At 53.9% G+C, this 57,671-nt stretch carries 60 protein-coding genes and 1 pseudogene (1 of these 61 running past the window's edge); 47 read left to right on the top strand and 14 right to left on the bottom strand.

Annotated elements, in window-relative coordinates:
- From IPH75_15165 to rpiB, 7 genes are all read left to right on the top strand, one after another.
- Window positions 1-493, top strand: partial view of an acetyl-CoA C-acetyltransferase gene (locus tag IPH75_15165; GenBank protein MBK7143411.1) — the 3' portion only. Its footprint begins 698 nt before the window's first position; only the last 493 of its 1,191 coding nucleotides appear in the window; its start codon lies beyond the left edge, outside the window; its stop codon occupies window positions 491-493.
- Between the two features lie 23 nt (window positions 494-516).
- The gene (locus IPH75_15160; GenBank protein MBK7143410.1) at window positions 517-1,377 is read left to right on the top strand and encodes a 3-hydroxybutyryl-CoA dehydrogenase; all 861 of its coding nucleotides are present in this window, start codon (window positions 517-519) and stop codon (window positions 1,375-1,377) included.
- A 9-nt stretch (window positions 1,378-1,386) separates the two neighbouring features.
- On the top strand, window positions 1,387-2,529 hold the full coding sequence (locus IPH75_15155) for an acyl-CoA dehydrogenase family protein (GenBank protein MBK7143409.1): 1,143 nt from the start codon (window positions 1,387-1,389) through the stop codon (window positions 2,527-2,529).
- Between the two features lie 2 nt (window positions 2,530-2,531).
- Window positions 2,532-3,680 carry an acyl-CoA dehydrogenase family protein gene (locus IPH75_15150; protein ID MBK7143408.1) on the top strand — a complete coding sequence of 383 codons (1,149 nt, stop codon included), beginning with the start codon at window positions 2,532-2,534 and terminating at the stop codon, window positions 3,678-3,680.
- Window positions 3,681-4,494: 814 nt separating this feature from the next.
- Window positions 4,495-5,070, top strand: coding sequence for a biotin transporter BioY (locus tag IPH75_15145; protein MBK7143407.1), 576 nt, complete (start codon window positions 4,495-4,497; stop codon window positions 5,068-5,070).
- 189 nt (window positions 5,071-5,259) lie between these two features.
- Window positions 5,260-6,204, top strand: coding sequence for a branched-chain amino acid transaminase (locus IPH75_15140; GenBank protein MBK7143406.1), 945 nt, complete (start codon window positions 5,260-5,262; stop codon window positions 6,202-6,204).
- On the top strand, window positions 6,204-6,647 hold the full coding sequence (gene rpiB / locus IPH75_15135) for a ribose 5-phosphate isomerase B (protein ID MBK7143405.1): 444 nt from the start codon (window positions 6,204-6,206) through the stop codon (window positions 6,645-6,647). Before IPH75_15140 ends, rpiB begins: the two co-directional genes overlap by 1 nt.
- Here rpiB and IPH75_15130 read toward each other — a convergent pair whose 3' ends face one another.
- Entirely contained in the window at window positions 6,648-7,421 is a 774-nt protein-coding gene (locus IPH75_15130; GenBank protein MBK7143404.1) for a hypothetical protein, read from the bottom strand.
- A 534-nt stretch (window positions 7,422-7,955) separates the two neighbouring features.
- Between IPH75_15130 and IPH75_15125 the strand changes: the two genes are divergently transcribed.
- Window positions 7,956-8,363: a hypothetical protein gene (locus IPH75_15125; protein MBK7143403.1), complete on the top strand. Its 408-nt coding sequence runs from the start codon at window positions 7,956-7,958 to the stop codon at window positions 8,361-8,363.
- On the top strand, window positions 8,329-8,616 hold the full coding sequence (locus tag IPH75_15120; GenBank protein ID MBK7143402.1) for a hypothetical protein: 288 nt from the start codon (window positions 8,329-8,331) through the stop codon (window positions 8,614-8,616). The genes IPH75_15125 and IPH75_15120 overlap by 35 nt, the downstream gene beginning before the upstream one ends.
- A gap of 268 nt (window positions 8,617-8,884) precedes the next feature.
- Here the strand turns inward: IPH75_15120 and IPH75_15115 are convergent, their stop codons facing one another.
- The 3 genes from IPH75_15115 to IPH75_15105 all read right to left on the bottom strand — a co-directional run bounded on the left by IPH75_15115 (window position 8,885) and on the right by IPH75_15105 (window position 11,085).
- Window positions 8,885-9,679: a cell wall-active antibiotics response protein gene (locus IPH75_15115; protein MBK7143401.1), complete on the bottom strand. Its 795-nt coding sequence runs from the start codon at window positions 9,677-9,679 to the stop codon at window positions 8,885-8,887.
- A 105-nt stretch (window positions 9,680-9,784) separates the two neighbouring features.
- A complete protein-coding gene (locus IPH75_15110; protein MBK7143400.1) occupies window positions 9,785-9,922 on the bottom strand; it encodes a hypothetical protein in 138 nt (45 codons plus the stop codon).
- Complete coding sequence (locus IPH75_15105) at window positions 9,919-11,085, bottom strand: alginate export family protein (protein ID MBK7143399.1); 1,167 nt, start codon at window positions 11,083-11,085, stop codon at window positions 9,919-9,921. Before IPH75_15105 ends, IPH75_15110 begins: the two co-directional genes overlap by 4 nt.
- 178 nt (window positions 11,086-11,263) lie before the next feature.
- Here IPH75_15105 and argF point away from each other — a divergent pair, with 178 nt between their 5' ends.
- The 6 genes from argF to IPH75_15075 all read left to right on the top strand — a co-directional run bounded on the left by argF (window position 11,264) and on the right by IPH75_15075 (window position 18,207).
- Window positions 11,264-12,169, top strand: a complete 906-nt coding sequence (gene argF, locus IPH75_15100; protein MBK7143398.1) for an ornithine carbamoyltransferase — start codon at window positions 11,264-11,266, stop codon at window positions 12,167-12,169.
- Window positions 12,170-12,228: 59 nt separating this feature from the next.
- A complete protein-coding gene (locus tag IPH75_15095; GenBank protein ID MBK7143397.1) occupies window positions 12,229-13,050 on the top strand; it encodes a hypothetical protein in 822 nt (273 codons plus the stop codon).
- Window positions 13,051-13,148: 98 nt separating this feature from the next.
- Complete coding sequence (locus IPH75_15090; GenBank protein ID MBK7143396.1) at window positions 13,149-13,580, top strand: PaaI family thioesterase; 432 nt, start codon at window positions 13,149-13,151, stop codon at window positions 13,578-13,580.
- A 150-nt stretch (window positions 13,581-13,730) separates the two neighbouring features.
- Entirely contained in the window at window positions 13,731-14,243 is a 513-nt protein-coding gene (locus IPH75_15085; protein MBK7143395.1) for a hypothetical protein, read from the top strand.
- Between the two features lie 145 nt (window positions 14,244-14,388).
- A complete protein-coding gene (locus tag IPH75_15080) occupies window positions 14,389-17,127 on the top strand; it encodes a M28 family peptidase (protein ID MBK7143394.1) in 2,739 nt (912 codons plus the stop codon).
- A 267-nt stretch (window positions 17,128-17,394) separates the two neighbouring features.
- Window positions 17,395-18,207: a hypothetical protein gene (locus IPH75_15075; protein MBK7143393.1), complete on the top strand. Its 813-nt coding sequence runs from the start codon at window positions 17,395-17,397 to the stop codon at window positions 18,205-18,207.
- Between the two features lie 87 nt (window positions 18,208-18,294).
- On the opposite strand, the gene rpsT is transcribed toward IPH75_15075, so the two are convergent.
- Window positions 18,295-18,561 (bottom strand): 30S ribosomal protein S20, encoded by a 267-nt coding sequence (gene rpsT, locus IPH75_15070; GenBank protein ID MBK7143392.1) that lies wholly within the window; start codon window positions 18,559-18,561, stop codon window positions 18,295-18,297.
- Window positions 18,562-18,606: 45 nt separating this feature from the next.
- On the opposite strand from rpsT, the gene murJ reads away from it, so the two are divergent.
- The 18 genes and pseudogenes from murJ (at window position 18,607) to IPH75_14980 (ending at window position 39,188) form a co-directional block, all read left to right on the top strand.
- Window positions 18,607-20,202 carry a murein biosynthesis integral membrane protein MurJ gene (murJ, locus tag IPH75_15065; protein MBK7143391.1) on the top strand — a complete coding sequence of 532 codons (1,596 nt, stop codon included), beginning with the start codon at window positions 18,607-18,609 and terminating at the stop codon, window positions 20,200-20,202.
- An 18-nt stretch (window positions 20,203-20,220) separates the two neighbouring features.
- The gene (locus IPH75_15060) at window positions 20,221-22,527 is read left to right on the top strand and encodes a ComEC family competence protein (protein MBK7143390.1); all 2,307 of its coding nucleotides are present in this window, start codon (window positions 20,221-20,223) and stop codon (window positions 22,525-22,527) included.
- 113 nt (window positions 22,528-22,640) lie between these two features.
- On the top strand, window positions 22,641-23,843 hold the full coding sequence (locus IPH75_15055; protein MBK7143389.1) for a DUF4388 domain-containing protein: 1,203 nt from the start codon (window positions 22,641-22,643) through the stop codon (window positions 23,841-23,843).
- Between the two features lie 2 nt (window positions 23,844-23,845).
- Complete coding sequence (locus IPH75_15050) at window positions 23,846-24,211, top strand: hypothetical protein (protein MBK7143388.1); 366 nt, start codon at window positions 23,846-23,848, stop codon at window positions 24,209-24,211.
- 103 nt (window positions 24,212-24,314) lie between these two features.
- Complete coding sequence (locus tag IPH75_15045; GenBank protein ID MBK7143387.1) at window positions 24,315-25,214, top strand: tetratricopeptide repeat protein; 900 nt, start codon at window positions 24,315-24,317, stop codon at window positions 25,212-25,214.
- Window positions 25,215-25,226: 12 nt separating this feature from the next.
- Window positions 25,227-26,216, top strand: a complete 990-nt coding sequence (locus tag IPH75_15040; protein MBK7143386.1) for a hypothetical protein — start codon at window positions 25,227-25,229, stop codon at window positions 26,214-26,216.
- Window positions 26,197-26,538, top strand: a complete 342-nt coding sequence (locus IPH75_15035; protein MBK7143385.1) for a roadblock/LC7 domain-containing protein — start codon at window positions 26,197-26,199, stop codon at window positions 26,536-26,538. Before IPH75_15040 ends, IPH75_15035 begins: the two co-directional genes overlap by 20 nt.
- 27 nt (window positions 26,539-26,565) lie before the next feature.
- Window positions 26,566-27,597 (top strand): GTPase, encoded by a 1,032-nt coding sequence (locus IPH75_15030; protein MBK7143384.1) that lies wholly within the window; start codon window positions 26,566-26,568, stop codon window positions 27,595-27,597.
- A 16-nt stretch (window positions 27,598-27,613) separates the two neighbouring features.
- The gene (locus IPH75_15025) at window positions 27,614-28,105 is read left to right on the top strand and encodes a roadblock/LC7 domain-containing protein (protein MBK7143383.1); all 492 of its coding nucleotides are present in this window, start codon (window positions 27,614-27,616) and stop codon (window positions 28,103-28,105) included.
- 57 nt (window positions 28,106-28,162) lie between these two features.
- Window positions 28,163-29,854, top strand: coding sequence for a type IV-A pilus assembly ATPase PilB (gene pilB, locus IPH75_15020; protein MBK7143382.1), 1,692 nt, complete (start codon window positions 28,163-28,165; stop codon window positions 29,852-29,854).
- A 151-nt stretch (window positions 29,855-30,005) separates the two neighbouring features.
- The gene (locus IPH75_15015; GenBank protein MBK7143381.1) at window positions 30,006-31,082 is read left to right on the top strand and encodes a type IV pilus twitching motility protein PilT; all 1,077 of its coding nucleotides are present in this window, start codon (window positions 30,006-30,008) and stop codon (window positions 31,080-31,082) included.
- Between the two features lie 27 nt (window positions 31,083-31,109).
- Window positions 31,110-32,309 (top strand): type II secretion system F family protein, encoded by a 1,200-nt coding sequence (locus IPH75_15010; GenBank protein ID MBK7143380.1) that lies wholly within the window; start codon window positions 31,110-31,112, stop codon window positions 32,307-32,309.
- Between the two features lie 86 nt (window positions 32,310-32,395).
- Window positions 32,396-34,102, top strand: coding sequence for a PAS domain S-box protein (locus IPH75_15005; GenBank protein MBK7143379.1), 1,707 nt, complete (start codon window positions 32,396-32,398; stop codon window positions 34,100-34,102).
- Between the two features lie 70 nt (window positions 34,103-34,172).
- Window positions 34,173-35,930, top strand: a complete 1,758-nt coding sequence (locus IPH75_15000; GenBank protein ID MBK7143378.1) for a peptidylprolyl isomerase — start codon at window positions 34,173-34,175, stop codon at window positions 35,928-35,930.
- Window positions 35,911-36,555, top strand: coding sequence for a hypothetical protein (locus IPH75_14995; GenBank protein ID MBK7143377.1), 645 nt, complete (start codon window positions 35,911-35,913; stop codon window positions 36,553-36,555). Before IPH75_15000 ends, IPH75_14995 begins: the two co-directional genes overlap by 20 nt.
- A gap of 95 nt (window positions 36,556-36,650) precedes the next feature.
- The gene (locus IPH75_14990) at window positions 36,651-36,857 is read left to right on the top strand and encodes a cold shock domain-containing protein (protein ID MBK7143376.1); all 207 of its coding nucleotides are present in this window, start codon (window positions 36,651-36,653) and stop codon (window positions 36,855-36,857) included.
- A 368-nt stretch (window positions 36,858-37,225) separates the two neighbouring features.
- Window positions 37,226-38,253, top strand: a pseudogene (locus IPH75_14985) (aminotransferase class I/II-fold pyridoxal phosphate-dependent enzyme).
- Window positions 38,254-38,411: 158 nt separating this feature from the next.
- On the top strand, window positions 38,412-39,188 hold the full coding sequence (locus tag IPH75_14980) for a ribonuclease Z (GenBank protein ID MBK7143375.1): 777 nt from the start codon (window positions 38,412-38,414) through the stop codon (window positions 39,186-39,188).
- Window positions 39,189-39,259: 71 nt separating this feature from the next.
- Here IPH75_14980 and IPH75_14975 read toward each other — a convergent pair whose 3' ends face one another.
- The 7 genes from IPH75_14975 to IPH75_14945 form a co-directional block, all read right to left on the bottom strand.
- Window positions 39,260-39,514 carry a hypothetical protein gene (locus tag IPH75_14975; GenBank protein ID MBK7143374.1) on the bottom strand — a complete coding sequence of 85 codons (255 nt, stop codon included), beginning with the start codon at window positions 39,512-39,514 and terminating at the stop codon, window positions 39,260-39,262.
- A 28-nt stretch (window positions 39,515-39,542) separates the two neighbouring features.
- Window positions 39,543-39,848 carry an antibiotic biosynthesis monooxygenase gene (locus tag IPH75_14970; protein MBK7143373.1) on the bottom strand — a complete coding sequence of 102 codons (306 nt, stop codon included), beginning with the start codon at window positions 39,846-39,848 and terminating at the stop codon, window positions 39,543-39,545.
- Window positions 39,849-39,915: 67 nt separating this feature from the next.
- Complete coding sequence (locus tag IPH75_14965) at window positions 39,916-40,581, bottom strand: hypothetical protein (GenBank protein MBK7143372.1); 666 nt, start codon at window positions 40,579-40,581, stop codon at window positions 39,916-39,918.
- 183 nt (window positions 40,582-40,764) lie between these two features.
- Window positions 40,765-41,235 (bottom strand): bacterioferritin, encoded by a 471-nt coding sequence (bfr, locus tag IPH75_14960; GenBank protein ID MBK7143371.1) that lies wholly within the window; start codon window positions 41,233-41,235, stop codon window positions 40,765-40,767.
- An 88-nt stretch (window positions 41,236-41,323) separates the two neighbouring features.
- Window positions 41,324-42,094, bottom strand: coding sequence for a succinate dehydrogenase/fumarate reductase iron-sulfur subunit (locus IPH75_14955; protein MBK7143370.1), 771 nt, complete (start codon window positions 42,092-42,094; stop codon window positions 41,324-41,326).
- Window positions 42,094-44,007, bottom strand: coding sequence for a fumarate reductase/succinate dehydrogenase flavoprotein subunit (locus IPH75_14950; GenBank protein MBK7143369.1), 1,914 nt, complete (start codon window positions 44,005-44,007; stop codon window positions 42,094-42,096). Before IPH75_14950 ends, IPH75_14955 begins: the two co-directional genes overlap by 1 nt.
- Window position 44,008: 1 nt before the next feature.
- Window positions 44,009-44,734, bottom strand: coding sequence for a succinate dehydrogenase cytochrome b subunit (locus tag IPH75_14945; protein ID MBK7143368.1), 726 nt, complete (start codon window positions 44,732-44,734; stop codon window positions 44,009-44,011).
- A 368-nt stretch (window positions 44,735-45,102) separates the two neighbouring features.
- On the opposite strand from IPH75_14945, the gene IPH75_14940 reads away from it, so the two are divergent.
- From IPH75_14940 to IPH75_14900, 9 genes are all read left to right on the top strand, one after another.
- A complete protein-coding gene (locus tag IPH75_14940; protein ID MBK7143367.1) occupies window positions 45,103-45,696 on the top strand; it encodes a hypothetical protein in 594 nt (197 codons plus the stop codon).
- A gap of 51 nt (window positions 45,697-45,747) precedes the next feature.
- Window positions 45,748-46,560: a hypothetical protein gene (locus IPH75_14935; GenBank protein ID MBK7143366.1), complete on the top strand. Its 813-nt coding sequence runs from the start codon at window positions 45,748-45,750 to the stop codon at window positions 46,558-46,560.
- Window positions 46,561-46,733: 173 nt separating this feature from the next.
- Complete coding sequence (locus IPH75_14930; GenBank protein MBK7143365.1) at window positions 46,734-47,927, top strand: acetate--CoA ligase family protein; 1,194 nt, start codon at window positions 46,734-46,736, stop codon at window positions 47,925-47,927.
- 127 nt (window positions 47,928-48,054) lie between these two features.
- The gene (sucD, locus tag IPH75_14925; protein ID MBK7143364.1) at window positions 48,055-48,921 is read left to right on the top strand and encodes a succinate--CoA ligase subunit alpha; all 867 of its coding nucleotides are present in this window, start codon (window positions 48,055-48,057) and stop codon (window positions 48,919-48,921) included.
- Window positions 48,922-49,045: 124 nt separating this feature from the next.
- The gene (locus IPH75_14920) at window positions 49,046-49,834 is read left to right on the top strand and encodes a hypothetical protein (protein ID MBK7143363.1); all 789 of its coding nucleotides are present in this window, start codon (window positions 49,046-49,048) and stop codon (window positions 49,832-49,834) included.
- A gap of 158 nt (window positions 49,835-49,992) precedes the next feature.
- Window positions 49,993-50,616, top strand: coding sequence for a hypothetical protein (locus IPH75_14915; protein MBK7143362.1), 624 nt, complete (start codon window positions 49,993-49,995; stop codon window positions 50,614-50,616).
- Between the two features lie 108 nt (window positions 50,617-50,724).
- Window positions 50,725-51,243, top strand: coding sequence for a DUF2059 domain-containing protein (locus IPH75_14910; GenBank protein MBK7143361.1), 519 nt, complete (start codon window positions 50,725-50,727; stop codon window positions 51,241-51,243).
- Between the two features lie 88 nt (window positions 51,244-51,331).
- A complete protein-coding gene (locus IPH75_14905) occupies window positions 51,332-52,072 on the top strand; it encodes a PorT family protein (GenBank protein MBK7143360.1) in 741 nt (246 codons plus the stop codon).
- Between the two features lie 100 nt (window positions 52,073-52,172).
- Window positions 52,173-53,342, top strand: a complete 1,170-nt coding sequence (locus tag IPH75_14900; GenBank protein ID MBK7143359.1) for a hypothetical protein — start codon at window positions 52,173-52,175, stop codon at window positions 53,340-53,342.
- Window positions 53,343-53,452: 110 nt separating this feature from the next.
- Here IPH75_14900 and IPH75_14895 read toward each other — a convergent pair whose 3' ends face one another.
- Complete coding sequence (locus IPH75_14895) at window positions 53,453-53,650, bottom strand: hypothetical protein (protein MBK7143358.1); 198 nt, start codon at window positions 53,648-53,650, stop codon at window positions 53,453-53,455.
- A 682-nt stretch (window positions 53,651-54,332) separates the two neighbouring features.
- The gene (locus IPH75_14890; GenBank protein MBK7143357.1) at window positions 54,333-54,923 is read right to left on the bottom strand and encodes an NmrA family NAD(P)-binding protein; all 591 of its coding nucleotides are present in this window, start codon (window positions 54,921-54,923) and stop codon (window positions 54,333-54,335) included.
- 589 nt (window positions 54,924-55,512) lie between these two features.
- Between IPH75_14890 and IPH75_14885 the strand changes: the two genes are divergently transcribed.
- The 5 genes from IPH75_14885 (at window position 55,513) to IPH75_14865 (ending at window position 57,604) form a co-directional block, all read left to right on the top strand.
- Complete coding sequence (locus tag IPH75_14885; protein MBK7143356.1) at window positions 55,513-55,878, top strand: hypothetical protein; 366 nt, start codon at window positions 55,513-55,515, stop codon at window positions 55,876-55,878.
- Complete coding sequence (locus tag IPH75_14880) at window positions 55,869-56,015, top strand: hypothetical protein (GenBank protein MBK7143355.1); 147 nt, start codon at window positions 55,869-55,871, stop codon at window positions 56,013-56,015. The genes IPH75_14885 and IPH75_14880 overlap by 10 nt, the downstream gene beginning before the upstream one ends.
- 201 nt (window positions 56,016-56,216) lie before the next feature.
- Complete coding sequence (locus tag IPH75_14875) at window positions 56,217-56,363, top strand: hypothetical protein (GenBank protein MBK7143354.1); 147 nt, start codon at window positions 56,217-56,219, stop codon at window positions 56,361-56,363.
- 182 nt (window positions 56,364-56,545) lie between these two features.
- Window positions 56,546-57,058, top strand: coding sequence for a methyltransferase domain-containing protein (locus IPH75_14870; GenBank protein ID MBK7143353.1), 513 nt, complete (start codon window positions 56,546-56,548; stop codon window positions 57,056-57,058).
- Between the two features lie 69 nt (window positions 57,059-57,127).
- Window positions 57,128-57,604, top strand: a complete 477-nt coding sequence (locus tag IPH75_14865; GenBank protein MBK7143352.1) for an asparaginase — start codon at window positions 57,128-57,130, stop codon at window positions 57,602-57,604.
- The last annotated feature ends 67 nt before the right edge of the window (window positions 57,605-57,671 follow it).

The following is a 57,671-nucleotide window of genomic DNA, read 5'->3' as shown; positions in this document are numbered from 1 at the left end:
CAAGCTCAAACCGGCTTTCCAGAAAGATGGCACTGTCACCGCCGGCAATGCGCCTGGCCTCAATGATGGTTCCGCCGCTTCGGTCGTGGTCTCCGAAGAATATATCAAGAAGAACAATCTCAAGCCGCTGGCCCGCATCGTCGACTACGCCGTCGCCGGTACGCCACCCGAACTCCTCTTTTTCTCACCGATCTACGCCGTCCAGAAACTGATGGATAAAATGCAGGTCAAGATCGACCACTTCGATCTGATCGAAGCCAACGAGGCATTCTCCGTGCAGGCGTTGGCCGACGGTAAGGGGCTTGGCTGGGATTTCGATCGCGTTAATGTGAATGGCGGCGCGGTAGCGCTGGGCCATCCGATCGGTGCCTCCGGCACCCGTATCCTCGCGACTTTGATCTATGCGCTCAAAGATCGTGGTAAAAAGAACGGTATGGCGACGCTCTGCCTTGGTGGCGGAAACGCGGTCGCCCTGGCAATAGAAATCGTCTGATCCTCTCCGGGAAGGATTGTTATATGAACGTTGACAACATCAAACAGGTGACGGTTATCGGCAGCGGGACAATGGGGAATGGGATTGCCCAGGTTTTCGCCTCGTTCGGTTACGATGTTACGGTCGTTGACCTGCAGCAGGAATTCCTCGATCGCGCGTTTGCCGCGATCACCAAATCGCTCGACCGCATCGTCAAGAAGGGTGCGATCACCGAGGACGACAAAGGCTCGACCCTCAACCGGATCAAAACCTCGACCGATCTGGACTCCGCGAAAAACAGTCAGTTGGTCATTGAGGCCGTGACCGAAAACCTCGCAGTCAAACTGGATATCTTCAAACGGCTCGAGGCAGTCTGTCCGCCTGAGGTGATCTTTGCATCCAACACCTCATCGCTTCCGATCACCCAACTTGCCGCCGCTACCAAGCGCGCCGACAAGTTCATCGGAATGCACTTTATGAATCCGGTCCCGATGATGAAGCTGATCGAACTGATCCGCGGCATCGCCACCAGCGACGAAACCTACGCACTTATCGCCGAACTTTCGAAGAAACTGGGGAAGACGCCGGTCGAAGTGAACGATTTCCCCGGCTTTATCGCCAACCGCATCCTCATGCCGATGATCAACGAAGCGATCTACGCCCATATGGAAGGCGTCGGCACGGTCGAAGCAATCGACGAAGTGATGAAACTTGGAATGAACCACCCGATGGGCCCGCTCCAGTTGGCCGATTTTATCGGGCTGGATGTTTGCTTGTCAATTCTTGAAGTCATGCACAGTGGTCTGGGTGATCCGAAATATCGCCCCTGTCCGCTGCTCCGCAAAATGGTCCAGGCAGGATATCTCGGCCGCAAATCCGGCCGTGGATTCTATACTTATTCTTGAGAGGCATGAATGCAGTTTCAGTTATCCGACGAAGATCTTGAATTCAAACAGATGGCTCGCGATCTGGCGGACAAACGGATCTATCCGTTCGCTGAGTCATTTGATGAACATGAGAAAACTCCGACCGAACTCATCAAAGAGTGCGCCGAACTTGGCTATTTCGGCTTCACCGTTCCCGAAGAGTATGGCGGTCTTGGTCAAAAGACCGTCACCTTCATGGGGGTACTCGAGGAGCTCTGCAGCGCCTCCGCCGGGTTCGGCATTATGCTCTCCGTGCATAATTCGCTCTGCTGTGAGATCATCAAGGAATTCGGTTCGGATGAACTGAAACAGAAATTCCTCCCCGCTATGGCCGCCGGTGAGAAGATCGGCGCCTATTGCATAACCGAGCCAAACGCCGGCACCGATGTCGCCTCCCTTACCACCACCGCGGTCGATAAGGGAGACCATTGGCTGCTCAACGGCACCAAAGCATTCGTCACCAATGCGGTGTATGCCGGCGTTTTTGTCGTATTCGCCAAGACCCGCCCCGAGGAAGCACGCAGGGGAATTTCCTGCTTCCTGGTAGAATCAGGCTCCAAAGGTATCATGCTTGGCAAACCGGAAAAGAAATGCGGGATCAAAGCCTCCGACACTCGCGAAGTGACTTTTGTTGACGTAAAAGTCCCCAAAAATCACCTGTTGGGTGAATTACAGGATGGTTTCCGCATGGCGGTCTCGATTCTGAATTCCGGTCGCATCGGCGTCTCTTTCCAGGCGATCGGCATCGCCCAGGCAGCACTGAATGAAGCGATCAAATATTCCAAAGTCCGCAAGCAATTCAATCAGCCGATTGCTAATTTCCAGGCGATCCAATTCAAACTGGCCGACATGGCGACTCGCCTCGATGCCGCCCGTTTGCTGGCTTATCGTGCCGCACAGTTGAAAGACGAAGGAACCGCCGCGCCGCGCGAGTCCTCCATGGCGAAACTGTTCGCCTCGCAAATGGCAAACTATGTCTGCGATCAGGCCGTACAAATTCATGGCGGCTACGGCTATATCAAGGAGTATGCGGTTGAGCGGTATTTCCGCGATGCCCGCGTGACTGAACTTTACGAAGGAACCTCCGAGGCTCAACGCATGGTCATTTCACGCGACCTCTTAAAGGACTAAGCATGCTCGAGAAAAAACACGACGAATATCGCGAGAAAATTCGCGCCTTCTCCCTTGAGAAAATAGAACCCCTCGCCGTCACGCTCGACCTCGAACAGCGTTTCCCGACCGAGCATCTCGCCCCCATGACCGAAATGGGGCTGATGGGGATGCTCATCCCTGAGCAGTACGGCGGACGTCCGACTGATACCGTTACCTACGCCATCGCCGTCGAAGAACTCTCCCGCGTCTGCGGCTCAACCGGCATCACGATTGCCGCGCACAATTCTCTCGGCACTTGGCCGGTCTATAAATTCGGCACCGAAGCTCAGAAGAAAAAGTACCTCCCACGCGCCGCCAATGGCGAACTGATGGCCTTCGGCCTGACCGAACCCGATGCCGGTTCCGATGCCGGCGGTACGCGCACGATGGCCCGCCGCGAGGGAGACAACTGGATCATCAACGGCTCCAAATGCTGGATTACTTCGGCAACCAAAGCCTTTGCGACGATTGCGTCATCGCGAACCTCGGATGATCCCAAAGACAAAAACATTACCTGCTTCATTCTCGAAAAAGAATGGAAAGGGTACGCTGTCGGCAAAAAAGAGAATAAGCTCGGCCTGCGCGGTTCCGATACCGCATTCCTCCATTTCGATGATCTTAAAGTCCCGGTCGAAAACCAGCTCGGCGAGATAGGGCAGGGGTTCAAGCAGATGTTGATGACCCTTGATGGCGGCCGTATTTCCATCGGCGCCATGGCGATCGGGTTAGGGCAGGGAGCACTCGACTGCGCGCTGAAATATGCGACCGACCGCGTTCAATTCGGCGAACCTATCTCCAGCAATCAGGCTATTCAGCACAAACTCGCCGACATGGCGACCGAACTTGCCGCAGCGCGTTTGCTCTGCTACGAAGCCGCCCTCATGAAAGATGCCGGTGTCCCGTTCGGTCATATGTCCGCTATGGCGAAACTGTACTCCTCCGAGGTCGGCACCCGTTGCGCGACGACCGCGATCGGTATACTTGGCGGTATCGGTTATTACACTGGCCCCTATCCGGCAGAGCGTATCTGGCGCGATGTTAAGCTCTGCGAGATCGGCGAAGGTACTTCCGAGATCCAGCGCCTCGTCATCGCCCGCGAACTACTGAAAGCTCTCAGACCGAAGGGGTGATTTCGTAGTACGAACGAGTTCTTCCAGTTCGTGCTTTGCATTGTATCAAGAGATATAGATATATGGCTGAGACTTCGGGCTTCGACTTCGCTCAGCCCGAATACCGGACTGTTCACTTTGTGAGGGTGTTCTTTTGGCTGAGCGAAGTCGAAGCCTCTTCACTGTTGTTGCATGGCGTTGCCCTACCATAGAGAGATGTAGGGCAGGATCCTTCGAACGACGTGAGAATGTGATCCTGCCACCACGCGATTTGTAGATTCTAGGAGGCACAATGAGAGCGCATACCAAAAGCAAAAAATGGATCTGGGTTCTTGTCGCCGTAGGTGTGAGTGGACTTGCCGCGTTTGACTATCAAAAATCCTTCACATTGTCTGAGCCCTGGAATTCTCAGGGCAAGGTCGCTCATGCAGAGAATGAATCATGGAGGATTCTGGCGTGGTGCTGCAGCGACGCAACAACCCCTACTACCACAGTTATTAAGGCGCGACGAAAGGATGCCCTATTCGCTCAACCCTTCGCTGTGTTTTCACTTTACGAATGCTATGACACCACCACGGTCGAGTTCATTACACCTGATTCGATACGAGTCTCACTTTGGTGTGATTCAACGAAGTGTGCTGTCTTTGAAAGAAATTTGTCTGGCGAATTAGACGTGAATGTCTGGGAATCCCTTCGATACTCGGTGAGCGGAGGATACGACACATCGAGCATACACCAAGGAGCGTGGGTGGGCCACCCAAGGTATTAGCCTTGACATCCCTTCTTCAACCCTTCATCTTTCCCCCGAAACAAAGACCAAAAAAGGATATCCTTCATGCAGAGCCGCGTTGTCGCATACGATCTCGTTAAACCAGCCTCCAAACTGATGGAGCTGCCGATCCTGCTCGCCTTCAACTTACTCCTGGTCGCCTCCGCCTATGTCGCCTTTCCGTTGCCGTTTTCCCCGGTACCGGTCACCGGCCAGACATTCGGCGTTTTGCTCGTCGCTATGGCGCTTGGACGCGTGCGGGGGACTGGCGTGGTGGTCGCTTACCTCCTCGAAGGTGCTGCCGGACTCCCGGTCTTCGCTGGTGGAGCCGCTGGCCCGCAGGTTCTTTTCGGACCGACCGGTGGCTATCTGCTCGGTTTTGTATTAGCTGCATACATGGTCGGTTCACTCGCAGAGCGCGGTTGGGACCGTACCATTTTCCGTTCGATTGTCGCTATGACAATCGGCTATGCCATCATCTTCGCGTGTGGCGTCGCTATGCTCTCGCGTTTTGTCCCCGTTGACACAGTGATCGCACTGGGGCTCACACCGTTCCTCGTCGGTATGCTCGTCAAGATCGGGCTGGCCGCGTGGATCCTCCCACTCGTCTGGAAACGCGCTGGAGAGGGAAATCAGCAATAATTCCAGTTCAGACACGAAACGTCGCTGTCTCGCAACAACATACTATTTTGCGTGTGACCTTTTGAGTTTCTCCTCGAAAGGTCACTCTCTTTTGGCCTCTCGACGTTGATTTGCCTTGAAGGGCTGGAATCCATTTGTTATCATGCGATGGAGTAATGGTTTTCACCTGAGTCTTTGAGGGTCTGTTCTATGGCGGTTAATCAAACTGACTATATTTGGATGAATGGCAAAATGGTTCGCTGGGAGGATGCCAAAATCCACATTCTCTCCCATGTCATTCACTACGGTTCATCAGTCTTCGAAGGGATGCGCGTCTACAAGACCAAGAAAGGTCCCGCCGCATTTCGTCTTCGCGACCATACCCGTCGCCTTTTCAACTCGGCCAAGATCTATCGGATGAATATCCCATTCTCCATGGATCAGGTCGATGATGCCATCATGAATCTGGTCGGCATCAACCGGATGGACGAATGTTATGTCCGGCCGATTGCGTACCGTGGATTCGGCACTGTCGGAGTCGATCCGACCAACTCGCCGACCGAGCTCGCTATCGCTGTCTGGGATTGGGGGAAGTATCTCGGACCGGAAGCGCTCGAAAAAGGCGTCTCTGTCTGTGTCTCTTCCTGGACCCGTCCCGCGCCGAACACTATTCCGATGATGTCCAAATCCGCCGCCAACTACATGAATGGTCAGTTGATCAAAATGGAAGCGCTGGCGCACGGTTATGTCGAAGGCATCGCTTTGGACAATTACGGTCATGTCTCCGAGGGCTCCGGCGAGAATATCTTTGTCGTGCGTAACGGCAAACTTTATACTCCGCCGCTCGGAGCCTCGATCCTCCCCGGCATCACCCGTGAATCGATCATGGCTCTGGCCAAAGATATTGGCCTCGAAGTTATCGAACAGAATATCCCGCGCGAACTGCTCTACATCGCCGACGAGGTTTTCTTCACCGGCTCGGCCGCTGAGGTTACTCCAATCTCTTCGGTTGACCAGATCCAGGTCGGGTCTGGCAAATGTGGGCCACTCACCAAGAAATTGCAGCAGGCCTATTTCGCCATCATCACCGGCGATGCCGATGACAAGTATGGTTGGCTGTCGTTTGTTCCGAAATATAACGAGGTTCCTGTCTGATGAAGATCGCGGTCGGCGCTGATCATAAGGGATACCAGTTCAAGGAGAAGGTCAAAGCGATCCTTGCACGATTGGGCCATCAGGTGACAGATTTTGGCACCAATGATGAATCCTCGGTTGATTATCCCGATTACGGTCTCAAAGTGGCGCACGCGGTTGCCGATGGTCAGGCTGACTATGGTATCACCGTCTGCTGGACCGGCAATGGCATGAATATCGCCGCGAATAAAGTAAAGGGTGTCCGCTCCGGATTGGCTCTCAATCCGGAGATGGCCCACCTGACCCGTCAGCACAACAATGCCAATGTCCTGGCCCTCGCCGCCAAATACACTCCCGAGAATCAACTCGAAGAGACCGTCCGCCAATTTATCGAAACCGAATTCGAGGGCGGCCGCCACATCTCGCGAGTGGAGAAGATCGAGAGGGAAGAGGGGTTTAAGTGACTATTCCTTCTTATCCAACTCTGTCCATTTTTGGATTTTGGCTTCGCTATCTGCCCTGACCTTTGACATTTCTTTGTACAGTGAGGGCAGAAGTGTTTCTATCTGAGCTTGTGAGACGATCATTGATTTTGGCTTCTTTCTTGCCTGCCATGGCGAAATGGCCTTATCATTCGCGAGCAGGACTCTCGTTATTGCAAGACACTCCATCACTTCAACTTCAAATCCACGCAGAAAATGAAAGTGTGTGTCGAATACAACCTTTCCTTCACTAACTCTGTGAAGAAACTCTTCCTCTCCGATATTCTTCCCAATCAAACGCTCTCTGAAGAGTGAATAGCTGCGAGTCCATGTTTCCATGTCATCATTGATTTTCCGAATCGTATCAAAAAGCCGAAACAGCCGATTTGCTAGATCATCATTCGCAATTTCTTCAACCAGTTTCAAATCAACTGGCAGCTGTTTTGGCGAATCAAACAGCACGGAAACAGGCCCAGGCGTCTTCTGGTCGTAGGCTTCACGATATCTTTGGAGAACGTAGCGATTGTCTGCGGCAATTGACACTATTTGGTTCAATAAGGTCTGAGACCGAAGAAGCGAACGGATGTGCTGTTGCCACCAGGCAACCCTTATGTTCAATTTGTCTCTATACAAGCCTAAGAGGTAAGTTAGTACGGCGACGGTGAGGCCAGCCAAGATTGAGAGTATGGTGCTCAAAGCTGGTGACGGAATCGACGTGCCGTGTGAGAATGCAATCGCTGTGCAGCTACTGTCCATATTTCCTTCACTCTTGGTCTCTCGGTGCCATTATTTCAGGCCGGTGGTGTTATAGCTCATTTCATCGAATCCTTGATTCAGGTACAATGCGACAAACAGGACGTATAGCAGTGACGCGAATCCCTTCCATTTCAGATAACGCCTTCTCTGACCGATGGTCATGGTGGAAATGTTGTCGGGATTTTCAAGATTCTTCCTGCTACCCCGCCTGTCAAATTATACGCGACTGACACCAAAGATGCAATCCCTGACATGGGCAAGGTGTGGCAATTCCCCCTCCGTATTACATTTCCTATTGCTCCCTGATCCGCTCCATTAATAGAGAGGAGAAGGTCTGCAGAACGGGCCGAAAAGAGGACCACGGCCAAACTCCCAAAATCGTGAGACTATCCCAAACAGCCAACCACCTGATCTGAAACAATATGATGATTCCAGCCCGGCATCCCCTTCTGTATAACACTTTTATATCTTTTGCGCATTTTCACTGACAGCCCCTGTCAGTCCCCCTTCCGATACTTCTGGCGGAGGAAATCTATGGAAAAAGAACTTCGCCACTGGATGAATATCCGCTTCTCGATTCGGGACCTGGAAAAGAGAATCGAACAACTCAAGGAAACCCGCGACCAACTCGAAAAGCAACTTATCCAATTCGTCACTGCCGATAACAACGAGCGACGGATCATCGGGCCCTATCAGACCTGGATCAGTTACCGCCGCTACTACGATTACAATATCCCGCTCATCCGCAAACTACTTGAGCCGCGACGGCTCTTCGATGAGGTCGCGTCTGTTCGCATCAAACATGAACGGTTCACCACCATTCTCGCCACACCCGGTCAGTTCTCTGATGCTGAGTTCGAAGATCTGATGTCGGCGATGGTGATCACCGAGGCTAAGGAGTTACTGCATGTCCGAAGAACCGATACTCGCTCAATATCTTGAAGTTGGCCAGAAAATGCGACTCTGGGTGGCGCGCGGCCATCCGGAAAAGGCCGCCGAGCTATTTACCCATTTGCCGGAAGAACTTCAGCAATTCCGGTCGTTCAAGAAAGTGAAACAGGCGATCAGCGAGGATCCGCAGGGCTTGCACGGTCGACTGGAGAAGATGTTTGATATCTCCCGGCTGATGGAGTTGACCTCATACAACCAACCCTGGAAACGGAGAAAACGGGAAGAAAAATTCGGCATCAAATGAAGAGATCTTCGCGGACGAACCAGGAGCTATGAGGATGAATAAGGAGCTATAAGGATTTTCGAGAACTGCCCAAGAACGTCATCGCGAGCCTCGCCAAAACCGTCCAGACTTTTCAATGGCGTGCGTAGATGGCGAGGCGTGGCGATCCCCCTCTTTGGATATAACAATGTCGAATGAGAGTCTTGATTCTTGCTTAGTATAACGACGGGCTGAGCGAAGTCGAAGCCTCGGCCGGTGACCCAATTCATGGCGGGTGCCCGATCTGTCGCTACACGTAATATACCCGCACATCCCCGACAAAATTATTCACCGCCACATACAGCTTCGCCTCGGCCGAATCATACTCCGCCGTCTGTGCATCGAGCGTGTTGCCAAATCCGTCCGACCGACGTCCCAGCAGATCGAGATCGCCGACAAAACCGGAACAGTGAATGAAAACGGGGAGACCTTTCGGCACAAAGACCATGATATCTCCTAAAAATCCGGAGATGATCATCCGATTGAGACCGGGCGTGAGCTTGCCGCCATTGAGATTGATCTGCAGATCCCCGGCAAACATCGAGATCTCGATATTCTGCATATTGATATTCTGGCAATCGATGAACATATCACCGAGGAATTTGCTGTACTTCACTTTGCCGGCCTCATACTGAGGATAGGCGGTCGAGGCCTGATGTCCCGCGGTATGGGCATGTCCGCCGGTATGGGCATGTCCGGTGGATTGTCCGTGCGCGGTTGAACCGCCCGTCTGCGTGGTCCCGGTGAATGTACCCGAAGCTGTGCTGTCGCCGGAGGACGGCCACCCTCCGCCGAACCCAGGCTGCGGCGGAGGGGGAGGTGGGGGAGGCGGCATCGGATGCCCCATCGGCCCATTCGGGATCGGACCAGGCGGGGGAGGAATGGAGTTCTCGGACCGCTGCTTTTTGCGAATAAACCAGATGCCCAGAATGATCAGAGCAGCCGGAAGGATGAACTGAAAGAGATGGATCTGGAAACGACTCAGGAGCAACAGCGCCCCGATGACCACCAGAATTATCCCGAATATGCTGGTTTTCTTGTCCATAGTCTGACTCGTTCCTTTATCTCCTTACCTATCAACTACGTAATATTGCGTTGGGAGTTACGCATTGGCAAGGGAAATAGCACGAATCGACTGTCCCCCCGCCACTTAGAAGTCGACCGTCATCTGGGAATAGAGGTAACACCCTGGGTCCGGATCATAGGCCATGGCGTACTTATCGGTTGGAAACAAAAGCGCGCCGATCAACTGCCAATCCACCGCGTGATAGAGTCTGGTAGAGATCATTGCGTTAATCTGTGTGCCGATCTCTTGCGAGCGCCGATAACTTGGCTGGCCCAAGTGCCAACTTCCCTGGTTGAAATATCAGCTGTCTTGAAAACGTGGCCTGCAAGCGATAGAGAGAATAATGAGTCGGCGCGATAGTGAATGCTTGCAAAGACCTCGCGCATTCCGCCACGAATCATGTACGGCTCATAGAAGTGTCCTTTGTTGCCCAAGAACAATTGTCCGCCATGAAAACTATGCAGACTTTGATATGGAGCCTGGAAAATAGCATCCGTACCATCATTCATGTTAGCGTCTCCGCTTGAAAAATCTAGCCCGACACCAATGGAGATTCTCGAGAACCAGGGATTGCTCCATCTCGTAGATGCTGTTATCATCCATGCCTCAATGTTACGAGTAAGACCCGTGATTCCAACCCCACTGGGAAGGTACTCCCATGTACCCGTTTGTCCAGCCAGATTCCACTGAAGCTCAAAACTCCTAAATCTCTGCTCACCAAACATCCCGACTGTGAATCGATCGGTTGTTATTTTGACCGGGTATCGCACCTCATCAATATTCTCGTAGTAGAAGATCGGCTCCAACCCAACCCCATCAACGTTGCCGGATACACCCCAGATGATGGACTGCAGGAAATTATAGTCATCCTCTCTGTGACTGGGGCCGGTCAACCCGAAAGCGCTGGCAAAGTTGCGTGCATCGCCATAAGTTACCGAAGCGCCATTAAATGCTCTCCCAACATTATCCCAATCGTCAGGTCCGAATAATCGTTCATTGCCGTGAGAGAATTCAAATCTTCCAATTTTCAGTTCAGCGCCTTTAAGAGGAAATCGGCTAAGCACAATGTATCCTTGGTGGAGATCAGTATTTCGACCGTTAGACAATGTACCAGATCCATCCTGCAATAAGGAGTCTCTCATAAAATGCCGGCTGTCCTGAAATTGCAGGAACGCTGTGACATTCGCGTTTACCTTGGTCTCCAAATTTACTCGTACTCGCAATAGATTCTCGAACCAGAATCCTGATTCCGGCTCGTAGCCTGATTTTATCGAGGCATTCCTCACCCGCACCTGCCCCGAAATATCAACCACCGTCTCGGCTACCAATGATGATGCGAGAAGTGCGAATAGAACGAGTACTATTGAAATCTGTCGCGGGCGCATGGATACCCTCCCTTGATTGAATACAGACGGATAGGTGACTCCACTATTATAATCCGCTTCCCCGTTCCCCCGCAAGGGGAAAGCCAATTTTCACCCCCCACTTTCACTAGGCTTGACTCGCAATCCCTAATCCGTATATTCCGCCAGCTTTTGACAATACTACCCCCAAGGAGGAACCATGGCTCGTTCATTGACCCAGATAATCGATCTCTCCGCCGCCGAAGTTAACGAAGTTTTCGACCTCTGCGCCAAGATGAAGCGCAAGGAGATCGCCCCGAAATCTCTCGAAGGAAAGTCCGTCGCCTGCATCTTCACCAAGCAGTCACTGCGGACCCGCATCTCATTCGAGGTCGGCATCTCCGAACTCGGCGGCTCTCCGATCTACATCACCGATGGTGAGATTCAACTCGGTAAGCGTGAATCTATCGCCGATGCCGCCCAGGTACTCTCCCGCTACGTTGGGCTCATTATGATCCGAACCTACAAGCAGTCGGATGTCGAAGAGTTGGCGAAATATGCGACAGTTCCTGTCGTGAATGGCCTGACCGACCTGGTCCATCCCTGCCAGATCCTCGGCGACTATATGACCGTGCTGGAACACCTTCCGCCGCGCCGGAAATACAAAATCGCCTATCTGGGTGACGGGAATAATATCACCAACTCATGGCTTAACCTTGCATCCCTGATACCTATGGACCTTCGCGTTGCCACCGCGCCGGACTGCAAACCGGACCCGGAATTCATGGCCCGCGCTAAACGTAATTCAGAGAGCACGATAACTTGGACGGAGGACCCTAAAGAAGCAGTCGCTGGGGCCGATGTTATCTATACCGATGTTTGGGCCTCGATGGGCCAGAAACATCTCGCTGAAGAAAAAGAGAGGAAATTAAAACCGTTTCAAGTTAATAGCTCCTTGTTGAAGGGTGCTGACCCGAAGGCTATCGTCCTTCACTGCCTCCCGGCAGAACGTGGTAAGGAAATCACGGATGAAGTGATGGATGGTCCTCAGTCGGCCGTCTTTGATCAGGCGGAAAACAGGCTGCATATCCAAAAGGCGATCATGCACTTCCTCCTGACACACTAAACGGCAGAATCGTCAGACTCAAGGCGGGGAGCGGTAACCCTCACGAAAGGAGCCGTGACATGCGTTCCGGCAAGTTATTCTTCGTCTTGAGTCTGATCCTTGTTGCCAGCTTGGCGATCTTCCTTTTTGGCTGTGGCGACGACAAGCCGACCGCGTCTGCGCCGACCGACCAGGATCTCAATTATGCGGCGGTCTCCGATGAGGCCGAAGAAGTGCTCGACAGCGCGATCTCATCTTTCGCCAATGCACTCTCCGTTTATGATCTCAATCAACCGATCGACACGGCTATCATTGTCGTCTATTCGCCGATCAATCCCGACTCTGTCTCCGAAGAAGACAACTGGTTTGTCGTGTATGCGTCAGACCTGGCGACCAGCTTTAACTGGAACCGTGTGGACTCGCTCCAGTTCGCTCTGAATGGCATTCCGCTCGCCTCCGGCGCCGGCGCCAATCAGCTCTCGCTGCGTCACCATTTCGAACTGGCCTATGAAGATACCACCGGTATCTATCGCAATCGCGAAGGGAATGCCGAACTGGAATTCACCGGCATCAACACCCTCATCTCGACCGTCAACGGTACCCGCGATGTTGCGATCTCCTCTCGCGCCGAAGTGAATGGCGTCGAGTGGCGTCGTGACTACACCATCAATATGGCCTTCGAGGGCGTGACTGTCCCGAAAGCCGATGGCAACTGGGTGCGTGGCTGCCCGAGCGGCGGTGTCGTGACCGGTACGGTCGTCCTGACCGCCAGCAAAAACGATGTCTCCCTTGGCGAATCCACCTGGGATTTCGAGGCGACGTTTGACAATGGTACGGTCGATGTTACCGTGACGTCCGGATCCTACACCCGGACCTATACGACCTCGCTGTGTGACATGTAAGATCTGATCGAATCTATTTGAATCGTGCGAGCCCGGTCCTGCCGGGCTCTTTTTTTGCCCCGTTGACTTTCTGCTCGATTTGGCCGTTTTTGACAGGCATGAAAGAAGTTGCCCGATACAAACACTGCTTCGTCTGCGGAGAAGAGAACCCCGGTGGACTGAAAGCAAAATTCCTCTGGGATGGGAAAGAGGTTCATTCGACCGTCATCGCTTCGCCAAACCACGAAGGCTACAACGGGATCTACCACGGCGGCATTGTCGCGTCATTGTTGGACGAAGTGATGGTGAAAGCGATCTTGGCGCTCGGCCATTTTGCCGTCACCGCTGAGATGACGGTTCGCTACAAGAAGCCGGTGCGGATTGGTGAAACGATCCACTATACCGGACGAATAATCGAGCAGAAGGGACGCCTGTTTACGACTGAGGGAGAGGCGGTCAACGACCAGGGGGAACTGCTGGCGACAGCCACAGCCAGGTACCTTGAAGCTCGGGCTGGCCTGAAAGCCCAGCTCCAGAATGTCGGCGATTGACCGGTATTTCACTGCACCGCAATTCATACCCGACTCGTCGAACTCTGAAGTCCAGCTTTGCTTGCATAGTGTATCTTATTCTTCAGTAACGATTTATGCAACCGCTTAGTCGTCTGACTCGGATGGCACCCGGCTTGCTCTGCTTCGGGTATGAGCGACAAACATACCCCATTGGCCTGCTATATTGGCGCTATCGTTAACTCGGAGATCGAGCCGTATCTGGAAGAACGGAAGTTCTCCCATGGCTTGGTCATCTTCTCCATTCCCGACTATGGAATTCTCTTTCGCTGCCGCGCTGAGGGGGATGATATCGACCTGGAGTTTGCCTCGCTCTTTTCATTGCTCAAGTTCCTAAAGACTCGCCTGTCGAACCAGAAGTTGACCAGCATCTTGCTGCATTCATCCAACCCCGAATTCGTCTTCTCATTCCGCCCGAACAGCAAACATCTAACTCCCGGCTCAACGAGGGAGAAGATGCTCAAAGAGTATCTGGTATCGCTCCAACTTCAGGTCACCCTGATCGATCCACAGAAGAACCGGGCCTTTCAATCTCCCGCAGATTATCCGTCGATGCCGGCGGATCGGCCGTCCATTTTGAAACCAACCCCCGCAGATATCGAACGCTCCGAGTTTAAGCCGTTCCAGCGCGGCATCAAGCTCTAATCGCTTTTGGTTAAGCGATTTCCTTGACTTTCCCGTCTTTGCTAGTAGTTTGAGTGGTATGACACGGGAAATGGAGTCTTTGCTCAATTTCCCTTCTTGAGGACCCACCAAGGTACGATTCCTGGCGTTTTATCGGGAGTTCGGTATGAAATACTCGCTCGCGGTTCTGCTGATAGTGGTCAGCTCGTTATTCATTGCGGCTGATCTCTCCGCCGATGATCTCGGCTTGATCCAACTCAACTCACAAGAACAGGTGGCACGCGCCGAGTTGATCCTCGGACATGCCCTGGTCAAGGTCGACGGGAAATTTCTCGTCCTGGCGTCGACCGACCAGCAATACGATCTGCAGGCTTCAGGTATCGGATTCGAGTCGATCCGCAGGACTGCCGATATCAGTTCGCTGTATATGATCCTCCCGCGCACGCGACAGGCGGCTGAGTCCGGGGCGCCGAATATCGGCCCGGTCGTCGCATCCGCGACCGAAATGACTGTAGTGGAGACTTCGGCTTCCGCCGCGGCATCGGTTGCCGAAGAACGCGACTATTTCGTCATTCCGCTGGCCGACCGACCGGTCTATTTCCATTACGATCCGCCCATGCATGTTCGGGCGATCTTGCCAACCGAAGTCTATCCGTCGGATACATTGATCGACCTGGTCAGTCAGGATTCGATTTACGCGTACAATCGCCGTCTTGAGCTGTTCTATACGCGGTACATCTGGTCCGATTCGATCGACCGTGCGCGAGACTGGATGGTCAACAAATTCCAGCAGTTCGGCTACAGTGCTATCACCACTCCAACCTTCACTTATAGCGGTGGCACTCATTACAACGTGAAAGTGGTCAAGACCGGAACGACCGAGCCAAATAAGGTGGTTGTGATTGGCGGCCATTATGACACCTACAACGCACAGAGTCCCGGCTCAATTTATGCTCCGGGATCTGATGACGATGGTTCCGGGACTACTTTGACAATGGAGGTTGCGCGCGTCCTGGCCAATGTCCCCTTGCGCAAAACCGTTATCTTTATGCCTTTCTCCGCTGAGGAAGTGGGGCTGATCGGCTCAAATGCCGCCGCTGTTTCGTTCAGGAATGCCGGAACGAATGTTGAAGCGATGCTCAACTATGATATGGTCGGCTATGTAGAGGACTATCCCTGGAGACTGAATTTGTCAAGCGGCTCCAATACCGCTTATCGCGATCTAACCGCGGCCAACGCGACCCGATTGACCTCCCTCGTGCCGAACATCGTCTCTATGGGGTCCAGCTCCGATCACTACCCGTTTTTCCAGCAGGGATTCCCGGTCTGCGATAATATCGAAACAGATTTTAATTACGACGGTTGGCATACCAATCTCGACCTCACCTCGCGGATGAACTTCAATTACCTGACCGAAGTGGTGAAGTTGGCGGTGGCGACAGTCGCGATAGTAGCGAATGCCGCCTCGACTACCAGCATCTCGAGTATTGAAGATGTCGGCAATGGTTCACAGCTTGAACTTTTCTGGAGCGACTGCAATCCGCAATACAGCTACACCATCTTCTACGGTCCATCGGGTTCGCCAACTGACTCCGTCCAGGTACCACCGGGGAACTGCTCGTGGGTTGTCTCCGGATTAACCGAAGGTGTCACGTACACATTTGCTGTGTATGGAAAGCCTGCGGATGGATACCGCGCTATCGCGGCCCCGACTCGAAGCGAGCAATCGTTGATCGCTCCCCGCGCGCCGCTTTCTCCGGAGGCAGAGCCAGGGCTCAACAGCATTATCCTGAGCTGGCGCTCCGGCATCGAGCAGGATGTCGTTTCGTATCGAGTATACCGTAAACTTCACACCGAGACCAATTTCACGATCTGGCAATCCGGAGTCACGGATACCACCTTCACGGACAATCAGGTCACCGCTCTGGTTGAATACGACTACGCAATTACGGCTGTCGATCAGTTGGGGAATGAATCACCGCTCTCAGCCACAGTCTCAAGTTATCCGGCGAGTTTCGATGGCGGTATTCTCATCGTCGATGAGTGGATTCAGGATTATGCTTATTTCCCCGATCAAGCCGAACAGCTTGCCTGGATGGACACCGTCATGGGGAGCACTCCCTTCATGGTCGAGACCGTTGAAACTAGCGGCGCAGCGCTGACCAAGGGAAACGCCGGCCGGTTTTCATCGATCTTCTGGATGGATGAAGATATCTTCACCAAGATTCTGACCAACAGCAACAGCACGCTTGACTGGTACTTGAGTAACCCGACCAACGTGATGATCGATGGTTACCAGACGATCCAGAATTGGTCCACGTACACCGTTCCGCCCGACCATCTGCTTCGTCGGGAATTTGGCGTGTCCAACTTCAATTACAGTAGTTCAGTTGGATTCATCGGTGCATTCGGCGACAATGGCTGGCCATCCGTCCAGTTGGATCCGGGGAGAGGGCTGAGTCGTATCTGGGACACTCCTATCGTGACTCCGGTCGCCGGCGCGACCGTTATCTATCGCTTTGATGCTTCCTCCAACAATGCCGGCTTTGAGGGAGAACCGTGCGGTTTGGCGGTTGATGGTCCTACAGGGAAGAGGATCATTCTCACTTTCCCTATCTACTACCTGACAGCCTCATCAGCCACCGCGCTTCTCGAGAAGGCCAAGCAGTTCTTTGGGGAGTCATCAAACACCAGTTTGCCTGGCGACATCAATATGACCGGTGGAGTCGATCTGTCCGATCTCTCTCTTATGATCGCCTATCTGACAATTTCTCATCTGACCTTGCCCAATCCGAATGGCGCCGATGTCAACGGCTCGTGCAACATTGATCTGACAGACCTTTCGACCTTGATTCAATATCTGCTGTTGTCCACGCCTCAACTTCAGCCCGGATGTATGAACTAGACAAACAGGACCAGTAGAGAGCTTCAGGGCAGCCGCAATCAGATCGGCTGCCCTTTTCTTTGCGCGAGATTATCTGCCCAAAGGGTCATCCGGCCATAACCTCCCTTGCATAGTTTATGAAAGCGGCAAGCCCGGTCTCTCTCTTTTCTCAGCGACCATATCTGGCAGGGGAGGACATCGTAATTGGACTATCATAGACAGCAACAGCTTAAGGCTATTGTACTGGTAACATTATCGGGAGGCATACCGGTTGCTTATTGAACCGGTATGACCAGTTCTGTCCTGACCATGCTTCGCCTCTTAGATGTCGAACGGATCCACTGCTTCGATTGGTCGCTTACGCCTCAAAGCGTGATCGATCATGATGAAGCCAGGCTGATCCGTCATCCGTTCCCGGTGCTTGATCTTGAGGATGGTTCCTTCCTGCTGTTACAGGATGCCGACAGTTTCCGGTCGTACCAGATGCTCGACTTGACCCATCTGCCGGTACAAGTCTGCACCCGGAAATCGCTGCGCGTGACCAGTCCGCGCCTTGCGCTGATCAACTTCACCTACGGTGATCTACAAGCGTTTGCCGAAGAAAATCGTGGGTTGATCTGCCTCGATGAACCGGACTCTTCGACCAGTCATAACGACTATCTGCACCTGCACTTCGAATTTCCCCGTCATCGCTCGCTGATCGTTCATATGCGCAGCGACCACGCGTCCGGTTGTCCTGCCAGTATCAGTGCGCTTTTCCAGCAGATCCTTCGGAAAGGGACATATATGCCCGATGGCGGTTCGGGGAGCTTTGCCGATGCCGTCCTGCGGAGCCAGACATTCAGCGGACACTTAACCCTGCCATCATTCGGTCTGATCGATCTGGAGCGGGCCGCGTTTACCGAGCAGTATTTCCCGCCCTATGTTATCATGGTGCAGACCGACCGCCGGGTTTTCAATATCGACTTCCCGCTGTCGGTTCTTCGGGCCGAGATCCCGGTGGAAGAGAAAGAGCAGTTCCTGAAAGATATGGTGCTGATCCGGGAGCAATCGTGCCGGACGACTTTTTTTGAGGGGCAGGTTTATATACTGAATCGTTGATTGTGGTTTCCAGATAGAGTCAGTTGGTGGTACAAAAAAACTCGCCTGCATCCGCAGGCGAGTTTTCTATTTTGGTGATCGAAGCGCTTAGGCTTTCGGGGCGGCCAGCTTTTTGACGGCTTTGGCCAGCCGGGACTTGTTGCGATCGGCATTCCGCTTATGAATCAGACCGGCCGATGCAGCCTTGTCCAGGAGCTGCTGGGCGTCCAGAAGCTTCTTGGCGGCGGCGTCCGGAGTCTCTTCTTCTCGCACCTCTTTGACGGTGGTGCGGAGGCGGGAGCGCAGGGTCCGGTTGCGAAGCCGGGCTTTCTCGTTGGTACGCATGCGCTTAAAATTAGACTTGTGATTCGGCAACGTCTGTCCTTTCTTCTCAGTTTACGTAACTAATTGGCTAATATAGTGAGCAGGATAGATTTGTCAACCGGCAACGAAACGAAAAGTTCACTCTTCCGATCAGCCTGGCTGGCCTCCATTGGGACCGGTATCTCCCGTATTTCCGGCTTGGTCCGGGAACAGGTGATGGCCTATTACTTCGGAGCCGGTATGGCGACCGATGCGTTTGTCGTTGCCTTCCGCATTCCGAACCTCCTCAGAGACCTGTTTGCCGAGGGGGCGCTCTCATCCTCATTTGTCCCGGTATTTAAAGAGAAGCTGGTGCAGGAATCCAAGGAAGATGCCTTCCGGCTGGCCAATACGGTTCTGACGGCGATGGGGATGGTGCTGGCATTGGTCACCCTGATCGGTTTTGCGGCCACTCCGGTGATCATCTCGCTCACCGCTCATGGCTTCACCGAGGTTCATGACAAGTTCTGGCTGACCGTCCACCTGACCCAGATCATGTGGTTTTTCCTGCCGTTGGTCTCGCTGTCCGCGCTGATCATGGGGATGCTCAACTCGTTCGAACGCTACGGCATTCCCGCGCTTTCCCCGGCGATGTTTAATGTCGGATCAATCCTCTCGGTGCTGCTGCTCTACAACTATTTCGATATGCCGATCTACACGCTGGCGATCGGCGTGCTCGTTGGCGGAATCGGCCAGATTGTCGTACAAATACCTTCTCTCAATCAGATCGGTTACCGGTTCCGGCCGCACTTAAGCCTGTGGGACGAAGGGCTCAAAAAGATGATGCGGCTGTTTGGTCCGATGATGATCGGGCTATCCGCCAGCCGGATCAATATTCTGATCTCGACCTTGCTGGTCTCATTCCTGGCTGAAGGATCAGTATCGTATCTCAATTATGCGTTCCGCATCATGCATTTCCCTCTTGGCGTGTTCGCCGTCGCCCTTGGGACTGTCGCTTTGCCGCGTGCCGCAGAACTGGCTAGCAAGAAAGACATGGAGGGACTCGGGAAAACGGTCACCGAAGCGCTGACGCTGAATTTCATGTTGATCGTTCCGTCGGCGGTCGCGCTTGCGCTTCTCGCCCCGCAGTTGATCCAGATGATCTATCAGTATGGGAGATTTTCGGCGACCGATGCTGATGCGACTGCGCTTGCTTTGCTTCACTATTCGTATGGGATCATCGGAGCCGGGGCGGTTCGAGTTTTGGCACCGGCATATTACGCTTTAGGGGATGCCAAGTGGCCGATGTTTATGTCGATCGGTTCAGTCGCGCTTAACATTTTCCTCTATTATCCGCTGATCAAAGTGTGGGATTTTGCCGGACTGGCGGCCGCAACCTCGATTGCTTCGATCGCCAATTTTGGATTACTGCTGTATTTCCTGCCGCACCGCGGCGTGAAGCTACCATACAATCAGCTCTGGACACGGTTTGTGCGAATTCTGGTAGCCGCAGGGATCGCGTTTGGCGGGGCGTCATTCATTCCGCTTGAGAACATCGGTCTGCCGGAGGGAGCGATCGGGCGTATCGTCGCCGCTTTTGTTCCACTCCTGAGCGGCATGGTCGTGTATATCATTCTTTGCAAGATTTTGGGTGTGAAAGAGATTTCGGTCCTGCGTGAGATCTTCTCACGTCGAAAACCGAAATCATCGTAACGATTTCGTCGGGGGACTGTGCGTACATATCCGGGCCTTTTGCTGCTGGGGGCAGTAGTCGGCGGTATTCTGTTCGCTGATCTGTTTCATCCTGCCCTACTGGCATTTCTCCTGATCTCGCTGAGCGCGGGAATCGGCGGAATAGTATTGACCGCCCTGCGCCGCAATACTCTGGCACCACTTTTTTTCGCTCTCTCTCTGGGTGGATTAGCCGGACTTCATTATGCCCATTTGATCTATCAGCTCCCGCCATCGCATTACCATCAGATTGCCGACCCCAATCAGGTCGTGCAGGTGTATGGCGAGGTAGCCGACTGGCCCGAACTGAAACCGGAGAGAACTGAGATAATTGTCGAGGTTGATTCGCTGGGGGGGACAATCGCCCAACGCGTGACCGGACGGCTGTTGCTGCGGATCAGCGATACCACGACTGCTCTCCAGCGCGGAGATGCGATCGAGTTTTTTGGGCGAATCTATCTGGTGGAGGAACGCGCCGCGCAGGGTCAGTTCGATTATAATCGATACTTGAATCTCAAAGGGATATTCGGGACTGTCTACCTCCCGGGCGTACTTGACCTGCGAGTCAACCGCCGCGCCGGGCTTGGATTTTATGCCCTTACCGACCGGTTGCGCGACTTGATCCGCGAACTGCTGTATGCCAACCTATCGCCCTCAAGCGCTGCTCTAGCTTCCGGGTTCCTGATAGGGGAGACCCGGGACATTCCGGTTGAGATATACCAGATGTTTCGAGATAGCGGCACTTTGCACTTGATGGCGGTCTCCGGCTCGAATGTCGCGGTGGTGCTCGGATTTTTCATTCTTGCACTGACTCCATTTTCGTTTGGCCGGAAGGCTCGCGCAATTATCCTGCTGACTGTGGTGGTCCTTTTTGCGACTCTGTCCTACGGTGAACCTTCGGTCATGCGCGCATCCGTGATGGCCGCCCTGGTAATTGTAGCCGGACTGATCGAGCGACGGATCAATCTCAACAATATCATTGCTCTATCTATGTTGCTGATCCTGCTGGTGGATCCGCCGGAGCTGTTTGATGTCGGCTTCCAACTCTCTTTCGTGACAGCCTGGGGGCTGATCTTCGTGGTCCCCAAAGTGACTTCGCTCTTTCGACCATATCACAACCGACGGTGGTATCGATGGATCTTTTTCCCGCTCATTGTGTCGTTGGTGGCGCAACTGGTGAGTGCTCCGTTGATCGGATGTTACTTCGGGAAGATCCCGTTGGTATCGTTGGCCGCCAACCTGGTGATCGTCCCATTGGCGTCTGCCGCTTTGGTTCTGATCCTGATGATGCTGGTGATCCATGCTATACTTCCAATCGCCGGCCTTTTTGTGGGTCGAATCCTTGATTTGCTCTTACAGCTATTGCTCGAGGCGGTCAAAGTGTTCGGTGGGAGTGAACTTCCGTCACTCCAGATCAATGTCTCGCTTGCGCCGGTCTGGTGGGGCGTCATAATCGTCGTTTCAATCAACCTTATCGGTCTGGCCGCGGTTGCGCTCGGATCAAAGCGAGCGCGACGGTGGCTTTTGGCGGTGGTCCTGATCGGACTGAATATCGGATTGGTTACATCAATCGCGTTCGCCTCGGATGAGTCCGAATCAAAGGTCTTTGTCAACACCGTGCCAGGCGGAGTGATGATCCTAAGTCAGCCTTCCAGTGCCGAGTCTGACCTGATCATCACCGGGCTGACCGACAAGCCGTATCAGCTTGACCAGCGGATCATGCTCCCCTGGCTTCGCTCACATCAGGTGGATAGCCTCCGCTACTGTATCCTGTTATCCGGGAATTATCACGCGCTGGATGATTTCGTGCGGCTGACCGATTCGCTCGGCGCGCGGCGGGTGTATGTCGCTTCTCCTATAGAAGGACGGTTCCGCCAGGTCTGGCGAGAACTGGGGAAAGAGGAATCATCGTTCGACAAGGTCCGTTTTTTCGGAGCCGATTCGCTGGGTGACGATCTTGGCTATTCCTTGCACCGCAAGGCGATCTCCATAAGTCTACCACAAGCGCGATTGCTTGTCGGGCAAACGATCGAGGATCTTCCGTCGCTCACTATACAATCTGATGATAGACCAGTAGTGGCGATTATAGGTAAGAACTGGAAAGCCGATCCGACGGACTGGCTAGCGTATCACGCCAATGGATTGGATGAGGTCATCTGTTCACGAATTGCACAGCGGACGGTTCAAAATGAAACAGATGCACACGCCGGAGTCGCGGCCGATATCCCGGATTATATCCATCAGTTGAGTTTGGTGGGAGAAATTCAGATCAATCTGCGCTCACCGCTTCGAATCAGACCCCGTTAGTCGTTATTCCTGTCTCGCCGATAAAGAATTACGGCTTTTGTCCCGATACAGTCACAGAAGTACCCGACATACCGAACAACCCATGCAGGGCATGGATTTTAAGGGTTTGTAACATGAGTCTCTCAGGTAATCTGCGAACAGTGTCGTTCCCGGATATTCTCCAGTTGCTGTCAACTGGCAAGAAGACCGGCATTTTGGAGTGCAAGACCTCATCGCGCCAGAAGGAAGTGGCCTTCCGCGACGGCAATATCATCTATGCGTCTTCGGTCAACAGTTCCGAGGATCTGCTGGGGAATCTGCTGCTCAAACGGGGGAAGCTCTCAAAGACTGACCTTGAGCGGGCGATCACCCTGCACAAGCAGACCGGTCGTCAATTGGGGACCACCCTGATCGATATGGATCTCTTCGACAAAGAAGAGATCGGTATTGTCCTCAAGATGCAGATCGAGGAGATCGTCTATAACCTCTTCTCCTGGCGGGAAGGGGATTTCATTTTCCATGAAAACGCCCAGCCGCGCAATGCGCCATTCTACCTTGAACTTTCCACCATGAATGTGATCATGGAAGGGACCCGCCGGATCGATGAATGGACTGAGATCCAGAAAGTCCTTCCGCCGGATGATGCCTTGCTGCGTATTGCCAAGTCGCCTAAATCCGAAGAGGAAGAGATCTCGCTATCCGTAGACGAGTTCCGGATGTTATCCCTGATCAATGGGGAACGGACCTTGCCGGAACTTCTGGATATGTCGCCGATGGGCGAGTTTGTCACCTGTCGCGCCGTCTATAAGCTGATCCTGAATGGATTGATCGAGGTCGCCGGGACCGCGACCTCACAGCCGCAGTTCCAGGAAGACGAAGAAGAAGTAGCCCTGTCCATCATCTTCTCGATGTACAACACTTGCTTCTACCGTATCCGGACATTGGTTGACGAGGTCCTGGGAGAAAACAATACACGCTACGCATCCTACCTGGCCCAGTATCGGACAGGTTTGATGGTCTTTTTCCCAGGAGTTGAGCCGAATTCCGATATGGCGCCATCGTTTGACAAGTTTCTGGCTTCGGTTCGGTCGATCCCGCAGGCGACTCGCTACTTCACCCTGATGCATGCGCTCGACCGGATGCTCTCCGAGCAGTTGGTCTTCGTGTATGACCTGCTCGGTGTAGGTACCTATCGCGAATCGATCAATCGGGTTAAGAAAGAGATCACGCTGCCGCTGGCGCAACGCCGCGAGCTGGTGCAGCGATTTGGAATCGAAGATACATTCTATGGCACGATCAAGCGGGCCGATAAAGTAGTCAAGTTAGTGCGAGGATAAAGATGAAGACGAAAGTGTGGACTTTGGTTTCAATGCTTCTGGCCGGTTCAGCGTCGGCGCAGGATGCCCCAACCGTCGTTTTGGCTCCGGCCCAGCCGCTGCTCATGACAATCCTGCTCCTGGCGGCAGCAGTGGGGTGTGTCGTGTTTTGTATCCAGGTATTTACCCTGGTGCGAGGCGGACAACTGAGTAAAAGCTGGCTTTTCTTCGGCGGAGCGTTTTTGCTACTGGCAGTTAGTCAGACCGTGATCCTGCTGGCGGGATTTGGCGTGATCATGAACAATCCGTGGTTTGTACCGGGGTTGTTGACGGCGATGACGGGCCTCTTTATTTGGGGGCTGCTGGAAACCAAAAAGGCGTTAAGCTAGTATTTGGGTTGACATAAGTGCTTGCGGAGACTATTTTTAGCAGTCCGCGATTTTTAGCGGCTCCGCAACAGATTATAAGCTTATAAGTTACAGAAAACGGTGCATGGTACCAGGCGCAGACATTGAAGATCGCATAGAGAAGTGCCAGAAGATCCTGGAGGGTGACCCCAACTCCCAGATCTTTGCTGCATTGGCGGAAGCACTTCGTCGGAAGGGAGACCTCGACCGGGCATTTCGCGTCTGCCAGTCCGGACTTCGTCTGCATCCGAATTACGGCTCCGCCCATATCGTCATGGCCAAGATCAATCTCGATCGTGGGCTGTATGATTGGGCCGAAGCTGAAGTCAAACGAGCAATCGAGATCGAGGGGAATAGCCGGACGATCGAATTGCTGCTGGCTGAGATCTACATTTACAAGGGTGAGTTTGTGCATGCGGTGAAGCTGCTTCGCAAACTGCACCTGGCCGATCCCGGCAATGATCAGATCAAGCGGCTGCTTGATATCGCGCAGCGTCTGCCGGAAGAACAGGCGGCGCAAATCGAACCGCGGAGCCTTCGTGGCGGACGGATCGAGATCAGAAGCCACCATACGGAGCTTCCGGTCGCGAAAGCACCGGTTGCAGACGCTCAACCTGTGGCGGTTGCTCCCCGGACCAAGCTGTCGTCTCGCGACCTGCTGGAACAAGTAGTAGTCCTGCCAGGAATCGACGGTGCGTTGTTCGTCAATCAAGAAGGTTTGGTTGTTGAATCAGAGTGGGGCACCCGTTTGGATGCTTCAACCTGTGCGGCGGCGATGTCTGAGGCGATAAAATTGGCCAATCATGAATTGACGAGAACTGCCTTTGGGCAGGCCAGTTCAGTTTTGATCGAAGCCGCGAATGCGGTCTTTTTCGTGGTCCGCGTTCCGGAAGGACTGTTCGTCTTTTACGGCAATGGGACGACCAACCTGGGAACGTTGCGGATGAAGATAGCCTCGCTTTTGGAAATGTATGGTGTGAGGTAACGAGGAGAATCTATGGCAATATTCGGACATCAGACTAGCCGGGTGGCATTGGGAACGGCGATCATACTGGCGGTACCGCTCATCGCGTTTCCGGGTCGCATCGGCTCTGAGTTAGGTTCGGCCGCGGTCTGGACAATTGCGCTGGAACTCGCCTACTATGCGGCGACGATCTACCTGTTCAACCGCCGTGCGGTTCTTCCTCTTACCATGATGATGTCCGGACTCTGTCTGGGATATCGTCTGGCTGCCGGCGCTCTGTTCGGAGTGATCATTTCCATGATCTACTCCCTGGGCGTGATGGATGGCATCCGGATCGGTGTGTATGGGTACCTGCCGGTGGTGATCATTCAGGTTGCAGGAACACCGTATGTATTGCGGGCTTATCTGGAGAGATTCTCTGTGCCGCGCCCGACCCTGAAGGCCCCCAAGCCGCAACCGGTGGTTCGCGAACAGCAGCAGCCGGTCAGTTCGATCGCGATCTCGAAAGAGAAAGGGATCGTCAGTGAATCACGGCAGTTTACTGCTCCTGAACCGGAAGCGAAGCGTCCGGCCACGACGAGCGATGTTTATGCCGCAAATTACAACGATCTGAACGCCTTTGATCGCGCGGTGAAATATCTGGGCGAGCATGGGTTGGTTTTCCTGGCGCTGGTGGTTGATCCGGAAGGATTGCTGCTCGCGAATTTCAAGCGAGGAAGCCTGATCCCGGAAGACTGGGCGCCATTGGCAATGGTGATCTTTGAGCAGAACCGTCGTTCGCTGGAGCGCTCGCGCCTCGGCGTGCCGGAGAAGGTCGATCTGGTGTTTCAGGAGAAACGCCTGGTGATCACCCACGAAGTCAACTACACGGTTCTTGTCCTGGCGGAACGTCAGGCAGATGATACGCTGGCGATCCGGATGAACCAGTGCATGGAAATGATTCGAAAGTACTACGCTGAACGATACAGCCAGAAGCAGCAGGAAGTCAACGCGGAGAGAGTACATGTATCACATTCTCGATGAATTGAACAAGACCCCCGGGATCACCGGTTCGATGGTGGTCGGCAACGACGGGATCGTCATTGCAGCCGATATGAAGACCGGGTATGAGGGCGACACGGTTGGTGCCCTGGCAGCATCGATCACGTCTAACATCCAGAAGTCGCTGGATCGTCTCCGCACAAGTCCTTTGCAGCAGGTGACGATCGAAGCTGATGATGCCAAGTTGTTTTTCACGGACGCCGGGCTGGGAATTTTAGTGGTGACGGCACAGAAGGATGTCAATATCGGGCTCATCCGTCTGGAGATCAAGAACGCCATCGGTAAACTGAAAGTGGCCAGCTGAGGCTGAAAGGTAATCCCAGGGTCGAGTATGGTTTCAATCAACTATTCATCTCGGGAGGTCTGCTGCAAGATCGTCTACTACGGCCCGGGGCTATCCGGGAAGACGACGAACCTGCAGTACGTACATGCCAAGGTGCCGTCGGGTACTCGCGGGAAGTTGATCTCGCTGGCGACTGAAGCAGACCGAACGCTGTATTTCGACTTCCTTCCGATCAATATTGGATCGATCAATGGTTTTTCGGCCAAGTTCCAGTTGTACACGGTCCCCGGCCAGGTCTATTACAACGCCACGCGTAAGCTGGTGCTTCGCGGAGTCGACGGGATCGTGTTTGTCGCCGACAGTCAGCCGGACAAGATGGACGAGAACATCGAATCGCTGATGAACCTGGAAGACAACCTCGCGGAGTATGGGTATGAGGTCAGCGATGTGCCGATCGTCATCCAGTACAACAAGCGGGATCTGCCGAATGTCATGACGGTAGAGCAGTTGCAGGCACAGTTGAACAAGCGTGGGTGGCCTTACTTTGAGGCCTCGGCCACGATCGGAAATGGGGTATTTGATACCCTCAAGTTGATCATCAAGCTGGTATTGGATAAAGCCAAGAATACGAGTTCGTCACGGTTCAAGTCGTCGGATATCGGGGGAGACTCCGGTCGAGTAGCGGTTGCCCCCAACGTCTCTCCGGACATGGTAGGCGGGGCATCCGTGACGCGTTCGAGTTCCGGTAGCGGACCGATCGCGATCACGCCGGTTGAGCAGGCTCGGGTAGTAGCGGATGCGTATCGTCCGTATCCCGGCACTGAATCGGCTCCGTCGGCCAGGCCGGTCGCGGTGGCGAGTGCGCCGCAGGCGCCCGTGCCGGAAGCAGTAGAGCCGCAGCCGACGCCGGCACCGTATTCTGAAAAGCATGCATATCGAAAGCAGGAAGCTGAAGAGAGGACACCCAGCAGCGACGAGCAGAACCGTCTGCACTCGCCAAGCATGGCTCCCCCGTTACGTCGTCGCCAGGAGGCACCTAAAAAACGGGGATTCTTCAAGCGTCTGTTTGGGTTGAAGTAGCTGTTAGGAGGTCGCAATGTCTGATGAAGTCCTGATTCTGTACGAGGAAGAGATCACGCAGATCGACGCTCTCCTCAACAAGATGTTGAAGGGAGCAGAGGCGAAGTGCGCCCTGCTGGTCGACAAGGATGGACACCTGATCACACGTCAGGGATTCACCCACTCACTCGATACAACCGCTTTGGCCGCCTTGCTGGCCGGATCGTTTGCCTCGACCAAGGAGATCGCCCGTTTGGTGGGCGAGCCGGAATTTTCTGTCCTGTTTCACCAGGGAAAGAAAGATCACATCCACATGTCAATCGTGGGTGAGCGGTCGATCCTGGTGGTGATCTTTGACGACCGAACGACCATCGGTATGGTCCGTCTGTACGCCAAAGAAACGGCGATGGAGCTGGCCAAAGTTTTTGAGCAGATCAAAACCAAGACCGGGACCAAGCCGAGCAACAACATCTCGCAAGAGTTCGCCGATATGACGCAGAACCGCTTGGACGATATTTTCCAGGATTAAGCGAGCAGGGAGCCAACGATTGATCCGTCGAACCGTCAACAATGAACAGGTCGCGTAATGTCCGCTGAACTGAGTGCGTTACTGGTCAGCGCCGGGAAGATCTCGGCGGAGCAGGCTGAAAAGGCCCTGACCTTATCGCGGGAGAAGAAAGAGAAGTTCAGTACCGTGCTGGTCCAGATGGGAGCGATCCCGTCCGAGGATGAGCTGGCGACGTTCATTGGCAAACATCTGAAGATCGGTGCCCTCCGGCTGGCGGATATCGAGCTGAACCCTGAAGTGGTGAAGCTGATCCCGCTTGATATCGCCCGCAAATTCAAAGTCATCGCCGTTTCCAAACTCAACAAGACCCTGCTGGTGGCGATCAGCGACCCGAACAATATCTATGTTCTGGACGCGATCAAGTTCATAACCGGTTGCAACGTGCAGCCGGCGATCGCCCCTGAAAAGGCTATCGACAAGGCGATCGAAGCATACTACCAGGACAGCAGTGGTCTTTCCGAGATCGTTAAGTCCCTGGATGATTCTGATATTGAGGTAGTCTCGGTCGATGATACGCAGGCCGAAGGCGACCTGATGTCGCAGATCCAGGACAAGCCGCTGGTCAAGCTGGTAGACTCGATCATCGGTGATGCGATCCGGATGGGGGCCTCGGATATTCACTTCGAAATGTATGAGAAGCGAATCCGTGTGCGCTATCGTATCGATGGCGACCTTCGGGAAATGGCGCCGTTGCCGTTTAAGTATCGCGCTGCAATCGTGTCGCGTATCAAGATCATGGCCGAACTCGACATCTCAGAGCGCCGTCTGCCACAGGACGGTCGTATCAAGATCAAAGTGGGCGGACGCACCGTCGACCTCCGTGTCTCCGTCCTGCCGTTGATCTTCGGCGAAAAGGTCGTGATGCGAATTCTCGATCCGATGGCGCTCAAGATCGATATGACCCAGCTCGGCTTCCGCGAGCAGGATCTGGGGAAATTCGAAGAGCAGATCCACTCACCGTACGGCATTATCCTGGTGACCGGACCGACGGGGTCAGGTAAAACGACCACGTTGTATTCCGCGCTTCAGCAATTGAACCAGATCGACGTTAACATCATGACGGCGGAAGACCCGGTCGAGTTCAACTTCGAAGGTATCAATCAGGTCGCGGTGAAATCCGAGATCGGGCTGTCGTTTGCTGCGGCACTTCGCTCCTTCTTGCGACAGGACCCTGACATCATCATGGTCGGTGAAATTCGAGACGCCGAGACGGCAGAGATCGCCATCAAGGCCGCTCTCACCGGTCACTTGGTATTCTCTACGCTTCACACCAACGATGCGCCATCATCGGTGACTCGTCTTATCGATATGGGAGTCCCGAACTACCTGGTGGCATCGGCTACCCGTTTGATCATGGCTCAGCGTATGGCGCGAAAGATCTGCCAGCACTGCAAGCAGGAGATCAATTTGACTCCGGAACAGGTGGAGAGCCTCAAGGCTCCCAAGGAGTTACTGCGGAATATCCGAGCCTTCAAGGGGACCGGCTGCAACGATTGCGGCGGCACCGGGAAATCCGGACGAATTGGTCTGTTCGAAGTTATGCCAATTACCCCGGAAATTGAGTCGATGATCCTGGCCAAAGAATCAGATACCGAGCTGAGACGAGTGGCGATCGAGCAGGGGATGTCCTCGTTGCGTATGTCGGCCATCGACAAGATGAAAGCCGGTCTGATCAGTCTCGAAGAGATTTTTGCGGTTACCACCGCCTGAGGCTGGCTTGCACCCTGCGAGCCTCCTGTCATTCAAGTAGTTACCCCGTCAAATCTGTCAGAAATCAATCAAGAATCGGCCGAACCCGCCGATACATACCATAAGACTGTCTTTCTATACACAACGTCTCAAGGACTGGGAGAAATATCACATGGTGCTACGTGATTTGCTCGAGCAGATGATAAAGATGGGTGCTTCCGACCTGCACCTGACCGTGGGAACTCCGCCCGTGGTGCGCGTCGATGGCAAACTGACCAAGATGCCCGGGCAGGATATGTTATCTCCCGAAATCATCAAAAAGATCGCCTACTCGATGCTGAACGATAAGCAGAAGTTGAAATTCGAACAGAATTCCGAGTTGGATCTTTCGTTCGGCGTGGAGAACATGTCCCGTTTCCGCTGCAATATGTTCATGCAGCGAGGCAACGTGGCAGTAGCGATCCGTCAGATCCCGTATTCGATCCGTTCGTTCGAAGATCTGGGACTTTCGAAGGTGATCGCGGAATTCTCGAAATTACCGCGCGGCCTGGTGCTGGTGACGGGTCCGACCGGATCGGGTAAGTCAACCACTCTGGCAGCGATCATCGACAAGATCAATCGCGAGCGGCCGGTGCATATTCTCACGGTCGAAGATCCGATCGAATATCTGCACCGCCATCAGATGGCGCTCGTGAACCAGCGCGAAGTATTCTCCGACACGCACTCGTTTGCATCGGCCCTGAAGTATGCACTTCGCGAAGACCCGGACGTTGTGCTGGTCGGCGAAATGCGCGACCTCGAAACTATCGAGGCGGCGCTGTCGATCTCGGAAACGGGACACCTTGCTTTTGCCACACTGCACACGAACTCGTGCGCAGAAACGGTGAACCGTATTGTCGACGTATTCCCGACCAACCAGCAGGAACAGGTGCGAGTCAACCTGTCATTCACCCTGCAGGCGGTGGTCTCGCAGACGTTGATCCCGAAAGTTGGCGGCGGTCGCGTGATGGCGATGGAGATCCTGGTGGCGACACCGGCGATCCGGGCGATCATTCGCGACGACAAGATCCACCAGATCTACTCGATGATGCAGTCGGGTCAGAAATTCGGGATGAAGACGATGAATCAGTCGCTTGCCGAGCTGTACCAGTCCGGCAAGATCTCCATAAACGACGCGATGAACTACAGTCACAATCCTCAGGAACTTGGCGAAATATTGAACCGGCAGAAGTCGCCGGCATTCGCCTGAGACGGAACCAGGAGAAAGGACTAACCGATGCCGGTTTGGGAATACAAAGGGAAAACGCTTGCGGGGGCCCAGGTACAGGGAAGCATGAAGGCCGAAAACAAGGCCGACCTCGAGCGAATTCTGCGTCAGAACCGAATCCTGGTGACCTCGGTCAACAAGAAAGCGGCCGAGATCAATTTCAAGTTCGGGACAGGGATCAAGAAGGTCGAGATCTCGCGCTTCACGCGCCAGTTCGCGACCATGATCGGCGCCGGATTGCCGATGGTCCAGTGCCTGGAGATCCTGGCGACGCAGACAGAAAACAAGGAGATGGGGAAAGTGATCATGGCGATCCGCGACAGCGTCCAGGGCGGCGCTACGTTGTCGGAGTCGATGTCCCGTCATCCGAAAGTCTTTGATCAGTTGTATGTCAACATGGTTGAGGCCGGCGAGGTCGGTGGCGCACTGGATGCCATCTTAGTTCGTTTGGCCATCTACCGCGAAAAAGCGGATAAGCTGGTGCGTAAGGTCAAGGGTGCAATGATGTATCCGTCGGTCATCGTCGTTGTCGCCACCGGTGTGACGATCGCCATGTTGACCTTCATCGTGCCGGTATTTGCCAGCATGTTCTCCGGAGTCGGTTCGGAGCTTCCGGCGCCGACCCAGATCGTGCTCGACATCTCGAACTTCCTCAAGAAGAATTTCCTCTATTTGACCGGAACCCTGTTGGCCATGACAGCCACTCTGCTCTGGTACAAAAAGACGCCGCAGGGCGCGCTCAACATGGACCGCCTGTTGCTCCGCTTGCCGGTGCTCGGGACGCTGGTGCGTAAATCATCGGTGGCTCGTTTTACCCGGACGCTGGCGACTCTGCTTTCTTCGGGCGTATCGATCCTTGAGGCGCTGGATATTACGGCTAAAACTTCGGGCAACCTGGTGGTGGCAAACGCCATCAACAAGTCGGTGCTGGCGATCGCCGAGGGCGACACTATCACTGCGCCGTTGAAAGAATCCGGGGTTTTCCCGCCGATGGTTATCCAGATGATCGGCGTCGGTGAAAAGACCGGCGGCCTGGACGACATGTTGAACAAGATCGCCGACTTCTATGATGAAGAGGTGAATGACGCGGTGGCCGCGTTGACCTCGATCATCGAACCTATCATCATCGTGTTGATGGGTGGCATTATCGGCGGTATTTTGATCGCCATGTATCTGCCGATGTTCGATATCATTGGCAAGATCGGATGAGGAACCTATATCCGCTGCCGGCGCCGAGCGTCCGGCGGACGGGGAATGGATAGAATCAAGACGGCGCCTTCGGGCGCCGTTGTCTTATGGAACGCCAGGAACGTCTCAAACGGCTCGGCTGGTTTCTCCCGCTGAAGCTCGCCTCGTACATTATCCTGCTGGCTATCGTCGCCTTTTGGATGGGGAATCCGGGCTACCTGCAGGTCCAGCTCATTCTCTATTCGGTCTGCACGCTTGGCTTCACGGCCGCAATCTCTCTGGAAAAACGATTCTCGCTGAAAACGGTCACGCAGGTACTGATCGCTCTGCAATTTCTACTGGAGATCTGGATCGAATCCGGGGTGATCTATGCGACCGGAAATGTCAATTCTCCTTTTTCGGCGCTCTTCCTGCTGACGATTGTATCGGCCGCACTGGCATATCGACTGGTTGGGACGCTGGTGGTTGCCTCGCTGGTTTCAGGCGCGTATGCGTTCATCATCTGGCTTGGTCTCAGTCAGAACGTCAGCAGCGACCTGAACATGCAGGCTTTGCGCACGATCTTCTCCACCCAGGATTACGTTTTCTATTCCATATTCCTGCATATCCTGATCTTCTATCTGGTGGCATTTATCTCCGGTTATCTGGCAGAACGACTGAGCCATCAGGACCGCAAGCTGGCAGATGCATCGCTCGCGCTCAAGCGAGCCCGACTGGAAACAGACGACATCCTCAAACATCTCAACTCCGGGTTGCTGACGATAGATCCTTTCGGATATATCATATACTTCAACCGGGCGGCAGAGAAGATCCTCGGCTACCGTGAGGAAGAGGTTCGCGGGATGCGGTGCGAGGAGGTGTTTGCCGAGCGGATGCCGCGACTTTCGCAATGCCTGATGGAAGCGGTCAGATACGGGCATGACCTTCCGCGCATGGAGATCGATATCGTCACGATCCCCCGGGCAACTGTGCCGCTGGGGCTGTCGATCTCGATCCTCACCGACGAAGGGAAGGGGATCCGCGGCGTGATCGCCATCTTTACTGACTTGACGGATGCCAAGGCGTTGGAGCAGAAGGCACGAGCGGCCGATCGGTTGGCGGCGGTCGGCGAACTGTCTGCCTCAATCGCGCACGAAATACGAAACCCGCTGGCCGCTATTTCGGGGTCGGTAGAGGTTCTGGCACGAGATATCAAACCTGTCGGCGAAAATGCTCGCCTGATGGAGTTGATCGTCAAGGAATCCCACCGTCTCAGCAGGATCTTAACGGACTTCCTTTCGTACGCTCGAGTCAACCGTCCGACCTACAACAAGGTGGAACTTTGTCACATCATCAGTGATGTGATCGAACTCACCAAACACCACGAATCATTCCGTGATTCCATCAAGCTGAGGTTCGAATCAGAATCCTCGATCGTGTATGCGGTCGGCGATGAGAACCTGATCAAACAGGTGCTAATGAACCTGGCGATCAATGCCTGTGAAGCATTCGGTGCGTCCGGCGGCCAGGTCGTTTTCCGGATATTCGAGGATCATGCCCGCGGGACGGTAGAACTTCGGGTCATCGATGATGGCCCAGGGATCAGCGACAAAGACAAAGAGAAGATCTTCCAGCCGTTCTATTCGACCAAGACGCACGGCACCGGGCTTGGGCTGGCGATAGTCCACCGCATCTGCACGGCCCTTCGGCTCCACTTGAGTGTGGATTCACGCGAAGGGAAGGGGACCTCGTTCTCGATCGTGCTGAATCGTTTCGCCGCCGAAAAGGGGGGGATGAATGCGGACCGAGAGCGGGACCAGCTTGTCGGGGTCTGAGATTTGCGCTTGAGTTTTCTCCTCTGGGGATGTAATTTGCGCCCTTTACGTACCAGAGGAAGAGAAGAAAATGAAGATTCGGCGCCTGGCTATTTCAGCATTACTCCTTAGTTTGATCATCCTCAGCAATACCGGTTGTGGCGGGGGCGGTCCGCAGATGAACACCGCATCCGAACAGCAACGGGTTATCGCGCGAGCCGACCATGGTTACCAGTTAACGCTGGCCGACCTCACACAGAAGCTCCAAAAGAGCATGCTTGTGCCCCTGGGCGGCGAAGTGCCTGATTCCGCACTCAAAGGGTTTGTCGACAGCATCCTGATCGACACGCTGACCGGTTTCGAGGCCGATTCGCTCGATATCGCCAAACATTTCCATGCTAACTGGAGTTACCGGACGCGCAGCAATGCGCTCTTCCTCTATAATTACATGGAATCCAGACTTGCCGGAATCAGCGTAGACAGTTCCGAAATTGCGGCATTTTACGAGCAGAACAAGCAGCGATTCGAAGCGAAAGAACAAGTTGAGATCTCGCATATCCTTTCGACGGAAGCTGGCCTCCTGAATGGACCCGATTCATCGAGCTATCGGATCATGCCGGAATCGGTGATTCAGCGTTCGACCCAGGAGTATGTGGAGTGGGTGCACAAGAAGCTGGATTCCGGAATGTCATTTGCAGAGGCGGCATACCAGTTCTCTCATGCCTCGTCGGCAAAGCAGGACAACGGTTACTTTGGACTGGCCGGAAGAGGTGAATTCCACCCGCCGTTTGATTCTATCGCGTTTGGACTTACTCCGGGGAGCTACAGCCAGCCGTATCGGGATCAGGATGGCTGGCATATCCTTTACTTGCACAGTCGACGCGAGCCGGGGATCCGGCCGCTGACCGATTCGGTAGTATATAACACGGTTTCCCAGCAGTTGTTAAGCGATAAGATGCGAAGCCGCGCGGGGTTCCTCTTCGACAGTCTTGGTCGTAATGTGACCTTTGTCTTAAATGAAACATTGCTCGACTCCAATCTGTATCACACGACGGATTCACTCTGGTTTGGTATAGTGAATGGTGTCGACACAGTCGATGTGCTTACCATGCGCAATGCAGAGGAGACGGTCAAGCGACGCCTCCGGGTTTGGAATACCACCCCCGACCAGAAGCGTGACGTATTCAGCATGATGGCGCGCCAGTTTGCGGTGGTCCAGGCCGCCAAAGCAGAGCGGATGGATACGTTGCCGCAGGTGGCTGCCAAGCTCAAAGAGATCAGGCATCAGGAATCGAAAGCGTATATGATGCAGCAGTGGTTCGACCTGAGTTATCAGCCGACCGATTCGGCGATCGAACACTACTACCGTAGTCACCCCAAGCAGTTTGAAGTGAATAAACCACTGACAGTACAGCATATTTTGACCAAGGATTCATCGATCGCAATCTTTGTGCGCGACCAGGCAAGAGCCGGAGTGGACTTCATGGAGCTGGCACGCGAGTTTTATACCGGCGAAGAGACGGTCAGAGAAGAGTTGGCCGATCTGGGGAATATCGGGCCGGATGATGTCGACAGCAGTTTTTACGGGGCCGCTCGGGTGCTTGCGCCCGGTGAGGTTTCGGAGCCGATCAAAACCAGGTATGGGTTCCATGTTATCAAATTGCTGAAAAACGAGCAATCTAAGTCACTCGATGATGCGCGAGTTGAGATCACGACTCGACTCACCAAGGAATACCATATGTCCGGCTTCTGGAAGATCCGGGATGATCTGTTCAAACGGTACCATGTCAGGATCTCTGGACTCCCCAAGAAACTGGTAATGGAGCCGCTTGCATACCGAGTCAAATAGCCCGTCTGACCGCCCTGGGGGCGAGCCACGGGACCAGATCAGCTTCGTCCAGGAGCTTTGGCGCAAGACGACCCACCTTGGCGGACTGACCATACCGGGGGGGTATTACCTGCTCGGACTGGAAAAGTCGACCGCCCTTTGGATATTGCTCCCATTTACCGTTTTGGTCATTGCGACCGATATCTCCCGGTTTCGGGGGTGGTGGCTCTGGACTGGTTTTTTCGGGAAGCTGTTTGGCCGGATGATCCGGTCACATGAGCAGCATGGAGACTGGACCGGCGCGAGCTACGTTTTTCTCGCCTGCTGTTGTACCATCGCTTTATATTCCAAACCGATAGCCATTGCGGCACTTGCCTTTGTTTTTCTGGGGGATGCGGTTGCCGCATTGATAGGCCGTCGCTTTGGGCGGCATCGGTTCGGGTCAAAATCGTACGAGGGATCTGCGGCCTGTCTGGTGGCAACCCTTTTCATCGCCTGGCTTGTGCCGGGTATTTCTTTCCCGGTTGGGGCGGCCGGAGCAGTGGTTGCTACGGTGATTGAGGCGAAACCGTTGGGGGTGGATGATAACATTTCCGTGCCGATCCTCTCGGGGTTAGTGATGACAATTCTTCAAAAAATGTTATAGGACCGCTAGATTTTTCTGGCATGAAATCGGTCTTGGCTGTATAATTTTTACTGAGAGGGATCTATAAACTCCAGCAACCTTTGGAGGAAATCTACATGTCGAAAGGCAAGGTCAAGTACTTTAACGACCGCACTGGATGGGGGATCATCTCGTGCGAAACGGATGAACAAGATGTCTATGTTCACCATTCTGCCATCAACATGCAGGGGTTCAAGACCCTAAAAGAGGGACAGGAAGTTATCTGCGACATTTCGAAGACCGACCAGGGGTTGAAAGCATTCAACGTGACCCCTGCCGAGTAATCGCACCCTATCCAAGACTAAAAAGCCGCCTTTTCGGGCGGCTTTTTTTATACAAGCCGCTGAGGTGATCACAAGCGGTGATTCCCAGGTGGTTGTCAGCGAGTGAGATAGTTAATCCTGAGTTGGTCTCAAAAACAGCACTTTCTAGCGAATGTAATATTTCAGGGATGAACCGAGGGCCCCATCACTCTAAATGAGCCTCTCTATTAATGCGGAGTTGAGAGAAGCACTAGCAGAAGTAATACAGAGTTGACTGGATGTCTGGATCCCAACTTTCGCTGGGAAGAGACGGCATGGGAAAAGGAAGAGGAAGATGTGGGGCGGGAAAAAAGTGGTCAGAGGAGAGAACTTGACATATACTGCAGGCTATGAAAACAATCGATCTTCGTTCTGATACCGTGACCAGGCCGTCTGCGGCAATGCGCCAGGCGATGGCTACCGCCGAGGTCGGCGACGACGTTTTTGGCGATGACCCGACTATCAAAGAGCTTGAGGCGTATGTCGCCAAGCTGTTTGGCCGGGAAGCTTCGCTTTATCTGCCATCGGGGACGATGGCCAACCAGATCTGCCTCAAAGCGACCTCGCAGCGTGGCTGGGAGCTTCTGTGCGAGCGGGAGTGCCATGTCGTGAACTACGAGGTGGCCGGGCCAGTGGTTCATTCGCAACTGCTGGTCAATCTTCTGACTACGGAACGAGGGATGATCACCGCCGAGGTGGTGCGCGCAAATGTCCGGCCGAAAAATCTGCATGTCCCCGAAACCAAGATGGTGGCGCTGGAGAATACGCACAATCGGCACGGCGGGACGATCCTTCCGCAAGCGGAGATTCTCAAGGTGCGCGAGGTTTGCGATGAGTTTGGGCTGACGTTGCACCTGGACGGGGCGCGGATATGGAATGTGCATGTCGCGACCGGGATGTCTCTGCCCGAATTGACAGAGCCGTTTGATACGATATCGGTCTGTCTCTCCAAGGTTTGGGGGCGCCGGTCGGGTCGATGATTGTCGGGTCGAAAGAACTTATCGCCAAGTGCCTCCGGGAGCGGAAGCTGTTTGGCGGGGCGATGCGTCAGGTTGGGATACTTGGAGCCGCCGGGCTGTATGCCGTGAAAAACAATATCCCGCGACTGGCGGAGGACCATGCCAACGCCAAATTGCTGGCGCAGGGACTGAGCGAATTCAAAAGCTTCACGATCGATATGAGCCGGGTGGAGACGAATATCATCGTTCTGCAGTTGACCACTCCGGAGAACTCCGATGTGATCTGCTCGAAGATGAAGGAAGTGGATGTGCTGGGGATACCATTCGGGCCGCGGAAGATCCGGTTTGTGACGCACCTGGATGTATCGAGAGATGACTGTGTGGAGGCGCTGGAGCGGTTGAAGAAGGTGGTGAACTAACACCACCGACGTTTCGCCAGAAGCAGAAAATGGGACGGGCCTACGGAGACGTCTGCCGCGCAAATACTAATAGGTTGCTTCGTCGGCCGCTCGCTCTGCTCGCATGCTCCTCGCAATAACTTGATAAAGTCTTCATACACAGAAACGCGATTTCTTGCATGACTCAAACTCCAAATTCATTCACCATTCTCGGCACATCGGCGGGGGTGCCGATGGCGAACCGCGCGACGACCTCGCATGTGTTGAAGGTCAGGGAAAGCCTGATAGTCATTGATTGCGGTGGGTCGTTCAGTCAGCGATTTCTGCAGGAAGGTTTTGACCCGCTCAAGATAGACAGAGTGATAGTCACGCATACCCATCCGGATCATGTGGCGGAAATGCCGATGTTGATCCAGATGCTGAAACTGCTCAAGCGGACCGAACCGGTTCAGTTTTTTCTCCCGGAGGAGTTTGTCGAGCCGTTCCTGAGCTATCTTCCATCGATGTATCTGTTCAGAGAGAATTTCCCTTTTGAAATGAAAGTCGTCGGGTATAGCGAAGGGCCTCTGGTAGAAGGGGAGTGTACGATTCGGGCAATCGCCAATTCGCACCTGGCGAAATATACAGACGAAGGGAAAGCGAAGGGGTTGGCAAATCGTGGACAGGCATTCTCATTGGATATTCACGTTGGCGGGAAAACGCTGTTTCATTCGGGGGATATCGGGAGTTACCAGGATGTTCGGCCGCATCTGGATAATCATAACTATGTCGTGATCGAGTCGGCGCATCTTTGTCTGGATGATCTGATCGCGGACGCACCGAGATTGAAGGTTGGGCAGTTTGTCGTTTCGCATGTGGTCTCGGAGAAGGCAGTGGAGCAGATCGAGAGGAAGGCGAAAGAGGCGGGGGTGAATAATCTGATTGTGGCGAAGGATGGGGAGCGGTTGGAGTTGTAAGGGGAGAAACATATCCCAGGTTCGCTCTCCGACCAAGAGGTCGTCGAGGAACCTGGGCTACGTATCAAGAATCAGTCGATCAGTCTTTTGGCGATCAAGTAGGGGAGAATGATATAGAGCACAGTGTCGCGGACCAGATAATAGGCGACCACGCCGGCTACCAGTTTCCAGCCATATTTTCGATAGAGATAGCCGACACGCGCTCGTATCCGTGCCCAAAGCGGTTTCCCGGTTGAGCCCGGCAAGGGGGTGCGGATATCCTGCTTGAATTGTCTCAGGAATTGCCGGATGCGGCCGAGCAGTCCCGGGCGAGTAGGTGACCCCATGACCGATGTTCTCTGAGAAAGATCCGGCTCAGGTGGCGAAGACTTCATACTTCACGACCTGCGACGTGAGCCGGACTTTTCCGTTTTCATCCTTGAAGTCACCCATGCGACGGTGTCCTTCGGCAAACTCTTCGCTTTTGACCCATCCCTCGAAATCGGCGGCGGATTCCCAATGAGACATAATGACGTACTCATCGCCGCTGGTTGGTCTGAGTATCTCCGCCCGGATAAAGCCGGGACGACGGTCGATAGCCTTCGCCCGGGTGAGGAATGCCTGCTCGAACTTTTCGCGAAGGTCGGCAGGGACTCCCATTCGATTCATGACAACGAACATTCGGTCACCTCATAAATTCGTTCGTTTGCTTTCATTGATCCGCCCGGCTGAATTCGTTATCTGTTTTCTATAAAGACATCCCCAATGCAAATCGTACTAATGGCTCGCCGGAGCCTTCGTTCAAGCCAATCGCCAGTCCGAGCGAATACGAGAGCGACCCGGAAGTCAGTGATGCGGCCGGGACGATATAGAGATCATCCACGGTCGGGTCGTCATGGTTGAGATCAACCTTCCAGTGCGATTCTATTCCAGCGGAAAGACGGTCGGTGAAGGCTTGGAATGCAAAGCAATCAACTCCGGCACTGTGCGACGAGAGAGAGCCCGGCGCCCAGCCATGCTCATGGAACGGCGCGACAGTGAAGGAGAAATTACCGCGCTGATGATCCAGCGCTATCTGGCTAACTAGAACACTCCCGGCAGTATGATCGACGGCGCGTTCGAAGTCGAATGACAGAGAAGGGGAGAGTCCGGCGACGGTGCCATTGGTTAACTGGTGCGACAGCGTTAGGTGGATACAGGACCAGGAAAGAGAAGATCTCTCCAACTGGCAGAAATCTTGGGCTACTGCGATCTCAGTTCGCTCAGAGAGTGGGTAGGCAAAGGAGATCTGATACTCCCATTGGTCTAGAGTCTCGGAGGTCTCTGACGACTCAGTATCGGAGGGTTGTGCATTGGCCAGTCCTGCTGCATAGCAGCTACTTAGAAGGACGACAGCTAGTTGTTGACAGCTCATGTTACCTCACTTTTCAATTGCGTGGTCTAAATGCAAATGAAAATCATTTTCACTTAGTTGTCGTCAATAATATCTCCGTTCTAAGGTCTGTCAAGTGAATTTGATCACGTTTCCGCAGCACGGGATAAAAAAGCGGCGGTGAATTTCATCACCGCCGTTCAATTGAAATTTAAGTGGCCAACACTACTCTTTGATATGCTCGGCGAGGTAATTCTGAATGCCCATTTGCGCAATCTGGTCGTTCTGAGCTTCGAGCCAGTCGAGATGAGCTTCTTCGTCCTTGAGAATTGATTCAAGCAGTTCGCGGGTTCCGTTGTCACCGGCATCCTGGGCCATCTTTACAGATTTGTTGTAGGCCACGACTGCTCCGGATTCGGCTTTCAGATCATTGGTCATCTGCTTTTGCACATCGGCGCCGATCGTGATCTTGCCGTATGTACTGACATCGGGAGTCCCTTCAAGGAAGAGGATGCGGGCGATCAGTTTTTCGGCGTGTTTCATTTCATCGATGGCCCGCTTTTCCATCGCCTTGTGGAGCCGAGTGTAGCCCCAGTTGTCGCACATTTCGGAATGGACCATATACTGATTGACGGCGGTTAGTTCGTCGGACAGCATCTCATTAAGCATGCCGATGATCTTTTCATTTCCTTTCACCATGTACCTCCTTCAGAGCCGAAAAAAAAAACAAGGCTACCGCTCAGAGTAGCCTTGTTCTCAATTCACGCTATCGTTTGCATAATCGTCAGAGTCCGCCGCCGGCGATCTTGTAATCGCGAGTCTTCAGGGCGCGGGCGTATTCACGATTGAGTTTGGCGATGTTGTCGACCGAGATGCTCTTCGGACAGACAGCTTCGCACTCATAATGGTTGGTGCAGGCGCCGAACTGCTCGGCATCCATCTGCGCGATCATAGCGGTGACGCGACGTTCCCGCTCGACCTGACCTTGCGGCAGGTAAGCGAGATGAGCGACCTTTGCCGAGACGAAAAGCATCGCCGATGCATTCGGACAGGCCGCCACGCAGGCGCCACAGCCGATACAAGCGGCGGCATCCATAGCGCGTTCAGCGTTGTCTTTCGGGATCGGCAGTGCGTTGCCATCGGGAGTTCCGCCGGTATTGACGGAGACAAAGCCGCCGGCGGCGATGATCCGGTCGAGGGCGCTGCGGTCAACCACAAGATCTTTGATGATCGGGAAAGCACGGGAGCGCCAGGGTTCGATATACACATGATCACCATCTTTGAAATGGCGCATGTGGAGTTGGCAGACGGTGGTGCCGGGCTGTGAACCATGGGCGATACCGTTGATCACCATCGAGCACATGCCGCAAATGCCTTCGCGGCAGTCATGGTCGAAATGGATCGGGTCTTTCCCTTTGAGGGTGAGATCTTCGTTGACCACATCGAGCATTTCAAGGAAAGACATTTCGGGGCTGACATGGGGAGCTTCGTAGATCTCCATGTGCCCTTTATCGTCGCGGTTTTTCTGCCGCCAGACATGCAGGGTCAGTTTCATTACTTATAACTCCTTGTCTGGAGGTGGACAGTTTCGAAGTTGAGGGCTTCCTTGATGAAGTTCGGCTTTTTGCCATCACCGGTGAACTCCCAACAGGAGACATGGGCGTAATCGGCATCGTTGCGTTCAGCTTCACCTTCGGCGGTCTGGTGTTCGGTGCGGAAGTGTCCGCCGCAGGATTCATCGCGATCCAGAGCGTCGGTACACATCAGTTCAGCGAACTCCAGGAAATCGGCCACGCGGCCGGCTTTTTCCAGCGACATATTGTATTCTTCGTTGGAGCCGAGGACAGTGACGTTTTTCCAGAATTCTTCGCGAATTTCCGGTATCCGTTTGAGTGCAGTCTTGAGGCTGGCATCGTTGCGGGCCATGCCGCAGTTCTCCCACATCAAGAGTCCAAGTTCACGATGGAACGAATCAACTGTCCGCTTTCCGTTGACGGCGAGCAGTTTTTTGGTTTTGGTGGTAACGGCTTCTTCGGCCTGTTTAAACGCGGGATTATCTGCTGTCACTTTGGTTTTGGCAGAGGTGGCGAGATAGTCGCCGATAGTGTACGGAAGGACGAAGTAACCATCGGCCAGTCCCTGCATGAGGGCCGACGCGCCGAGGCGGTTGGCGCCGTGATCGGAGAAGTTGGCTTCGCCGATGATATGCAGGCCAGGGATATTGCTCATCAGGTTGTAATCGACCCAGAGTCCGCCCATCGTATAGTGCGGCGCCGGGTAGATATGCATCGGGGTTTCATACGGATTGTCTGCCGTGATCTTCTCGTACATTTCGAAGAGGTTGCCGTAGCGTTCTTCGATCTTCGACTTGCCGAGACGTTTGATGGAGTCGGAGAAGTCGAGATAGACGCCAAGGCCGGTTTCACCAATGCCCCGTCCTTCGTCACAAACTTCCTTGGCGGCGCGGGACGAGATGTCACGCGGCGCAAGGTTGCCGTAGGAAGGATATTTTCTTTCCAGATAATAATCGCGTTCTGATTCGGGGATCTGTCCAGGATTCCGCTTGTCGCCTTTGGCCTTGGGGACCCAGACGCGACCATCGTTCCGGAGCGATTCGGACATGAGCGTCAGTTTCGACTGATATTCGCCATGCACGGGAATACAGGTCGGATGGATCTGCGTGAAACAGGGATTGGCGAACAGAGCGCCGCGCTTGTAGGCGCGATAGTTCGCCGTGACATTGCATCCTTTGGCATTGGTCGAGAGGAAAAAGACGTTGGCGTAACCGCCAGTTCCCAACACAACGGCATCGGCGGCGTGTGAACTGATCTTGCCGGTGACCAGGTCGCGAACGACAATTCCTTTGGCGTGGCCATCGACCACGACCAGGTCGACCATTTCGGTGCGATTGTACATCTGTACGGCACCAAGACCGATCTGACGAGCGAGTGCCTGATACGCGCCAAGCAGAAGTTGCTGACCTGTTTGACCTCTGGCGTAGAATGTGCGCGAGACCTGCGCTCCGCCGAATGACCGATTAGCGAGGAGTCCGCCGTATTCGCGAGCGAAGGGGACGCCTTGCGCCACACACTGGTCGATAATACTTCCGGAGACCTGAGCGAGACGATAGACGTTGGCTTCGCGGGAGCGGAAGTCGCCGCCTTTGATGGTGTCATAAAAGAGGCGATAGATAGAGTCGCCATCATTCTGATAATTTTTCGATGCATTGATACCGCCCTGCGCGGCGATCGAGTGCGCGCGGCGGGGGGAATCCTGGAAACAGAAGCATTTGACCTGGTAGCCGAGTTCGGCAAGCGACGCGGCGGCTGAGGCGCCGGCGAGTCCGGAGCCGACAACAATGATACTGTATTTCCGCTTGTTGGCCGGGTTGACCAGTTTCAGCTCAGTGATATGTTTGTCCCACTTTTCAGCGAGCGGGCCAGACGGGATCTTAGCGTTGAGTTGCATTTTAGTATCCTCCTCCCGGCAATTGGACCCAGCCGGCGAGAACCGCCACCGGGATCGAGGCATAGCCGAGGAAGATCAGGATCGACAGCAAAACGGCACATCGTTCCAGTTTAGGATTGGAGTCGCTGCTGTTAAGTCCGAGCGACTGGAACATGCTGTACAGCCCATGGCTCAAATGGTAACAGAGCAGGCCGACAGCGATGATGTAGCAGATGGCGAGCGGGATCTGCTGGAATCCCAGGATCACCATCGAGTAGACATCGTAACGCCCTTCGGCATCAAGAGCCAAGGTGGCGAAGCGGGCATCGGTGGTCCGAGCGGTAAAATGCAGGACATGGTAGACAAAGAAGGCGAGGACCATCAGGCCAGTCAACCACATGGTTCGGCCGGAGAGTTTCGACTTCTGTGGATCCTGCTTGGTATAATTGACCGGACGTGCCGCCATGTTTTCCAGCTTGAGCTGGAGACCGAGCCAGATATGAATGATAAAGGCGGCCAACAACACGGCGCGGATCACCCAAAGAAGTGGTCCGAGGCTGTGCAGGGCTTCGGCATACATGTTGATCTGGTTCTGGCCGGCGAAGATCTGGAGGTTACCCAGCATGTGACCGATGATATATCCGAAGGAGATGAATCCGGTCACTGCTACCAGGAACTTCTTACCGATGGACGAGGAAATAAGCACGAGAGGGAATGTTCGTGCTTTGCTGACAGCAGTAGTGCTCATAGAGGTCCTTTCGTATTCGTCGGGTGAACATAGAGATTGCGACCCGTATAGTCAAACAAAAAGGCGAGATAAGTACTTGTGGATTATCCGAGTACACGTTTGCAGGGGGAAGGGATTGTCGATTCGGCGGATAACTTTATAACCGCAGAATGCGGACCGGAGTGCCCGCTATGGTCAGGTATTGACGCAATGTCAGCCTCGATGACTTCGGCCAATTGAATGCAACTTGTTGATCAAAGAGGAATTAGGAACTACGGTGCGAGTCGATAAAGTATTTGACAGACGAACCGTGTCGGTATTAGTATAACAATTCACTACTTAAGAGTATAAGAAGCTAACTACACGTTTACACTTGAACGGGAGAACGCATGTTTATGAAACGAATGGCAGCATTGATGGTGATGAGCCTGGTGCTGATGGCAGGGATGGCGTATTCGGCGGATGTATCCATGAAGATCTCGGGACCGGGAGCGGTCGATGCAACGACGATCAAGGCGGGGCAGAAAGTTACTTTCGATGTTTATATCACCAACGAGATAGAGCGGAGGGGCCTGTCGATCGGCTTCAAGTTCTACTCTCCCGATTCGACTATTAAGTCGATCTCCCATCCTGCCGACAGCGGCAAGGGGATGGACAACACGAAAGGTGATGTCAAATCCTGGGGACCGTATGCAGGGAGCAAAACGTTTGACGTGCTCAACGCCGCGGTGACCGACAACTGGGACGGGACTCTACCGGATGTCATGGGTTTCATGGCGCATATCATGTACAAAAAGTATATGCCGCATGAGAACATGAAAGCTTACTCGATGGATGTGATCGTTCCGAATGCCGGTACGCTGGCTGTCGATTCGTCGTTCTTCGAGCCGGGCGGTAACTGGATGATGGTGACCGAGGCTACTGAGCCCGAGCCGCACAGACCGACCTGGAACGGCCCGTATACATTCAAGGTGGTCAAGTAACCTGACACCAAACTTATGAAACCCCGCTGGACGGCGGGGTTTTTTATACCCATGAAAAGATACCTCCTGTTGACAATGATGATCGGCTTGATCGCAAGTCGAGCTGGCGCCGATGATACGTTGATCGATATCATGGCGGCCGATTCGGCAGTTAGTGATACGGCGAGAGTGATCATTCGGGTCGAGCGTATCGACGCGCGATTGGGGAGGTTTGTCGATACTATCGATGTTTCGCTGCAATCCACCGGTCAGTTGGCGGCGGGGTTTGATTTCAAGATCGCAACCTCGAATCAGTACCTGACTATCATTGGGGCGTTGCCGGGGGAGATTTATGATTCCTGCGGCTGGGATTACTTCAGTGCACGGCCGCTCGATCGCAGCAAAAAACCCGGATTACCGCAGACCCTGTGGCAGACTGTGGGCATGGCGGAAGGGATCACTAATCAGGAGCCGGCCAGATGTTACGGTTTGGATCGACAGGCATCTTTGGTGCGGTTGATCGTGTCGAACGAGCATGTCGTGAAGATGGTCGATACCTCAGTGGCGATCTACTTCTTGTGGGAGGATTGCACCGATAATGTTGTTTCGAGTGCGACCGGGGAGAAGTTGTATATCTCGACCAATGTGCTGGACTATTTCCCCATTGCGGATAGCAGCGGCAGCAATGGCTTTCCAACTCGTCGCGGCGCGCCAAAGCAGTGCCAGAAACCGGGTTCACTCAACCCGGCCAAACGGCGAGTGGAGTTTCATAATGGGGGAGTGCGGTTTTCGATTCCGTCCGATCTGACGGAGCCAGTGATCATGGAGCCCGAGCTACCCGACAGCGTTTCCGGCGAAACTGGTGATTCGGCTAAGATCGAGTAATTCGGTTTGATTTTTCGCTGGACCCCCAACGACTCTCGTAACTCGCTGTTGCGTCGATAATTACCCCAATCCAATTACTATTGACTTACCCCGCAAATCGAGTAGATTGTCGGAGTTTGTGATTGTTGGCACAAGCGCCAACGTGCGCGCTTCGCAGAAGAAAGGTTGCAGGCATGAGATTGTATGAGTTTGAGGGGAAGGAACTTTTCCGCAAGTTCAAGATCCCGCTTTCCGATAGCCGGCTTGCCCGGCATCCGCATGAAGTCGTATCGGCCGTCGAGCAGTTGGGCGGGCCGGTCGTTCTCAAATCGCAAGTATTAATCGGCGGACGCGGCAAAGCCGGCGGTATCAAACTGGCCGACACACCCGCACAAGCAGAGAAAATCGCGGCTGATCTCCTGAAATTAACGATCAAAGGGTATCCGGTTGAGATGCTCCTGATCGAACCGAAACTTGATATCAAGCGTGAATTCTATATTGGGGTGACGATCGACCGCGCCAACTACAAGTTGGTGGTGATCGCATCGGGCGAAGGGGGCGTCGATATCGAAGAGGTCGCCGCAAAACATCCGGAAAAGATCTTCAAGCGTTCACTTTCTGTCGAGCAGCCGTTCTATGGTTTTGAGGCGCTCGAGATGGCGAAACAGATCGGCATGCCATCGGAGCTGCTTCGTCCGGCCGCCGATATCATCGTCAATCTCTACCGCATGTTCAAGGCGTACGATGCCAAACTGGTCGAGATCAACCCGCTGGTGTTGACCGGCGATGGAAAGTTGATCGCCGCGGATGCGCGCGTGTCACTCGATGATGACGCGGTCTTCCGTCACGCTGACCTGAAATCGATGGGGATCGAAAAGCGGCACGAAGAAGGGGAGATGACCGAGCGCGAGCAGGTCGCCCAGGCGCAGGGGATACCGTATCTCGATCTCGATGGCGATATCGGTATGTTCCCCGGCGGAGCCGGATTCGGCATCATGGGGAACGACTTCATTCAATATTACGGCGGCAAGCCGGCGAATTTCATGGATTCCGGCGGCGGCCCGACTCCCGAGCGTATCGCCCAAATGTTGGTGCTGTTGGATGAGAACCCTAATGTGAAAGCGATCTTCGGCGCACGCTTCGGCGGTATCTCCCGGTGCGATGATTTCGCCAAAGGTGTGGTGATGTTCCTCAAGAATCATGGCCTCTCCAAGCCGATCGTCATGCGGATGACCGGCAATATGTGGGAAGAGGGGGTGCGGATCTTCGAGGAAGCAAAGAAAGAGAATCCGGCGCTGTTCAAACATGTCGAGTTCCACGGGATCGAGACGGAGATCGAAGAGATCTCCAAGCGCGCGGTGGAATTGGCAAAAGAGGCGAGCAAGTAATTTTTGGAATGACCCTCACCCGCCCTTCGGGCACCCTCTCCCAAAGGGAGAGGGGAAAATTTCCCTTCTCCCTCTGGGAGAAGGTGGCGCGAAGCGTCGGATGAGGGAATCTCAGAAGGAATAGAATATGGCAATCCTAGTCGATAAGCATAGCAAAGTAATGGTCCAGGGAATGACCGGAGGCGCGGGGAAATTCCATGCCGAGCGGATGCTCGCCTACGGCACGCAGATCGTCGGCGGTACCTCGCCGGGCAAAGGCGGCGCGACTGTCGCCGGAAAACCGGTCTTCGATACGGTCGGCGAATGCGTCAAGCAGACCGGCGCCGATGTCTCTGTGATCTTCCTTCCGGCCGCAGCCGTCAAAGAAGCGGCGATCGAAGCGATACGCGCGGGAATCAAGTTCCTGGTCGTCATCCCGGAACATATTCCGATTCACGATATGCTCTATGTCCGCGAAGAAGCGGTCCGCGCCAAAGCGACCGTCATCGGCGGCAATACTGCCGGTGTCATCACGCCCGGCGAAGCGAATCTTGGGATCATGCCGGATATCGCGTTCCAGCCCGGTCGGGTCGGGACCGTCTCACGCTCCGGCTCCATCACCTATTATGTCGCCGACACGCTGACACGGACCGGTTACGGCCAGACGACCTGCGTTGGCCTCGGTGGCGATCCGGTGCTTGGGTCGACATTTGATGAGATCCTCTGGAAATTCGAAGAGGACCCGAAGACCAAGGCGGTGGTGATGTGCGGCGAGATCGGCGGCGTATATGAAGAGCGCGCGACGATGATCATTCCGAAAATGAAAAAGCCGGTGCTGGTGATGATCGGCGGCGTTTTTGCGCCTCCCGGAAAGCGGATGGGGCATGCCGGCGCGATTGTCGAGGGGACGATGGGAACGGCGAAAGAGAAGTTAGAGCAGTTGGCCAAATCCGGCGCCCACGCCTGCCGGACATTCAGAGATATCCCGGAGACGCTGAAAAAGCTGGGGGTGTAGGGGGGCTTCGTAGGTCAGATCCGTTTTCGGACCTGACACGACTGCTGGCAGACCGGAATCGCTCGGCTCACATTGCGGTCAAAACATGAAGGGTGACGAATTGGCGGGGAATAGATTGAAGTATTTGGAAGTGGTGACCATGACGCTCGTGCTGGTCATCTTACCAAATCTCCTTTGCGCTCAGACCACCGGCAGGTTTGAGGACGATAATCTCGTAGTCACTTTGAAGTCTTTTGAGGGAGAACCCAAGCAAGTACACGTTTATCGCGACTTGTGGAAAAGTCGACTCCACTGCGAACTCGATTCGCAAAGGATCTGTATTGAAGGGTACACCGGATTGGACAGCTTAACCGTGCTCTTCGACCACTTCCTGGAGTTGAAGTATCGCCTGCGATGTGGCACGGTTTGTCGCTGGGGAGGATACGCGCTCATCTGTGTAAGCAATGGAAAATTGCAATTAGCTACGCCTAGTACTACTCGGATGTATTTGGAAAGATGGCCGGCCTGGGACTGTTCCGAAGATACTCTTGTCGATCCAGGCTATGAATCCGCACTTGATGAACGTTTCTTCAGTGTGCAGTCGATTGAAGAAACGTACAGGTTGACAATCGTTGATCACTATCAATTCGAGTCCCCGTGCGAACCCGACACGAATACATTCGACACAGTTCAAGTTCCTTTCAACACTGAATATGGCGTCTTCTGCACAGGATTGGACACAGTCAGTGGAAAGTTCGAATCCTTCGCTAAAGGACACGCCATGTGGGAAGACCGGAGCGTTCGCTCAGACGTGCAGGCACTCATCTATCAACTCTATGAAGAGGATGTCCCTAAGTTTTTCATCGATGGTTACTGGTGGTACCTCGATGTAGGGACGTATTTTCGGATACATGCAGGAGAGTGTAGCGATTAGAATCAGACTGTCGCGAATTGCGTGGAGCATGCCCGGGTGGCAGTTGGCCCACCATTTAGGGTGGGTCTTTGAGGTTGCTTCGGCGCCAGCCACTCCGCGTCGGTACGACGCAGAATGATAGTAGAACACAACCGAAAGTATTTGAGAGCAGGAGAAGCATGAAACGAATCACTTTTGTCCTGACAATAGTTGTCGCCATATCTTCACCGACCTTCGCAAAGAAGTACGAAAACAAGCAATATCGCCCGAAGAGTGACAGTCTGCCTCTGACCGTAGCAATCATGCCGATCATCTACGAGGAGCCTGTGGTCGAGACCAAGCTCGATTCGTTTTTTACGAGCATGTACACCGACGCTGGCATCGTACATCCGGTAGGACCGGCTTCCTTCCGGAACAAAATCAGTTCCGATTCAATCTTCGCGAAAATTCTGGATACTTTGGTCGCATTCGAGTATTCAAAGGAACTACGAAAACTTGGCCCGACGATGGACCAGATTCTCGATTCGGGGAAAATCACGCATCTTAGAGAGGCGCTTGAAGGCGCAGATCTTCTTGTCTTACCGATAAAATTCGGACTTGGATCGGTCATCGGGAGGGCAGCTGGCAATATGTCGCTTCGTTTGTATGACCTGCAGTCGGGCGTGCTGATCTATGAGAAGGATCAGGACCTCAATGTCGATGCCAGCGGAGAAGTTGGTAGAGACTTGATAATTGTCGGGCTAATCGCCTTTACGCGTGATCCGTATCACAAGTTCTTCCTGGATTACCTTGAGAAGCGATGAAGGAATTGGCACGACGCGCAGCGACACCACTTCGAATGAGTTGCATCGAGCGAGTAAATTGGATAACTTGCCTTCAATATACTAACGCAAAGCTCAGGGGACCGAATTATGCGCTTCAATCTCACAACAACACTCCTCTCGTTGATCGTACTGATCATAGCTGCGACGCCGTCGCCGCATGCCCAGTCGTCCATAGACTCACTCTATAATCTGGTAGACAGCACCAAGGCTGCGGAGATTACGGAACTTCTGCAGTTGACGGGGGCCGCTAACCTCGGCAAGCAATTTGTGGTAGTGATGTTCCAGCAACTTAGGGCGGCCATGCCTCAAGTGCCGGAAGATTACTTGCTTCGCCTCGAGTCAAAGATCGATCCTCAAGAGATGGAGCGAATGGTCGTTCCGATCTACGACAAGTACTTTACGCTCGAAGATATTCGAGAAATGAAGGCGTTTTATTCTTCTCCGGTTGGGCGCAAAGCCATCTCGCTCACGCCTCAGCTCATGCAGGAGAGCATGGTAGTTGGGCAAGAGTGGAGTGAAAGAATCACCGCTGAAGTGATGCGGGATTTGGAGAAAATGGTTGAGCAGTCGGCAGATTCTCTTCCGAAGCCGAGTGAGCAGCGGTAGGGAGAAAAAAAATCGCAATAGATTGCTTCGCTTCGCTCGTAAATGACGATGAAAGAGTGGCGATTCTGCCATAACCGGGTGTGATGACATGAAAAATCGCGTCGTTTTGCTGTTTGCTCTGTTTCTGCTTTTATCGCTTTTCGCTACTTCGGGCGCGCTGGGGCAGGTGCGAGTTGGGTTCAAGATCGGCTATACGTCGGCCTGGTTCAAAAAGAATTCCTTCTATCGGAACGGTCCTCCAGGTTTGGTGGTGGAAAACCAGTCCAGTCTGTCTCTTGGCTCCACGAGCGCCAAGGGAGGAATTCCGTTCGGCGGCTTCGTTACCATACCGATGAATCAATTCTTCTCGATTCAGCCGGAAGTCATCTTCAATCCGAAAGGAGGGAAGGGGACGCTGACAGATAGATTTCACAATCAGTATGCGGCAGATGTAACTCTCAATTACATCGAGTGCCCAGTTCTCTTTAAGGGCTGGATACCGCTTAATTCCCGTGCCGGAGCGACGTTTTTCATAGGACCCTGCCTTGCTTTCGCCGTCAAAGGAGAGGTCAGTGCGAATCCGGAGGCATGGACGGGGGAATCGCAACGTGAGATCGCCAATCTCAACAATCCTGACTTCACTATAGCACTGGGAATTGGCATTGAGATAGAGACCGGCAACAATCTCCTGGCAATCGAATTGCGGACCAGCTACAGTCAATTATCGGAGAAAACAATAAAGCTTCCGGTATCCGGTTCAATTTCGCCGGACAAAGTGGCGCTGACTGGATTGACTGAATCGCCACCGCGGACGGCGATGCTAATGGTTGGGTATAGTTTCGGGCTGTAGGGATTTGGTTGACTCGCAGATGAGGATGCGGGTTGCACGCGGGGAGTGGGAGAATCGTCCTGTATATAGAAACGTCGCCGCTTGATAGGTAGGAGTTGGGATGGGGAATAAGTGGCTCACAATGTTTGCCTGGTTGGCGCTTGCGCTGACGATAGTGCTCGCATCGTCAGGCAAAGTCCACGCACTGTCTGTTATCGACTACCAAATAGATTCTACTGAAATTCAGGAGATAGTCCAGTCTGCTCGTCCGGGCATGTACCTGCACAACCCATGCTTCCTCATTCTCAGGTACTATCAGCCTGATAGCCTACATCCCGTCTTGAACAAGACGACAGTCAAACTGAATTGGGAAGGCTGGCCATCTGGTGACCAGATCCTGACCGATGGTTATCATGTGTGGGCAGAGGATACACTACATCAGTTGGATTTGAAGTTGGTTGGATACGGGAAGCTCAAGCTCACCGGCCTGCGTCTCCGCCGCGACTCCGTCACAATTGTGCCGGTTTGGCTCTGGCCCGGGAGAGACAGTGCGACATTTGACTACTCCCGACCAAATGACGCTGGAATGAAGCTGTTTCCAATGCCAACGCTGAAAGCAGGAGTCGTTTATGGCAGGGTAGTGGATGCGGAGACCAAAGAGCCGATTTCGGAAATTCGAGTCCGACTTCTGGACGACAACGGCGTTACGGCGCTGACCGATGATAGCGGTCGTTTCCAAATGATGAGCGGTCGATTCGGGCGTGGCTTACGAATGAGCATGGCAGGAGATGGTCACGATTCCGTTGAGATTGAGTATACCAAGTATTTCCCATGGTTAGAGGCAGAGTACCGGGTGACCATGGAAGCGCGCAAACCCTGGTGGAAGCAATTGTTCTCCAAAAGAGAGAAACGTGCCCTTCTAGTAATTTCAAGACATGGGTGGGGTGGGCCGGGAGGCGGAAGTGCAAACAAATCATATTCAGTAGTGATGCGTCGGGTAATACAAGGTGATCTGGCGGCCCAGACGTATATGCCGGATGGTATCAGGGTGATAGGGTTCGATGAGAGCGGTGCCGAGGTGCGGTATGATTCTGCATTATATCGAGCTCAAATGACCGAAGAGGGAGTACCAAGAGTAGTTGCGCCAAATGCAGTTGGCGCGGCCGCGCCACCAAAGCGCGAAGTATTGACCAGCCCTCTGCGACTGGCTGACAAGCCGGTTTACTTTGTGTCGAAGACTACATGCGGTGGGTGGACGTATTCAATACAATGGATCAGGACAGAAGAGTAGACTCAATTAAAGCCCGGCGGGGTGGGGGATCGTGGGGCTCGGGTCTCACTTGATATCCTGTCGATTCTAAGAATCTTGCATTCAAACAACAAATTGCGAAGTCCCCGGGATCAGATCGGCTTGACGCAGTCGATCGATGGATCGTAGGTGCAGGTCTCAACACCTTTGACTTTGCAGCATCGGTAGCCATCGAGGCCATTGCAGACGATCCGGCAGGGGGGAGCGGCTTTCGTCTCCGTGATCAACGCGCCGACCAGAAACGACGCGGCGAATACTACCACCAGAACAGTAGCCATCATCTTTTTCATACGACTCTCCTTACTGGCAACGCCGCGACACGTCGCGTGTGACGATTACTTTGTGTGAGCCTTGCGGATCACCCCACCTGCGGTAAAGTAGATGAAAATTGTCCGAGTTAGCAAGAAGAAAGTGGGGGGGTGAGTATGCAGGGTGGAGAATCGGGCTTCGACCCTGAATCAAGTTCAGGGCAGGCTTCGCTCAGCCCGATTGGAAAGGGATCGCAACGCCTTGTAGTGCCATGCAATTGGCCTGAGCGTAGTCGAAGGCCAGTTCTCATCTCCTCCCTTTAAAACGTATTACGTTTGTCAGTACTTCTTAGTGCGCCCCATTATATAGAGGCGATGCTCCGACTGATGTCCTCCGCCTCAATTCAAATCATTCTCCGGAAAATACATCCCCTTCGACCCCAACAACATGATGATTCCGAGCCGGCATCCCCCATGGCTCGAATGAAAACGGCAGACCGGGAGGTCTGCCGCTCAAATCGATCTCTGGAATGGGTTGCTTCGCTCCAACTCGTCACCCCTCGTCTACGCTCGGGGCGACGAGAGCGGGCCTCGCGATGACGATTTTCGGCTTAAGCAAGCCACTATTCTTACTTGCCCATCATTTCTTTGGCGAAGTCTTCGAAACGACGGGGAGCATGGCCGAGCACCGTTTCGGTCTCCTTCAACTGAGCCGGCGTTGCTTTCAGGCCGCGCGTCTGGAAGAGTTCGTACATAATGCGAAATTCATACGCCATCCAGACCGGGATCCACTGTTTCCACTGCTCATACCAGGCATCCATATCATCGGCCGCCATACTTGATCTCTTCCCTGCAAACGGAGTAAACCTCGGCGGTTGACTTGCCGGTGACCGCTTCGGGGCCGACCAGGGCATATGTCTTGTTGGTGTGGTTGTCGGTGATCATGGCGTTGACGGCGGCATCGCCGATATCGCGGATATCGACACGCGAAATGCCTGCATCGCCGATCGGCTGAGGATGCACGCCATACTGGAAGGATCGGGTCCTTAAACCAGTAATCGTTCTGATAGAAATTGTTCGGCTGGAGGATGGTGTACGGTATGCCGGATTCTTTGATCGCATGCTCGATATTCTCTTTGGCGCCGAAATGGGCAACATGGCGTCCCCAGTCAGGGTTATGCACAGACAGGTAGACGATCTTTTTGTATTTCAGCTTCTTTGCTTCATGCAGAGCTGAGAGCGCCTCAAACGTCTCGGTGATCGAGTTGGCGGTCAACAGGAAAAGGGAGTCGGAGCCTTTGGAAGACGGCATCATAGGGGTGAGCGGGTTGGTCAGATCGCCGACTACGCCGGTTACGCCCTACGGGAGGGCTTTTTTGATTTCTTGCCGGAGCGTGGGTCAGGTCGCGGACAGTCTGGTTTTGGCGAGCAGTCTCGGACGACGGCCGAGCCGACCGTGCCGGTGCCGCCGAGAACGAGATGGTTCATGTTCGATTCCTTCGTATGAGTAGGTTCAAGTGTCGATCTCTCGTGCCACGGACTAAGGAGAAAACAGGGGAGACGGGCGGCGGGTTCCGCTAATCGTGGAGTAATACGGTAGACAGTGAAAGAGTTTGAGTGGTCAGGAAGAGGTTCATCATATATATTCCGTCAAACCCAAGCCAAATGGAGAGTACTGAGTGGATTCAGCCATACTGTATCGAAATCCGTCCATGCGTGCGCGAATTGCGCTGACGGCCATCTTCTTGTGTCTTCTCTCCGATAGCCATGTTGATGGTCGCAAAAGTCGGCCAGGGATGGCACTGGGGATGTGGCCGGGTGGTTGACCTGGTCAGCAACTATCGCGGTCTGCTGGGCATACGCTTTTTTCAAGGGACGTCACTGTTGGCCGCCGATCATCCTCAATGCTGCAGTCCCGGGGATCTCTGGAGAATGTTTTTCTCGGGCACTCACCACCGGGAATGCTGGCTTCACTATCACTGGTTATTGACGGTGGTTGCACCGTGATCGGGTGTGATGTTCGTCATATTCATCAGGGTGAAGGCGCCAAGACGGTGCACCTTCAGGCGGAGATGAACTTGCCAAGGAGATTCACGATCATCTCGTTCCGGAAGTTACACTCTACAATGAGCAGGAGATTCTGGGGAGTTCGTCAGCCCTCGAGCGAAGTGGGTGATATGCTGGACGTGATGCTGATGGAGAAGCGGGTGATCGTGACTGTCGCCGATGTCTCCGGGCATGGGGTGCGAGCGGGAGTACGATGGCGATGATTAAAAGCGCTAAAAACAACGCCGCCGGGAAGACAGAGCAAACAGTCCGTGCGGATCTCAATAATGTGGTTTATGCGCTGAAACGCCCGGATATGTATGCGACCGGAGTATTTGAGCTTTACCTGACCACCCGGTGACATACACGGGGGCGGGGCATCCGTCGCCCTACATATTAATGGAGTTGACAAAACCTGTGCATCGCATGAGAGTCAGAATCCGCCAGTTGGGGGTGGTGAAGGACTTTTTCCGTTTGCCCAGACTCAACTGGAGTGTTGGGCCGGGCGATTTGTTGGTGATCCTTACCGACGACTGACCGAAGTCGAAACAAGTCTGGTGAGATGTTTGGTGAAGAGCGGATCCAGCAACTGATTCGGGAAAAAGTCAGCAGGCCGCTAGTGGAGATCCGGGCGGAGTTGTTGAAGTCGGTCGATGGATTCGGGGAGCAGGAAGATGACCAGACGCTGGTGCTGATCCGGGCGAAATGAGTCACGCGGATGAGGACCGGAACCGTCGAGAACTGATCGTCAGTGCACGGGTCTATCAGCGAGAACGTAGCGGATAACGCGCGAAGTTTCTACAACGACCAACTCGACCGGCCAAGATGTCAAAGCCCCTGCGCGGAGGGCGCGTGGGCGAAAGATCCTGGAGCTCGGTGTGGATCAGGCTTTTGACGCGTAAGCTCGTGCGGATGGGAGGCAAAGCCACAGGGATAATTGGAACCGATGCTGGCGATCGTACGGGAGGAAGAGCGGGCGCCAGATTCGTTCATGCCGATATGCGGCGAGTGAAGGCGAAAGCGGGTGAGTATGATCTGGTGGTTAGTTCACTCGCTTTTCATTATATCCGGAATCTGGATGGTCTCTTCAAGCGGTGCAGTAAGTTGCTCAGGTCAGACGGGGCGCTTATCTTTTCAATTCACCATCCCTTATCTTCCTTCAAGATGCTTCAGGAACAGCGAAAATCAAAATCCGTGTACTTCAGTGTTGGTGAGTCATATCGCTGGCGGATGCTCCCCGGGATGGAACTGGTGAGTTATCATCAGACGTTCGAGAGTATCAGCGTGGACTCTCGCGGGTGGGATTTCATTGACCGACGCTGGAGGCGAAACCATCGCCGGGAAGTCGTCGTATTAACCCCCAGGCGTTTGACACGGCCCTGGCTACCCCGGCGTTCCTGGTAATACGGGCAGTCAAGGCTGTCAAAGATTAAACTTTCGTTTCACCTCTTGAATATCTACCTTAGGCATGCTATGGACATGAAAGTAATACAACATACCATCCCCAAAGGGGCGGAGCCGGGCGCATTCATCTATCGGGGGTCGGTAGTCGAAGCGACGCATTGTCGCATCGATCTCCGTGGGTGGATGACCCGGCAGCAGTACTCATTGTCAGGGCGACCCGGAGATGGTGACGATGACGCGGTTACCACCAAGCCGTTCCAGTTGGTTCCGTTGGTGGCGAGCGGCGGAGCGGATGAGTATGGGTTTTCCAATCCGGAATCTCTCATCATGGCTGGATCGCATTCCGGAACCGATGAGCACATCGCCGTGGTGCGGTCAACCAGGAAAGCCGGCAATGAGCCATCCCACCTGAAATGCGGGTATCACTGGTCGCTTGGGATGCAGACCGATATTAAGTACCTCTGTTGCACGGCGAAGATAAAGACCCACCCGGCACAATTGTTCGGGGAAGACCCGGATTTCGGCTCTGGCGCGGCATCTAAGTAGTCCCGCCGGAGAGTTACCTTGATCCGGAGGGGAGGTGCAGCGTCTGGTGAAGGGGGCGATCTCGGAG

Source organism: bacterium, assembly GCA_016708025.1.
Lineage (GTDB): Bacteria > Zixibacteria > MSB-5A5 > GN15 > FEB-12 > FEB-12.
This window is presented reverse-complemented; position numbering and strand designations above follow the sequence as displayed.

Coding starts and splice junctions, on each gene's coding strand:
- IPH75_15160 (MBK7143410.1), top strand. CDS start 517: ATGAACGTTGACAACATCAAACAGGTGACGGTTATCGGCAGCGGGACA.
- IPH75_15155 (MBK7143409.1), top strand. CDS start 1,387: ATGCAGTTTCAGTTATCCGACGAAGATCTTGAATTCAAACAGATGGCT.
- IPH75_15150 (MBK7143408.1), top strand. CDS start 2,532: ATGCTCGAGAAAAAACACGACGAATATCGCGAGAAAATTCGCGCCTTC.
- IPH75_15145 (MBK7143407.1), top strand. CDS start 4,495: ATGCAGAGCCGCGTTGTCGCATACGATCTCGTTAAACCAGCCTCCAAA.
- IPH75_15140 (MBK7143406.1), top strand. CDS start 5,260: ATGGCGGTTAATCAAACTGACTATATTTGGATGAATGGCAAAATGGTT.
- rpiB (MBK7143405.1), top strand. CDS start 6,204: ATGAAGATCGCGGTCGGCGCTGATCATAAGGGATACCAGTTCAAGGAG.
- IPH75_15130 (MBK7143404.1), bottom strand. CDS start 7,421: ATGGACAGTAGCTGCACAGCGATTGCATTCTCACACGGCACGTCGATT.
- IPH75_15125 (MBK7143403.1), top strand. CDS start 7,956: ATGGAAAAAGAACTTCGCCACTGGATGAATATCCGCTTCTCGATTCGG.
- IPH75_15120 (MBK7143402.1), top strand. CDS start 8,329: ATGTCCGAAGAACCGATACTCGCTCAATATCTTGAAGTTGGCCAGAAA.
- IPH75_15115 (MBK7143401.1), bottom strand. CDS start 9,679: ATGGACAAGAAAACCAGCATATTCGGGATAATTCTGGTGGTCATCGGG.
- IPH75_15110 (MBK7143400.1), bottom strand. CDS start 9,922: ATGATCTCTACCAGACTCTATCACGCGGTGGATTGGCAGTTGATCGGC.
- IPH75_15105 (MBK7143399.1), bottom strand. CDS start 11,085: ATGCGCCCGCGACAGATTTCAATAGTACTCGTTCTATTCGCACTTCTC.
- argF (MBK7143398.1), top strand. CDS start 11,264: ATGGCTCGTTCATTGACCCAGATAATCGATCTCTCCGCCGCCGAAGTT.
- IPH75_15095 (MBK7143397.1), top strand. CDS start 12,229: ATGCGTTCCGGCAAGTTATTCTTCGTCTTGAGTCTGATCCTTGTTGCC.
- IPH75_15090 (MBK7143396.1), top strand. CDS start 13,149: ATGAAAGAAGTTGCCCGATACAAACACTGCTTCGTCTGCGGAGAAGAG.
- IPH75_15085 (MBK7143395.1), top strand. CDS start 13,731: ATGAGCGACAAACATACCCCATTGGCCTGCTATATTGGCGCTATCGTT.
- IPH75_15080 (MBK7143394.1), top strand. CDS start 14,389: ATGAAATACTCGCTCGCGGTTCTGCTGATAGTGGTCAGCTCGTTATTC.
- IPH75_15075 (MBK7143393.1), top strand. CDS start 17,395: ATGACCAGTTCTGTCCTGACCATGCTTCGCCTCTTAGATGTCGAACGG.
- IPH75_15055 (MBK7143389.1), top strand. CDS start 22,641: ATGAGTCTCTCAGGTAATCTGCGAACAGTGTCGTTCCCGGATATTCTC.
- IPH75_15050 (MBK7143388.1), top strand. CDS start 23,846: ATGAAGACGAAAGTGTGGACTTTGGTTTCAATGCTTCTGGCCGGTTCA.
- IPH75_15045 (MBK7143387.1), top strand. CDS start 24,315: ATGGTACCAGGCGCAGACATTGAAGATCGCATAGAGAAGTGCCAGAAG.
- IPH75_15040 (MBK7143386.1), top strand. CDS start 25,227: ATGGCAATATTCGGACATCAGACTAGCCGGGTGGCATTGGGAACGGCG.
- IPH75_15035 (MBK7143385.1), top strand. CDS start 26,197: ATGTATCACATTCTCGATGAATTGAACAAGACCCCCGGGATCACCGGT.
- IPH75_15030 (MBK7143384.1), top strand. CDS start 26,566: ATGGTTTCAATCAACTATTCATCTCGGGAGGTCTGCTGCAAGATCGTC.
- IPH75_15025 (MBK7143383.1), top strand. CDS start 27,614: ATGTCTGATGAAGTCCTGATTCTGTACGAGGAAGAGATCACGCAGATC.
- pilB (MBK7143382.1), top strand. CDS start 28,163: ATGTCCGCTGAACTGAGTGCGTTACTGGTCAGCGCCGGGAAGATCTCG.
- IPH75_15015 (MBK7143381.1), top strand. CDS start 30,006: ATGGTGCTACGTGATTTGCTCGAGCAGATGATAAAGATGGGTGCTTCC.
- IPH75_15010 (MBK7143380.1), top strand. CDS start 31,110: ATGCCGGTTTGGGAATACAAAGGGAAAACGCTTGCGGGGGCCCAGGTA.
- IPH75_15005 (MBK7143379.1), top strand. CDS start 32,396: ATGGAACGCCAGGAACGTCTCAAACGGCTCGGCTGGTTTCTCCCGCTG.
- IPH75_15000 (MBK7143378.1), top strand. CDS start 34,173: ATGAAGATTCGGCGCCTGGCTATTTCAGCATTACTCCTTAGTTTGATC.
- IPH75_14990 (MBK7143376.1), top strand. CDS start 36,651: ATGTCGAAAGGCAAGGTCAAGTACTTTAACGACCGCACTGGATGGGGG.
- IPH75_14980 (MBK7143375.1), top strand. CDS start 38,412: ATGACTCAAACTCCAAATTCATTCACCATTCTCGGCACATCGGCGGGG.
- IPH75_14975 (MBK7143374.1), bottom strand. CDS start 39,514: ATGGGGTCACCTACTCGCCCGGGACTGCTCGGCCGCATCCGGCAATTC.
- IPH75_14970 (MBK7143373.1), bottom strand. CDS start 39,848: ATGTTCGTTGTCATGAATCGAATGGGAGTCCCTGCCGACCTTCGCGAA.
- IPH75_14965 (MBK7143372.1), bottom strand. CDS start 40,581: ATGAGCTGTCAACAACTAGCTGTCGTCCTTCTAAGTAGCTGCTATGCA.
- IPH75_14955 (MBK7143370.1), bottom strand. CDS start 42,094: ATGAAACTGACCCTGCATGTCTGGCGGCAGAAAAACCGCGACGATAAA.
- IPH75_14950 (MBK7143369.1), bottom strand. CDS start 44,007: ATGCAACTCAACGCTAAGATCCCGTCTGGCCCGCTCGCTGAAAAGTGG.
- IPH75_14945 (MBK7143368.1), bottom strand. CDS start 44,734: ATGAGCACTACTGCTGTCAGCAAAGCACGAACATTCCCTCTCGTGCTT.
- IPH75_14940 (MBK7143367.1), top strand. CDS start 45,103: ATGTTTATGAAACGAATGGCAGCATTGATGGTGATGAGCCTGGTGCTG.
- IPH75_14935 (MBK7143366.1), top strand. CDS start 45,748: ATGAAAAGATACCTCCTGTTGACAATGATGATCGGCTTGATCGCAAGT.
- IPH75_14930 (MBK7143365.1), top strand. CDS start 46,734: ATGAGATTGTATGAGTTTGAGGGGAAGGAACTTTTCCGCAAGTTCAAG.
- sucD (MBK7143364.1), top strand. CDS start 48,055: ATGGCAATCCTAGTCGATAAGCATAGCAAAGTAATGGTCCAGGGAATG.
- IPH75_14915 (MBK7143362.1), top strand. CDS start 49,993: ATGAAACGAATCACTTTTGTCCTGACAATAGTTGTCGCCATATCTTCA.
- IPH75_14910 (MBK7143361.1), top strand. CDS start 50,725: ATGCGCTTCAATCTCACAACAACACTCCTCTCGTTGATCGTACTGATC.
- IPH75_14905 (MBK7143360.1), top strand. CDS start 51,332: ATGAAAAATCGCGTCGTTTTGCTGTTTGCTCTGTTTCTGCTTTTATCG.
- IPH75_14900 (MBK7143359.1), top strand. CDS start 52,173: ATGGGGAATAAGTGGCTCACAATGTTTGCCTGGTTGGCGCTTGCGCTG.
- IPH75_14895 (MBK7143358.1), bottom strand. CDS start 53,650: ATGAAAAAGATGATGGCTACTGTTCTGGTGGTAGTATTCGCCGCGTCG.
- IPH75_14890 (MBK7143357.1), bottom strand. CDS start 54,923: ATGATGCCGTCTTCCAAAGGCTCCGACTCCCTTTTCCTGTTGACCGCC.
- IPH75_14885 (MBK7143356.1), top strand. CDS start 55,513: ATGCTGCAGTCCCGGGGATCTCTGGAGAATGTTTTTCTCGGGCACTCA.
- IPH75_14880 (MBK7143355.1), top strand. CDS start 55,869: ATGGCGATGATTAAAAGCGCTAAAAACAACGCCGCCGGGAAGACAGAG.
- IPH75_14875 (MBK7143354.1), top strand. CDS start 56,217: ATGTTTGGTGAAGAGCGGATCCAGCAACTGATTCGGGAAAAAGTCAGC.
- IPH75_14865 (MBK7143352.1), top strand. CDS start 57,128: ATGGACATGAAAGTAATACAACATACCATCCCCAAAGGGGCGGAGCCG.